This window comes from Pseudoflavonifractor phocaeensis (genome assembly GCF_038439875.1).
GTDB lineage: Bacteria > Bacillota > Clostridia > Oscillospirales > Oscillospiraceae > Vermiculatibacterium.
The window spans coordinates 338,548-394,463 of sequence record NZ_JBCDMT010000005.1; the positions used below are offsets into that span (position 1 = coordinate 338,548).

Below are 55,916 nucleotides of genomic sequence, written 5' to 3' on the forward strand. Positions count from 1 at the left end.
CCAACGTGCTGGAGGGGGACGCCCTGCGCTTCAAGGGCACCTGGATGCGCTTGACACGCCGGGCCGTCCGGGATTACAATTTCCGGGGCACCGACGTCTCCTCCACCCTGGCCATGTGGGCCAACGTCCGCCGGGGGGAGAAGCTCTATATTTCCCCCTACAAAAATACCGCCGACATCATCGTGGACTCCTCTCTCCCCTACGAGGTCTCCGTGATGAAGCACTACGCCCTTCCCATCCTGAAGGCGGTGCCCCAGGAAAACCAGCGCCGGGCGGAGCTTCTGGACCTCATCGCCGCCTTCGACTGGTTCGAGTCCATCGACCCCGCCCTGGTGGCCAAAAACTCCCTGCTGCGGGAGTTCATCGGCGGGGGAAGCTACCACTACAAATAAAACCGCCTTTCCCCCTTGGGCGAAAGGGCCATCACAATTTCAAAAAGGAGATTTCAAACCATGGCAGAATGCACCCACGACTGCTCCTCCTGCGGCGAGAGCTGCGGCGAGCGCACCGAGGCCTTTGACTTCAAGGCCAAGGCCAACCCCCACTCCAACGTAAAAAAGGTCATCGCCGTCATGTCCGGCAAGGGCGGCGTGGGCAAGAGCCTGGTCACGGCCTCCCTGGCCGCCGCCTGCCAGAAGGCGGGGCGGCAGGCCGCCGTCCTGGACGCCGACATCACCGGCCCCTCCATCCCCAAGGCCTTCGGCGTCCACACCCGGGCCATGGGCAACGAGGAGGGCATCCTCCCCGTCCTCACCAAGACGGGCATCAAGCTTATGAGCTTGAACCTGCTGGTGGAGAACGAGAGCGACCCCGTGGTCTGGCGGGGGAGCCTCATCGCCGGCACCGTGAAGCAGTTTTGGACCGACGTGCAGTGGGGCGATGTGGACTATATGTTCGTCGACATGCCCCCCGGCACCGGGGACGTGCCCCTCACCGTCTTTCAATCCCTGCCCGTGGACGGCATCATCATCGTCACCTCCCCCCAGGAGCTGGTGAGCATGATCGTGGAAAAGGCGGTGAAGATGGCCGAGATGATGGACCTGCCCATCCTGGGCCTGGTGGAAAATTACAGCTACTTCCAGTGCCCCGACTGCGGCAAACAGCACGCCATCTTCGGCGAGAGCCACATCGACGATATCGCCGCCGCCCACGGCCTGAAGGTCCTGGCCCGGCTGCCCATCGACCCCAACCTGGCCGCCGCCTGCGACGCGGGCACGGCGGAGGACTTTGCCCCCAACTATCTGGAGGACGTGGCCAAAGAGCTGTAACGAAAAAGAAAAGCGCGGCCCGGTGAAGGTTCACCGGGCCGCGCTTCTTATTTCTTGTATTTCTGGCTCTGGGCCACCGCCAGCTCGTCGCAGCGGTTGTTGTACTCATTTTCCGCGTGCCCCTTCACCCAGTGGAGGTTCACGGTGTGAAACTCGCACAGCTCCAAAAGCCTTTCCCACAAATCGGGGTTGAGGGCCGGCTTCTTGTCGCTCTTGATCCAGCCCTTGGCCTTCCAGCCCTTGGCCCAGCCCTTCTGGAGCGCGTCAATGACGTATTTGGAGTCGGAGTACAGCTCCACGACGCAGGGTTCCTTCAGCGCCGACAGCGCCGCGATGACCCCGGTGAGCTCCATGCGGTTGTTGGTGGTGTGGGCCTCCCCGCCGGAGAGTTCCTTTTTGAACTTCCCGTACTGGAGGATGGCCCCCCAGCCTCCTGGGCCGGGGTTGCCGGAGCAGGCTCCGTCGGTGTATATGGTAACTGTTTTCATAGTCCTCCCAAAGCCGTGGCAGATGAGGGGAGCCGTTCCCTGATGGACAAATCAATGGTTTGACAGACGCCCTCAAAATTTTGATTGATTTCCAGATTGGTGAAGCGGAGCACTTTGATATGGCAGGTCTTCTCCAGCCACCGGGTCCTGGCCCGGTCGTCCTCCGGCCCGTCTCCCTCATAGTGCTGGCCGCCGTCCAGCTCTATGGCCAGGGCCGCCTTGCGGCAGAAAAAATCCACGATATAGCGGCCAAAGACCTGCTGGCGGCGAAATTGCACCGGATAGCCCTTGAGAAAATCATACCACAGGTGCCGTTCTTCCTTCGTGGCTTCTTTTCGGAGCCGACGGGCGTTGGCGCGCAGGAAAGCGGGGTTATCCATGTCCGAACGCTCCCCTCATCAGTCTCGCTTCGCTCGACAGCTTCCCCCAGGGGAAGCCTTTTTCTTTTTGCATTCCTGTCAGAAGATGCTTCTTGCCCTTTGCCTTCCCTTGGGGGAAGGTGGCACGGCGCAGCCGTGACGGATGAGGGGAACCTGCCAGCATGGCACGGCTCCCCCCTCCTTTACAGCTCTTTCAGGATGTCCTGCCGCTTCTTCTCGTACTCCTCGGTGGTAATGAGCCTTTGATCATAGAGCCCCTGGAGCTTTTTCAGCCGGGCCTCGGCGCTCTCCCCGGCCTCGTCCTCCGTGATCTCAAACCCGCCCATCATCATGGAGCCCTTGGCCTCGTCCTCTTTCCCAAACAGCCACCGGCCGTAAGTCACCGCCTGATAGATGGCGATGCCGGTCCAGGCCACGCCGAACAGGCCGATGGGCCAGATGCCGGAGCCGAAGGTCATGGGGATGACCAGGAACACGCCCACGACGATGAACACCAGGCTGATCCCGAAGCCCATCACGCACATGCCCTTGCTGGGCCGGATGCGAAAATTCCGCCGCATGGGTGGTCACTCCTCCCCCAAAATCTCCTTTTTCCGGGTCTCGTAGTCCTCCTGGCTGATCCAGCCCTTGCCCCGCAGGTAGTCCAACTCCTGGAGCTGGGCGTCCTGGTTGGCGGTCCGGGGCGGGGTGACGGAGAGGGCGGCCAGCTGGGCCTCCAGCTTGGTGATCCGGGCCTCATACTCCTCTTTGTCGATGAGCCGCTGGACGTAGAGCATCTTTTCCTTCTTCATCCGGGCGCGGATGCCCTCCTCGGTGTTGTCCTCCTCGGTGCTGGTGAAGAAACCCATGCTTACTCCCCCTTTTCCTCGCTGGTCTCGGCCCCGTCCTCGGCGGGGGCTTCCTCGGCCTCTTCTTCGTGGTCGGTGCGGGCGATGGAGATGACCTTTGCGCCCTCGTCCAGGTTCATCAGCTTCACGCCCTGGGCGCCCCGGCTGTAACAGTTGATGTCGGCGCAGACCATGCGGATGATGACGCCGGCGTCGTTGATGACCAGCACGTCGTCATCGTCATTGACCACCTTGACCCCCACCAGGGGACCGGTCTTTTCGGTGATCTGGTAGCCCTTCAGGCCGTAGCCGCCCCGCTTCTGGGGCCCGTCGCCCCGGATGTACTCGTCCATCTCGGTGCGCTTGCCGTAGCCGTTTTCAGTGACCATGAGCACGTAGTGGCCGTATTTCGCCCGGGCGGCGCCCACCACGTAGTCCCCCTGCCGCAGGCGGATGCCCATGACGCCGCAGGCGTCACGGCCCATGCACCGCACGTCGTCCTCCTTGAAGCAGATGGTCATGCCGTTGTGGGTGGCAATCAAAATGGCTTGCTCCCCGTCTGTCTCCCGCACGGCGATGAGCTCATCGTCGGGGTCCAGGGTGATACAGCGGATGCCCGCCTTCCGGGCGGTGAAGATGGAGGAGAGCTGGATGCGCTTCACGGTGCCCTTCCGGGTCACCATGACGAGATACCGGTCCTCCGGGAACTCCCGCAGGTGGATCATGGCGGTGACCTTCTCCTCGGCCTCCAGGGGCAGGACGTTGACGATGGCCGTGCCCTTGGCCGTCCGGCCGGACTCGGGGATCTGGTAGCCCTTCTTCCGGTGGACCTTGCCCTTGTTGGTGAAGAACAGGAGGTAGTCGTGGGTGGAGGAGGTAAACACCGTCTCCACGTAGTCCTCCTCCTTGGTGGCCATGGCGGTGATGCCCTTGCCCCCCCGCTTCTGGGTGCGGTAGGTGGAGGCGGGCACCCGCTTGATGTAGCCCCCGGCGGTGAGGGTGAAGACGCACTCCTCCTCCTCGATGAGGTCCTCAATGTCGATCTCGTCCTCCACGTCCTGGATCTCAGTGCGCCGCTCGTCGCCGTACTTGTCGGCAATGGCCTGGAGCTCCTCCTTCAGCACTTGGCGGAGCATGGGCTCGGAGGCCAACAGCTCGTTAAAGTAGGCGATGCGCTCTTGAAGCTCCTTGTACTCGTTCTCCAGCTTCTCCCGGTTGAGGCCCTGGAGGGAGATGAGCCGCATGTCGCAGATGGCCTGGGCCTGCACGTCGGACAGGCCGAAGCGCTCCATCAGGTTTTCCTTGGCGTTGTCGTAGCTGGAGCGGATGATTTTGATGACCTCGTCGATGTGGTCCTGGGCGATGAGCAGGCCTTCCAGCAGGTGGGCCCGCTCCTGGGCCTTCTTCAGGTCGAATTTCGTCCGCCGGACAATGATCTCCTCCTGGAACTTGAGATACTCGTCGATGATGTGCCGCAGGGACAAAATCCGGGGCTGGGACTGGTTCTGCACCAGGGCCAGCATGTTGATGGCGAAGGAGGACTGCAGCTGGGTCTGAGCGAACAGCCGGTTGAGCACCACCTGGGGGTTGGCGTCCCGCTTGAGCTCAATGACGATGCGCATGCCGTTGCGGTCGGTCTCGTCCCGGATGTCGGAGATACCCTCCAGCCGCTTGTCCTCCACCTGCTCGGCCATGGACTTGATGAGCATCCGCTTATTGACCTGGTAGGGAAGCTCCGTGACGATGATGCGGATGCGGTCCTTGCCGAACTCCTCGAACTCGGTCCGGGCCCGGATGACCACCTTGCCCCGTCCGGTGGCGTAGGCGGAGCGGATGCCGGAGCGGCCCATGATGATGCCCTGGGTGGGGAAGTCGGGGCCCTTGATGTGCTCCATCAGGTCGGGCAGGGTGGATTCGGGGTCGTCCAGCACCTGGATGCAGGCCCCGATGACCTCCCGGAGGTTGTGGGGCGGGATGTTGGTGGCCATGCCCACGGCGATGCCGGAAGAGCCGTTCACCAGCAGGTTGGGGAAGCGGCTGGGCAGGACCCGGGGCTCCTTCCTCGTCTCATCGAAGTTGGGGTCCCAGTCCACCGTCTCCTTGTCGATATCCCGGAGCATTTCCTCGGAAATCTTGGACAGCCGGGCCTCGGTGTACCGGTAGGCGGCCGGGGGGTCGCCGTCCACGGAGCCGAAGTTGCCGTGGCCGTCCACCAGCATGTAGCGCATGGAAAAGTCCTGGGCCAGGCGCACCATGGCGTCGTAGACCGACTGGTCCCCGTGGGGATGGTAGCGGCCCAGCACGTCGCCCACGGCGGTGGCGCACTTGCGGAAGGCCTTGTCGTAGGTCAAATTGTCCTCGTACATGGCGTAGAGGATGCGCCGGTGGACGGGCTTCAGGCCGTCCCGCACGTCGGGCAGGGCCCGGCCCACGATGACGGACATGGCGTACTCGATGTAGGATTTTTCCATCTCGGGGACCAGGGGGGAGACCTCGATGGTCTGGTCCGGGTATCGGATCTCCTCCGGATCGTAATTGGGCTTCTTACTCATGTATTGATTTCCTCCTCTATTGAGGTAGCTTCCTTTTATTTCCTTCCGGCGGATGGGTCATTCGGCGCACAATTCGCTCACGGCCTGTTCCTTCCACTGATACTGCAAGGGGTCCAGTTCTTCCTGGGCGAAATGCCGCAGCCCGTATTTCAGGGACGACCCCCGCCCGGCCGTTGCGTCAAACCAGAGCCAATCCCCGTCCAGCAGAGCGATGTTCCACATATGATCCTGCCCCTGGTAGCTGCCGGATACGTTATAACAGCGGATGCCGGCTTTTTCAAACAGCAGCTTCACGGCGTTTGAATAGCCGCCGCAGATGGCGGTCCCGTCTTTCAGGGCGCCCAGCGCCGTCCGGGAGGCGTAGGGCATGTGCTCGAGGTCGCTTTCATAGCGCGGGTCGTAGTGGACCGTCTCCGTCACGAAGCTGAACAGGACCTCGGCCCGCTCCCGTTCCGTCATCGTATCCTCCAGAAGGTCTTCGATAACCTGGTCCGCCAACTGGCCGGCCTGTTCCAGCCCGTCCAGGCACTCGCTCATGGACAGGCCCGCCGCCGGACTGTACTCAATCTGGGTCCCGTCACGGTTCAGCGCGCACAGGATATAACCTCCGCCGCACTGCTGGAGCGCCCGGTTCATCATATCCGGCTCCAGCGCCCGGTTGGTGACCTTGATGGAGACCGGGTCCTTTCCCAGATGGGTGTCCGCCGCATGGATCAACTCATCCAAGGAAGATACCGATATCCCGGAAAATCCGTCTGGAAATTCCCCCGTTTGATAAGGCATGTACGAGAGCTCGCACAACAGCGTGTCCGCTTCCCAAGTAACGGCGATATCATACGCGTATTTCAGCCGTGGTTTGTCCCGCTGAATTTCGTAGTAAATATTAGTGACATCCAGGTCCGGCCGGTCGCTTAGCTCCGCTTCCGCGACGTTCAGTTCCACACGCTTGTGAAGCCCCTCGATGGCCGTCTCCAGTGCCGCACGGATCTCTTCCTTTCCCCTCACCGAAACGGGTCCCTCTTCCTCAGGCTGTTGAAGCGGACCTTCTGAAGGCGGCGGCACCTCTTCCGGGACCACGCTTTCTGTCGGGGAAACTGACTTTGGCGTCTCTTGTGGCTCCATTTGTTTTTCCGGCCCGGCGCCGCAGCTGGAAAGGAAAATCCCAATCATTGCTGTTATTAAAATAGAAACAAGTGCTCTCTTCGCGCCCATTGCTCGCTCCTCCGGGGCAACTCTCAGTAGTCCAGATTCACCGCGTACTTGGCGTTCTTCTCGATGAACTCCTTCCGGGGCTCCACTTTCTCCCCCATAAGGATGGTAAAGGTCTCGTCGGCGGCCACGGCGTCGTCCAGCTCAATGCGCCGCAGGGTCCGCTTCTCCGGGTCCATGGTGGTCTCCCACAGCTCGTGGGGGTCCATCTCGCCCAGGCCCTTATACCGGCTGATGTCGATTTTTGCGTTGGGGTTGTCCCCCCGCAGCTCGGCGGACACCTTGTCCCGCTCCTCGTCGGAGAAGGCCACCCGGGTCTGCTTGCCCCTGGTCAGCTTGTAGAGCGGCGGCACGGCGGAGTAGACGTACCCGTGCTCAATGAGGGGCCGCATGAAGCGGAAGAAGAAGGTCAGCAGGAGGGTGCGGATGTGGGCGCCGTCCACATCGGCATCGGCCATGATGATGATTTTGTGGTACCGGAGCTTGGCTGGGTCGAACTCGTCCCCGATGCCCGCCCCCAGGGCGGTGATGACAGGCTGGAGCTTATCGTTGCCGTAGACCTTGTCCGCCCTGGCCTTCTCCACGTTGAGCATCTTGCCCCACAGGGGGAGGATGGCCTGGAACCGGGAGTCCCGGCCCTGGGTGGCGGAGCCGCCGGCGGAGTCGCCCTCGACGATGTACAGCTCGGTGAGCTCGGGGTTGACCTCGTTGCAGTCCCGCAGCTTGTCGGGCATGGCGGCGCCGCCCAGAGCGGTCTTGCGCCGGATGGACTCCCGGGCCTTCCGGGCGGCCTCCCGGGCCCGGTTGGCGGTGAGGGCCTTGTCCAGGATGGCCCGGCCCGCCGCCGGGTTCTCTTCCAGGAATTCCGCGAATTTCTCCATCACCACGGCGTTGACCAGGGTCCGCATCTCGGAGTTGCCCAGCTTGGCCTTGGTCTGGCCCTCAAACTGGGCGTCGGTGAGCTTCACGGAGATGACGCAGCAAAGGCCCTCCCGGCAGTCCTCGCCAGAGACCTTCTCCTCGTTTTTCAGCATCCCGATCTTCTTGCCGTAGTTGTTCAAAACGGTGGTCAGCGCCCGCTTGAAGCCCTCCTCGTGCATGCCGCCCTCGGGGGTGTGGACGTTGTTGGCGAAGGAGAGGATCATCTCGTTGTAGCTGTCGTTATACTGGAAGGCCACCTCCGCCATGGAGCCGTCCTTCTGGCCGGAGACGTAGACCACGTTCTCGTGGAGGGGGCTCTTGGCCCGGTTGAGCCAGGTGACGAACTCCCGGATACCCCCCTCAAAGCACATGTCGTCCCGCTTCACATCCTCCGGGTCCCGGGCGTCCTCGGTGGAGATGTGGAGCCCGGCGTTGAGGAAGGCCTCCTCCCGCATGCGGGTGTGGAGGATGTCGTAGTCGTATACGGTGGTGTCGGTGAACATCTCCGGGTCGGGCTTGAAAATGACCTCGGTGCCGGTCTTGTCGGTGTCGCCGATGATGGTCATGTTCTGGGTGATGGCCCCCCGGGCGAACTTCACCTCGTAGATTTTCCCATCCTTGCAGACCCGGACCTCCATCCACTCGCTGAGGGCGTTCACGACGCTGCCGCCCACACCGTGGAGGCCGCCGGAGACCTTGTAGCCGCCGCCGCCGAACTTGCCGCCGGCGTGGAGGACGGTGTACACCACCTCCAACGCGGGCTTGCCGGTCTGGGCCTGGATGTCCACAGGGACGCCCCGGCCGTCGTCGGTGACCCGGATCACGTCGCCGGGGAGAATGGTGACGGTGATGTGCTTGCAGTAGCCCGCCAAAGCCTCGTCAATGGCGTTGTCCACGATCTCGTAGACCAGGTGGTGCAGGCCGGAGGAAGAGGTGGAGCCGATGTACATGCCCGGCCGCTTCCGCACGGCCTCCAGGCCCTCCAGGACTTGGATCTCCGACGCGTTGTACTCGTGGTCGGTCTGGGTGACGGAGTCCTCCCAAAGCTCTTCTGTGTCGTTCATGAATTCTTCACTCATAAGAAACCTCCTGGTGATTTGCGAAGCGCGGGAAACCGCTCTTCTTCCATAAAGCGGTTTCCACCGCTTCGCAACGCTGCGTTGTTTCGATCAGACTTTTGCCCTCCAGCGGAGGATCGCTTCCTTGATCTGTGTGACGATGAGCCAAACGAACCAAATGCACAGGTAATACACCGCCCAGTAGATGACCAGCGCGGTCAGACCCACTACCTCCAGCAGATAAACCAGGGACAGCACCACTCCAACCGCGCCCAGGATGGCGGGCAGGAGAAGGATCCACCTTTTTTTACTGAAAATGGAGAAAATCAGCTGAAGCCCCGCGCCCAGGCACAGGGGCACCGTCACCATAAAAAAGGCCGCCGCGCCGAACGCGGCCAGCAGAGGCAGGACCAGCATCACATGAAACAATTTTTTCCCTCCCCCTTACTCAAAACTGCCATTTTCCATCCGCCCCTTCAACGTAGCGGAGGACAGCTGGGACAGATAGACCACCGTCTCGCCCCTCTTGTCCCGGCACAGGGCGAAGGACTTGGGCAGGTCCCCGGTGATGCTCACCACCCGGCCCTCCCGCTCCGCCCGCTCCAGGAATCCCCGGGTCAGATGGGAATAGGAGGCGTTGTCCAGATCAAAGATGCCGATGATGTCCCGGTCGGGCACCACCACCGACTGGCCCAGATGCAGGTACATGGCCTCACCCCTTTCAAAGCTTTGCCTCAGCGCTCCCCATCGCCCCGCCACAGGGTTCTGATCAGCCGGGCCAGCCCGCCCAGCGCCAGACCGGCCCCGGCGGGCAGGATCAGGAACAGGATCGCCAGCCCGTCTCCCATTCCGCAGAACATCACGTCGCTTTTCGCCGCCTGTCCCGCGGCGATCATCCACAAAAACAGTCCCCCCGCCGGCAGGACCGCAAGGCTCTTCCAGCCCCGCTTCAGGCCGCAGAGGGCGTACTCAAGGACGCCGCAGCCGAGGAAAACGGCCCCGCTGAACAAAAAGAGCTCCACAACCGTCACTCCTTCCGCCGGGAAATGCCGTGCCGCCGGCCTCCCCGGAACTCCCCGGTCCCCGACGGCCATGTCCCTACTTCTTTTTCTCCCGGAACACCCTGGGGAACCAGAGTTTTTTCCACAGCCGCCAGCCCAGAAAAAGCCCCACGGCCAATCCCAAAGCGGGCAGGCCGGGGAAAAAGAGCAGTGTTTCGATGGGCGCGCCGCCGCCGCCGTCGTCCCAGCCGTGGTAGCGGAACAGGGTCACCGCCGAAACGGCGATGGCCAGGGCGGCGGGAGGGAGGCAGCGCCAAAACCTCTTTTTGGGGAAGCGGCACAGGATATATTCCACCACGGCCGCCGCCCCCAGGGGGATGAGAAAGAGCATCAGAAAAATGGGCATAGATCCATCCTTGTCACAGTAATTGTCCGTTTTTCACCCGGAACCGCATCCCGTCCCGGGCGATCTGTTTGTCGTCTTCACAGCAGGTGATGAACACCTGCCCGCCGTTGATGCGCTCCAATACGAAGGCCTGCCTCCGGTGGTCCAGCTCGGAGAGCACGTCGTCCAGCAGCAGGACGGGCCACTCCCCCGTGTCCTCCCGGAAGAGCTCCCGGCAGGCCAGCTTCAGGGAGAGGGCGGCGGTGCGGGTCTGCCCCTGGGAGGCGTATTGGCGGGCCGACTGCCCGTCCACTTCCACCGCCAGGTCGTCCTTGTGGGGCCCCGTCAGGCATTGGCGGGAATCCAGCTCCGCCCGCCGGTGGGACTGCTGGTGCTCCAACAACTGGTCCAGCAGGGTTTTCATCCCCGCCTCCGGATCGGTGACGGTGGAGACTGTCTCATACCGCAGCCCCAGCTTTTCCCGCCCGCCGGAAAATTCCAACTGGATGGGCGGGGCCAGATCGGCCAGCCGCCGGATGAAGTGGGCCCGGTAGTGGATGAGCACCGCCCCCACCTGGGCCATGCGGAGGTTGAAGTCGTCCAGGGTATCCAAAAGGGAGGGCTTCTCCTCCCAGTCCCGGAGGATGCGGGTCTTTTGCTCGTAGAGCCGCCGGTACTCGGCCAGAGCGGCGGCGTACTTGGGCCGGAGCTGGCAGATGCCGTCGTCCAGAAACCGCCGCCGGGCCGCCGCCCCCTCCCGGATGAGGGAGAGGTCCTCGGGGCAGAAAAGGATGGTATTGAGGACCTGGGACAGCTCCGCGGCCGTTTTCAGCCGCACCCCGTTGGAAAAGAGCTGCCGCCGCTCCCCCCGGTGGATCCTGGCCTCCAGGGTGAACTCCCGCTCCCTGGCGTGGACCTCCCCCTTTACAAAGGCGTGATCCACCCCGAACTGGATGAGCTCCCGGTCATACCGGGCCCGGTGGCTCTTTGCCGCGGACAGGTAGGCCATCGCCTCCAGCAGATTGGTCTTTCCCTGGGCGTTCTCCCCGCAGATCACGTTGACTCCCGGGGAAAACCGGGCCTCGGCATGGACGTAGTTGCGAAAAAAGTCCAGTTCCAGTCCTTGGACGGTCATTGGACGGTGAGCCTCACATCTCCCAGCTCCACCACGTCGCCGGGGCGCAGCTTCTTGCCCCGCATCTGGCACACCTCGCCGTTCACCTTCACCTCACCGGCCTGGATGCGCTGTTTGGCCTCGCCGCCGGTCTCCGCCGTGCCGGCGAACTTCAATAGCCCCTCCAGCTTGATATACTCCGTGGAGATCTTCACGGTCTCTTCTCTCATGTCCTCTCCTCCCCGGCCGGGCCGGCCCGGCCTCTCTCAGACGTTGGGACCCGGCGGTTTTTGATTGTTTCGTCCCCTTTGAGTATCCCCACCTCAGCCCGCGCTCAGCCGCACGGGGAGCACCATGAAGAGGTAGGGCTCCGCCCCCTCCTCGGCGTCGGTGGGCACGATGATGCAGGGGGAGGAACTGGTGCCCATCTTCAGCAGGGCGGTCTCGGTGGGCACCGCCTTGAGGGCGTCCATCAGCAGCCGGTTATTGAAACCGATCTTCAGCTCCCCGCCGTCCCCGGTGACTGGGCACTGGTCGGAGGCGTCGCCGATGGCGGTGCGGGTGGAGAAATACAGCATCCCGTCCCCCACCGTACACCGCAGGGGGCTCTTGAACTTCTCGCTGATAATCAGGCTCACCCGGTCGATGGAGGCCATGAGCTGGCGCACGTCGGCGGTGAGAAGCACCGTGCTCTTCCGGGAGATGGCCTGGCGGTAATCCAGGAACTCCCCCTCCAGCCGTCTCGTCACCAGGAGGGTGGAGCCCACCTGGAACATGATGTGCCGGGCCCCGGTGGTGATGGAGGCGGTCTCCTCCACGTCGGAGCAGATGCCCCGCACCTCGCTGAGGGCTGCACCGGGGACCACGAAGGAGAAGTCCATATTGGGGGCCTTCTCCAGCGTCTCCCGCCGGATGGCCAGCCGTTGTCCGTCCACCGAGACCACGGACAGGGTGGAACCGTTCACCTCAAAGAGGGAGCCGGTGAGGATGGGGCGGCTCTCGTTGTCGCTGACGGCGAACAGGGTGCGGTTGATCATGTCCGCCAGGGTGGACTGGGCCAGCTCCAGGGCGTTCTGGGGCTCCACAGCGGGGAGCTCGGGGAACTCCTCAGGGTCGATGCCCTGAATGTTGAATTCACTCATGCCGCACTGGATGTGGACGGTGAGGCCCTCGGCGGAAAAGGAAACCATATCGTCGGGCAGGCGGCGGACGATGTCCCCGAAGAGCCGGGCGGACAGCACCAGGGAACCGCCCTCCGCCACCTGGGCGGGGACCACGGTGCGGATGCCGGTCTCTAGGTTATAGCCGGTAAGGCGCAGTTCGCTGTCCGCCTCCAGCAGGATGCCTTCCAGAGCGGGAATAGAGCTCTTGGGCGCGGTAGCCCGGGAAGAGGTGGCGATGGCCGCTTGGAGCAGGGCCTTTTCACAGGAAAACTTCATGGTTGAGACCTCCGTTCGATTCTCTCTTCGCAAGGAGAGGAGAGGGTTTTTTGTCGTATTAGTAAGCCGTAGGGAAATTTCTTGTGGAAACCGGCTGAAAAGGGCTGGGCCTGTAAGGAAAAGTCGTCCACAGTGGGGTGGGGACGGTTTTTTCCCTTATCCACAGGGCGGGCGGGGGAGGACAGGTTATCCACACCCCTCTTTCCACATTCCCACAAAACCGGGTGGAAATGTGGACGGCGCCCAGGGCCGGAACGAGCCCTTATTCATACCGGGCGTTGATGTTGGCGTTGATGTCCTTGATGACCTCGGCCATCTCCGGGGACTGCTTGGTCAGCTTTTCAATCCGTTCGATGGAGTGCATCACCGTGGTGTGGTCCCGGCCGTCGAACTCCCGGCCGATCTCCTTGAGGGAGAGGTTGGTCATCCGCCGGATCTCATACATGGCGATCTGCCGGGCCAGAACGGTGTCCTTGTTCCGGGCCTGTCCCTTGATGTCCCCGGCCTCGATGTTGTAAAACTTCCCAACTTCTTCGATGATGATGTCCGCCGAGGGGAGAAATTCCGTCTTGTCCTTGAACATGTCCCGCACCGCCCGGGTGACGGTGTCCACGTCCACCTGCTCCCCCATCAGCTCTTGAAAAGCAAGGATCTTGTTGACGGTGCCCTCGATCTGCCGGACGTTGGCGGTGATGTTGTCAGCGATGTAGCGCAGCACCGGATCGGGCAGGTTCATGCCCCGGCGGATGGCCTTGTTCTTGATGATGGCCACCCGGGTCTCGTAGTCCGGGGGCTGTACGTCCACGGGCAGGCCCCACTCGAACCGGGTTTTCAGCCGGTCGTCCAGCCGGAGCATCTCCTTCGGGGGGCGGTCGGCGGTAAAGACGATCTGACGGCCCGCCTCGTAGAGGGTGTTGAAGGTGTGGAACATCTCCTCCTGGGTGGACTCCCGCCCGGCGATAAACTGCACGTCGTCCATGAGGAACACGTCGGCGGAGCGGTATTTTTCCCGGAACTCCTGGTTCCGGCCCTCCCGGATGGCGGCGATAAGCTCATTGGTGAAGGTGTCCCCCCGGATGTAGACGATGCGGTAATCGGGGTACTGGCCGTGGATGGCGTGGGCGATGGCGTAGAGCAGGTGGGTCTTGCCAAGGCCCGACTCACCGTAAATGAACAGAGGGTTGTAGCTTTTGGCCGGCTCGTCTGCCACGCTGCGGGCGGCGGCGTAGGCGAACTTGTTGGAGGAGCCCACCACGAACTTGTCGAAGGTGTACTCCTCCGTCCCCGGCAGGAAGGTGGAGGAGCCGGCCTTTTCCAGGCTCTCCCGCTCTCCCTCCCCCAGCACCTTCACGTCGAAGTCGGCGGAAAAAAGCTCCCGCAGGGCCTTTTGGACAGCGGGCAGGTAGCGGGAGACGATGATGTCCCGTTTGAAGTTGGAGGGGGTATAGAGGACAAAGGTGTCCGTGTCCAGAGAGACTGCCTCTGCGTCGTCGAACCAGGTGCTCAGGGTGGTGGCGGTCAGGTCGCCCTCCATCAGTTTGAGGACCCTTGTCCAGATCTCGGCGGCGGAATTCATATCGTAGATCACCCGTTTCTTTTGGTGGGATACCTTTATTATAATGTATCCAACCTATTATAGCAAAAAATCAGGGCCATGGCAACGTGAAACGGTCTTTCAGGGTGAAAAATTTCCACAATTCACGAAGGAAGTTGTGGATAAAAATTCAGAAAACACAAGATATAGGGGAGCGGAAAAAACCGGGACAAAAAAATCCGAAAAAGGTGGTTGACAGGGGAATTCTTTATCAAGTATAATACCATTTGCGCCTTGTAGGCGCGTATTTGTCATCGACGACCGCGTCCGGCTGACCCCGGGCGTTGTGGTAGGCGGGGCTACGGCGCCGCCAGAACGAGTACAGGAGGTGTACCAAAATGGTTCGTACCTATCAGCCCAAGAAGCGTCAGCGCAGCAAGGTCCACGGCTTCCGCAAGCGTATGGCGACCGCCAACGGCCGCAAGGTCCTGGCCCGGCGCCGCCGTGCAGGCCGCGCCCGTCTGACCCACTAAGGTGGAAAAGCAACCAAATAGGGCATTTTGAGCGGGGCGGTGGAACTTTTCTACCGCCCCTGCGGTGCATAGAGCGAATTTTGAGCGGGAGGCGGAGCCGGTGCGCGACACAAGATCCATGAAGGAAAACCATCTGTTCCGCCGCCTCTACGCCAAGGGCAAAAGCGCCGTATCCCCCACCCTGGCGGTGTACGTGCGGAAAAACCGGCTGGGCTATACCCGCCTGGGCCTCACCGTGGGCACCAAGGTGGGCAAGGCGGTGCGCCGCAACAAGGTCCGCCGCCGGATCCGGGAGGCTTACCGCATCCACGAGGGGCAGATGACCCCCGGCTGGGATATGGTGGTGGTGGCCCGGGTGCGGGCCGCCTACGCCCCTTACGCCGAGTTGGAGCGGGACCTGCTTCGCCTGCTGGACAAGCTGGGCGTGCGGAAAGGGGAGGGGAAGCCGTGAAGGCCCTCTTCCTATGGCTCATCCGCTTTTACCAGCGGAACATCTCTCCCGCCCGGCCCTCCTGCTGCCGCTTCATCCCCACCTGCTCGGCCTACGCCCTGGAGGCGGTGGAAAAGTACGGAGCCCTCAAGGGGGGCTTTCTGGCCCTGCGCCGCATCCTCAAATGCCAGCCCTTCCACCGGCAAAAGACCATCGAATACGACCCCGTCCCTTAGGCCTTGTCTGAAACAGGCTGCCCGGCAGGTTCCTATGTTTTTAGATAAGGCCCGGAAGAAGCCTTTCCCAAAAGGGGAGGCCTACCTCAACCAAAGAAAGTGGAGGCCATGTCCATGGATTTCGCCTATTACATCATGACGCCCTTCACCTGGCTGCTGATGTTCTTCTACAATTTCTTCAACAGCTACGGTGTGGCCCTCATCCTCTTCGCCCTGGTGGTGAAGCTCATTTTGTTCCCCCTGTCCCTGAAGGGAAAGCGGAGCATGATCCAGATGAACATGCTCTCGGGGAAAATGCAGAAGCTCCAGAAGCAGTACGGCAAGGACCAGGCCCGGTATAACGAGGAGGTCCAGAAGCTCTACGCCAAGGAGAACGTCAATCCCATGGGGGGCTGCCTGTGGTCCATGCTCCCCCTGCTCATCCTGCTGCCCCTGTACGCCATCATCCGCCAGCCGTTGAAGTACATGATGGGGCTGGACGCCAACCAGATCGCCCAGATCGCCAACACGGTGGACTGGGGCGCGGTGGCCACCAGCATGGGCTGGGCCACCCCCGACGCCATCCAGAAAGCGCTGGAGGCCGCCCAGAAGGCGGTGGAGGCCGGCACCCTCACTGTGGTGAGCGATTTTGCCAACAACGGCTATAACCAGCTGTATCTGGCCTCCCTCATCACCCCGGATAACCTGGCCGCGATCCAGGCCGCCGTGGGAACCACCGCCAAGGAGATCTTCTCCATCAACTTCCACTTCCTGGGCATCGACCTGTCCCAGGTGCCCAATCTGAAGTTCTGGGTGGAGGGCATCGCCGGCTTCGGTCTGTTCCTCATCCCCATCATTTCGGCGGGCTCCAGCGTGTTCATGTCCCTCATCATGAACAAGACCAACAACCTCAATAACACCCAGCAGAATGATCAGGTGGCCAAGACCAACCGGACCATGATGCTCATCTCCCCCCTGATCTCCCTGTGGATCGGCTTTTCCATGCCCGCGGCCCTTTCCGTGTACTGGATCGCCAACAATATCCTGGGCCTGGGGCAGGAGCTGATCTGCGGCAAGCTCCTCAAAAAGGACTACGAGAAGGCCGCCGAGGCCCAGCGCCAGCGGGAGATCGAGGAGAAAGAGGAAGAGAAGCGCCAGCGCCGGGAAAAGGCGGAGGAGCGGGCCCGCCAGGCCGAGGAGGCCCGGAAGAACAAGGGCAAGAAGAAGGCCAAGGAGCCCGACGAGGAGAAGATGACCCCCGAGCAGCGGGAGGCCAGCCGGGTGGGTATCCGCCAGTACGCCCGGGGCCGGGCCTACGATCCCGACCGCTACGGCGGCGTGACCCCCTACCATGAGGATCTGGCCGCTGGGGCTGTCCAGAAGATCCAGGAGGCCGAGGAAGCCGCCGAGGACCGCCGCCTGGAGGAGGCCGAAAAGGCCGCCCAGGAGCGCCCCGACGCCGAGGTGATCGTGACGGATGACGCCGCCCTGGCCGACGCGGTGGGCGAGGACGTTCAGAACGGGGCCGAAGAGGTCGAGGAAGACCTTGTGGAGCGGCTGGAGGCGGAGATCAGCGAAGCCCTGGCCGAGGACGAGGACAAGCCCAAGGAAGACTGACACATTCCCCACGGGAAGGAGATAAAAGTCTATGCAGAAATCCGTTGAATTTACCGGCAAGAATGAGGACGCGGCCATTGCCGCCGCGTTGCAGCAGCTTGGCCTGGCCCGGGAAGAGGTCTCCGTAGAGGTGCTGGAGCTGGCCAAGTCCGGCTTCCTGGGCATCGGCGGCACCCCCGCCAAGGTGAAGGTGACCTACGAGGTCCCTGACGAGCCCCAGGCGGCCCCCCAGCCCGCCCCTGCCCCCGCCGCCCAGGAGGAGGCCCCTGTCTCCGCCGCCCCCGCGGAGGAGCCCTGCCGCCCCGTGGAGGCCGCCTGCCCGGCCGCTGCCGAGGGGGATGAGCGGGCCGAGAAGATCAAGAGCTTCCTCTCCGGCCTTTTGGAGCGCATGGAGATCCAGGCCGATCCCCAGGTGAAGGTGGACGCCGAGGGCAACTACCTGGTGGACCTGGTGGGGGAGGACCTGGGGGCCGTGATCGGCCGCCGGGGAGAGACCCTGGACGCCATTCAGCAGCTCACCGGCTACGCCGTCAACCACGGCCAGGCCAAGCGGGTCCGGGTCCGGGTGGACGCCGAGCACTACCGCTCCAAGCGGGAGGAATCCCTGGAGCGGATGGCCCACCGGGTGGCCGACAAGGTGGTGCGCTACCGCCGGAACGTGACGCTGGAGCCCATGAACGCCTATGAGCGCCACGTCATCCACACCGCCCTCCAGGATCGGCCCGACGTGACTACTTATTCCATCGGCACCGAGCCCAACCGCCGCACGGTGGTGGCTTACAGCCAGGGAGAGCGCCGGGACTAAAATCCCAGCAGGAAACGCAAAAAAGGACCGCTGTCGTATGACAGCGGTCCTTTTTCAACGGTTTGGAAACGGGGAGAGGCGCTCAGGCCTCCTCGTCCAGCGGCTCGGGTGGGGCGGGGGTCCGGTCCAGCTCGTCCAAAAACTGGCTCACCAGCGGCACCGCCAGCCCGGCGGCCAGGAAGGAGCAGGACACCCCGGCCAGCCGCCGGGCGAACCTGCTCTTGAGGGAGAGCCCCGCCAGAGTCCCGGTGGCCAGCAGGCAGATCTTCAGGGCCGCCATGTCCTCCAGGTCCATCTTTTTGATGTACCGCCGTCCCGCGTCGGTCAGCTGTTCCAAGTCGATACTCATAAAAGGCGCTCCTTTCTCAATAGCGGCGGATCACGGCCACCACCCGGCCCAGGAGGGCGGCGCCCTCCCCGTCGATGGGCTCGTAATCCGGGTTTTCCGGCATGAGCCAAATATGCCCGTCGATGCGGCGCAGGGTCTTTACCGTGGCCTCATCCTCAAAGAGGGCCACCACGATGTCCCCGCTGCGGAAATTCTCCTGCCGGTGGACCACCACCAGGTCCCCGGGCAGGATGCCGGCGTTCAGCATGGACTCCCCCCGGACCTTCAGGGCGAAATGCTCCCCGGCCAGCCCGCCGGTGTCAAAGGTGAGGTATTCCTCCACGCACTCCTCGGCCAGGATGGGGCTGCCGGCGGCCACGCTGCCCACCACGGGCACCTGGTCGGGGTGGGCGTCCAGCTCCTCGGCCACCGCCTCCCGGGGGAGGGAGATGGCCCGGGTCTTGCCGTCGGCCTTGAGGATGTATCCCTCGGCCTCCAGCTTTTTCATGTGAAAGTGAACGGTGGAGGGGGACTTCAAATGCACCGCGGCCCCGATCTCCCGCACGGAGGGGGGATAGCCGTGGCTGCGGGTGTACTGGAGGATGAAGTCGTAGATTTCTCCCTGCTTTGGGGTGAGCGGCGCGGCCATAGAGACCCCTCCTTATTTTAGATAGTTGTATCCTATCACAGATTGACCAAAATGTCAAACATCTGTTCTAAGAATTCGTTTACAATTTAGACTTGATTTTCCGGTTTCATCAGCGTATACTACGTAAGCATCCTAATTATCAGGGTACGAACGATTGGAGATGATACCATGTACTGCGCGGACGAACCCAGCGCCTTTTTCCACGGGCTTCATCAGGCCCACCGGAAACGGGTGATGGAGGAACAGGCCCTTCGGGGGCTGGCCGACCTGGGCTCCCCCATGCTGCTGCTGGTCCTGCTCCACGGGGAGCAGCGGGGAGTGGACTTTTCCCAGCGGGAGGTGGCCAGAGCCATGCGGCTGTCCCCGGCCACGGTGGCGGTGTCCCTGCGGTCCCTGGAGCGCTCGGGCTATGTGGGCCGCCGGGCCGATGAGCGGGACGCCCGCCGCAACCGGGTGGCCCTCACCGACAAGGGCCGCCGGGCGGTGGAACAGTGCAACGAGCTGTTCCGGGCGGTGGATGAGCAGATGCTCCAGGGCTTTTCCGACCAGGAAAAGACCCAGCTCACCGGGTTTTTCCACCGTATGATGGAAAACTTGGGCGGCACCCCTGATTTTCCCTGTCCACCCCCAGAAGCAAAGGAGGAATCTTAACTTGCTGCAAATCTTTCTCACCCATCTTCAGGGCTACAAGAAGGTGGCCGTCCGGGCCCCCATCCTGATGGTCCTGGAGGTCATCTGCGAACTGCTGCTGCCCCTGGTCATGGCCCGGATCGTGGATGTGGCCATCCCCTCGGAGAACGTGACCTACATCTTTCAGCTGGGCGGGGCCATGCTGCTGCTGGCCGGCGTCTCCATGGCCTGCGGCGTCCTGGGCTCCAAATACGCCTCTTACGCCAGCCAGGGCTTCGGCGGCAACCTGCGCCAGGCCCTCTTCGATAAGGTCCAGACCTTTTCCTTCGCGGACATCGACCGCTTTTCCTCCGCCTCCCTCATCACCCGGATGACCAACGACGTCAACGCCATGACCATGATGCTGGCCATGGGCCTGCGGATGCTGGTGCGGGCGCCGGTGATGCTGGTGGCGGCGCTGATCATCAGCATCACCCTCAACGCCAAGCTGGCCCTGGTGCTGGCGGTGGTCATCCCCGTCATGGCCGTCATCATCGCCTTCATCATGAAGGTGTGCACCAAGCTCTTCGAGGCCATGCAGAAGAAAATCGACAGCCTCAACAACACCCTCCAGGAAAACCTGGTGGCCATCCGGGTGGTGAAGGCCTTCGTCCGGGCGGGCTACGAGCGCACCAAGTTCAAAAAGGCCAACGACGAGCTGATGGAGGCCGCCCTGAACGTGGGGCTAAAGATCATCGCCATCATGCCCATCATGATGCTGTGCATGAACGGCGCCACCATCGCGGTGGTCTTTTTCGGCGGCCGGATGGTGATGGAGGGCTCCTTCCTGCTGGGGGACCTCCAGGCCTTCATCAACTATATCTTCCAGATTTTGATGAGCGTGATGATGGTGGCCATGTCCCTTCTCCAGCTCTCCCGGGCCCAGGCCTGCGCCCACCGGATCAACGAGGTGCTGAACACCGAGCCCGACATTGAGGATACCGTCGAGTCTCAGACCGCGGCCCTCCCCGCCCCCAAGGGCCAGGTGGAATTCAAGGACGTGTCCTTCAAGTACGTGGCCACCGGCACCGGGGACGACGTGCTCTCCCACATCAGCTTCACCGTGCAGCCCGGCCAGTTTGTCGCCATCGTGGGCGGCACCGGCGTAGGCAAGTCGTCGCTCGTGAACCTCATCCCCCGGTTCTACGACGTCACCGGCGGGGCTATCCTGGTGGACGGCAAGGACGTGCGGGACTACCCCCTGGAGGAGCTGCGCGCCCGCATCGGTATGGTGCTGCAAAACAACGTCCTCTTCTCCGGCACCATCCGGGAAAACCTCCTCTGGGGCAGGCCGGACGCCACCGAGGAGGAGATGATCCAGGCCGCCAAGGACGCCCAGGCCTACGACTTTATCATGGCCCTGCCCAATGGCTTCGACACCCACATGGAGCAGGGCGGCGTCAACGTCTCCGGCGGCCAGAAGCAGCGGTTGTGCATCGCCCGGGCCATGCTGCGCAAGCCCGCCATCCTCATCCTGGACGACTCCACCTCCGCCGTGGACTCGGCCACCGAGGCGGCCATCCGGGAGTCCTTCCAGAAGAACCTGGCGGGGACCACCGTCATCATCATCGCCCAGCGGATCTCCTCGGTGCAGTACGCCGACGAGATCTTGGTGCTGGACGACGACCACATCGCCGGCCAGGGCACCCACGAGGAGCTCCTCGCCAGCAATCCCATCTATCAGGAAATCTACCAATCTCAGCAAGAGGGGGTGGCGGAATAATGCCAGGACCGAACCGCGCCCCCAGAGGGGGCTATCAAAAGCCCAAGAACATGGGCAAGACCATCTCCCGCCTGCTGGGCTACCTGACCCGCAATCCTCTGCCCCTGCTTTTGGTGATCGGGTGCCTGCTGGTGTCGGTGCTGACCAACCTGGGCGGCTCCTACATGATGCGGGGCATCATCAACGACTTCATCTGGTCGGGCTGCACCGACTTCGCCGGGCTGGGCCTGGCCATTCTGAAGCTCATCGGCATCTATGTGGTGGGCTGCCTCGCCACCTACGGCCAGTCGGCCACCATGGTCCGTCTGGCCCAGCGGGGGGTCAACCGGCTGCGCAAGGACCTCTTCGACAAGCTCCAAGACCTGCCCCTGGCCTACTTTGACAACCATCCCCACGGCGAGCTGATGAGCCGCTTCACCAACGACGCCGACAACGTCCAGATGGCCCTGGAGCAGAGCGTGGTCTCCCTCCTGTCCAGCTGCCTCATGTTCGTGGGCCTCGTGGGGCTGATGCTCTTCATCAACTGGAAGCTGTTCCTGGTGACCCTGGTGGTGCTGGCGGTGACCATGCTCCTCTTCAAGTACCTGGGGGGCAAGAGCCGCAGGTTCTACCGGGAGCAGCAGGCCGCCCTGGGCGCCGTCAACGGCAACATCCAGGAGATGATCGAGGGGCTCAAGGTGGTCAAGGCCTTCACCCATGAAAACCAGGCCAAGGCCGACTTTAAGGAACTCAACGACACCTACCGGGACGCGGCCCAGAAGGCCAACTTCTACTCCACCATGATCATGCCGGTCTCGGGCAACCTGATGAACATCAGCTACGCCCTCACCGCGGCGGCGGGGGGCCTCCTCTCCGTGCTCCAGGGCTTCGACCTTGGCGGGCTGGTGGTGTATCTCAACTACTCCAAGCAGGTGGGCCAGCCCTTGAACCAGATCTCCCAGCAGATGACCTCCCTCCTCTCCGCCATGGCGGGGGCCGAGCGTATCTTTGAGGTCATGGACACCCAGCCCGAGGTGGACGAGGGCAAGATCACCCTGGTCCGGGCCAAAAAGGCCGCCGACGGCACCATCACCGAGGCCGCCGAGGGCGAGCGCACCCACTGCTGGGCCTGGAAGGTGCCGGAAAACCCCCGCATGACCCTGGTGCCCTGCGTCAAGGCCGCCGACGGCACCCTCCAAGAGTGCGGCGAGGATACACCGGACCACCTGTGGGCCTGGAAGTACCCCCAGGGGGACCCGGCCCAAGGCCTGCACCGCATCCGGGGCGCGGTGGCCAGGAGAGAGGGCTACGCCCTGGCCGAGCTCACCGGCGCCGTGCGGTTCCAGGACGTGGACTTCTCCTACGTCCCGGGCAAGCAGATTTTGAACGACGTGACGGTGTACGCCAACCCCGGCCAGAAGATCGCCTTCGTGGGCTCTACCGGCGCGGGCAAAACCACCATCACTAACCTCATCAACCGCTTCTATGAGATCCAGAGCGGCGTCATCACCTACGGCGGCATCGACGTGAAAGAGATACGCAAGGACGACCTTCGCAAGTCCCTGGGGGCCGTCCTCCAGGACACCCACCTCTTCACCGGAACGGTGATGGAGAACATCCGCTACGGCCGCCTGGACGCCACCGACGACGAGTGCATCGCCGCGGCCAAGACCGCCGGAGCCCACTCCTTTATCCGCCGCCTTCCCGACGGGTATAACACCCTGGTCACCGGGGACGGGGGCAACCTCTCCCAGGGCCAGCGGCAGCTGTTGGCCATCGCCCGGGCCGCCGTGGCCGACCCCCCGGTGATGATCCTGGACGAGGCCACCTCCTCCATCGACACCCGCACCGAGGCCCTCATCCAAAAGGGCATGGACGCGCTGATGGAGGGGCGGACGGTCTTCGTCATCGCCCACCGGCTCTCCACGGTCCGCAACGCTGACTGCATCGTGGTCATCGAGCACGGCGAGATCCAGGAGAAGGGCAGCCACGCCGAGCTGCTGGAGGAAAAGGGCCGGTATTACCAGCTCTACACCGGCCAGTTCCAGCTGGACTGAGAAACAGTAAGGACCACCCGCCTTCCGGCGGGTGGTCCTTTTTTTGTCTCGCTCCCCCGAAGTTGTCCAAAGAGAACAAGAAACCCCCGTCCTCCTACTCCGCAGCAGTCTCGTAGTTTGGAGGCCCTTAGGCTTCCCCTGGGGGAAGCTGGCTGCGAAGCAGACTGATGAGGGGAACCTAATGTTTAGTAGGGCCTCTTCCCATGTCCCCAGTTTCCCTCATCCGTCAGCCCTCCGGGCTGCCACCTTCTCCCTAGGAGAAGGCCAGGACCACCCTAAATCAAGCACGTGTCAGCGAAAGCGGCGCAAGAGGGACCACGGGTCGCACAGACGCACCCGTGCTTTTCCCCCTATCAACGGGCAGTAGACCTCCAACCAAAAAGGGAATCTGCGCCCAGGTCAACACCAAGACTTTTCTTTGGGGGTCTGGGGGAGGTTTCTTTTTCTCGGGAAAAGAAACCTCCCCCAGAAAACCCACGTCCCAACATGCAGTCAGCAGCCAACCAAACGAAAACATCCCTCATCCCAGCAGATTAAACCCACTGGTTTCCTTGTATTTTCTTCGGTAGTGTGCTACCATAAAACATAACCAAGCAACCCCTCGATTATTTGTTGAAAATTCACAAGGAGGAGAAACACATGGATTACAACATGAAGGGCAAGGTAGCCATCATCACCGGCGGCGGCAAGGGCGGCGGCATCGGCTACGGCCTGTCCACCGCCTTTGCCAAGGAGGGCGTGAACCTGGTGGTCACCGGCCGGAACGTGAAAAAGCTCACCGACGCCAAGGAAGAGCTGGAGCGGCTTTACGGCGTCCAGGTGCTTGCCATGCAGTGCGACGGCGGCGTGGAGGAGCAGGTGGCCCACGTGGTGGAGGAGACCGTCAAGACCTTCGGCCGCATCGACTTCGTGATCAACAACGCCCAGAACTCCGCCTCCGGCGTGCCCCTGGCCGAGCACACCAAGGAGCAGTTCGACCAGGCCGTCTACTCCGGGCTGTACGCCACCTTCTTCTATATGAAGCACTGTTACCCCGAGCTGAAAAAGACCAAGGGCAGCGTGGTGAACTTCGCCTCCGGTGCGGGCCTCTTCGGCAAGCCCGGCCAGAGCAGCTACGCCGCCGCCAAGGAGGGCATCCGGGGGATGACCCGTGTGGCCGCCACCGAGTGGGGCCCCGACGGCATCAACTGCAACATCATCTGCCCCCTGGTGATGACCGACGCCCTGGCCAAGTGGAAGGAGGAGTACCCCGCGGTCTACGAGCAGACCATCAAGGGCATCCCCGCTGGCCGCTTCGGCGACCCCGAGCTGGACATCGGCCGCACGGCGGTGTTCCTGTGCTCCGAGGGGGCCAAGTATATCTCCGGCGAGTGCATCACCATGCAGGGCGGCAGCGGACTGCGCCCCTGAGGAAAAACAAAAAGAGCCCCCGGCCGTAGGCCGGGGGCTCTTTTCTATGGATGCACGTTACACCGCCTTTCGTAGCGTCTTTCAAGGGCGCAGCCTTTTAGGCTTCCCCTGGGGGAAGCTGGCTGCGAAGCAGACTGATGAGGGGAACTTATCTCTTTAGCAGGGCCTTTGTTGTTATCCCCAGTTCCCCTCATCCGTCAGCCCTCCGGGCTGCCACCTTCCCCCGAGGGGAAGGCAAAGTGCATGTGCGAATAGGGCACTTATCAATCAAGAACACGTCAGCGGCAGCGGCGCAAGGAGACCCACGTGTCGCACAGCCGCACCCGCGCTTATCCCCCGATCTTCGGGCAGTAGACCTCCTACCAAAAAGGGAATCTGCCCCCAGGTCAGCACCAATAGCCTTTTCTTTGGGGGTCTGGGGGAGATTTCTTTTCCCGAGGAAAAGAAACCTCCCCCAGAAGTTCCGCACCTCGGGGTGCGCCCTGCCAGCAAACAAAAAAGGCTTCACCCCTCCAGCGACAGATACACCGACCCCGCCGCCCGGGCAAAGAGCCGTGCCCCCGCCAGCGCCTCCTGAAGGGTGTTCCCGTGGCTCCCCACCTCCACCAGCAGGGACCCAGGCGTCAAATTCTGGTTGTACACCGACTGCCGCAGGGTCATGGGCCGGGCCAGGGTGGGGTAGAGGGTGTCCAGGCTCTTCTGGAGCCGGGCGGCCAGGGCCAGGTTTTCCTCCCAGCCCGGGTGGTCCCCGCCCCCGGCGCTGCTGCCCACCACCAGCATCACCTGGGCCGTCTTTACCCCGTCGATGGTGGTGACGGCCTTGTAGACCGTCCCGTCGCTCCCCACCAGGGCGTCCCGGTGGACGTCCAGCACCAGCTTGATGGTGGGGTATTGCCGTAAGTATTCCTCCACCGCCGGGCCGGACCGGCCGTAGGAGCCGTTATACTGGGGGTAGTCGTACATCCCCCGGTCGTGGAGAACGGACAGCCCCATCTCGGTGAATACCCGCTCCATCTCGTCCCCCACCCGGATCATGTTGCAGTTCTCATCCAGGGTCCGGGTGTTGTTGTCGCTGGGGGTATAGATGTCGGTGCCGTCCTGGGTGTAGGCCTCGGTGGCGTGGGAGTGGATGATGAGGATCTGGGGCCCGTCGGCCGCGGGGGAGAGAGCGATGTTGAGGCTCCGGCTGGCCGCCGCGGCCAGGTCCACCACCAGATCGGTCCGGTTGTAGAGGTAGAGCCCCGCCCCGGTGACGTAGCCCTGGGTGGTGGTGGGGACCAGCGTCCGCTCCACGATGTCCCCCGGCGCCGCGGTGGTCTGGGGCGGCTCGGTGATGTCGTCGTGGTCCGGGGCGGGCTGGGCGTCGGGGAGACGCTCCACAGGGGCCGCCGGCCTGGTCCCGCCCGCCGGATTGGCCGCCAGCAGGGGGGACTGCTCCACCGCGAGCCGCTGCCAAAAGGAGAGGGCGCCGTCATGGACGGGCCCCAGCTCGGTGCGCAGGGCGGCGGTGACGAAGTCCTCGCTGCTCCCCAGGATCTCCGCCGCCCCGGTGACCGCCCCGGCCCCCGCCCCCATCAGCAGGAGCCACAGGGCGATGGTGGCCAGAAACAGGGCGGCGCCCCGCCGGAAGAGCCGTCCCCACTTGATTTTTTGCCGCATTTGCTTGTCCCTTCCCTTCTTCTTTTGTTTCACCACCACTCTATGCGGCCCGGGGCGGGAATATGAAAAGAACCCCCGGCGGCCCAAAGTGGGCCGCCGGGGGTTCTATGAAAAGGGGAGGGGACTCCCCGCCAGGGTCACCAGCCGAAGCTGAAGGGCCAGGAGGAGCGGCCCTGCTGCTGGGTGGATTGCTGCTGCTGGACCTGCTTGTAGTTCTCCTGGAGCTTGGCCATGGCGTCGGCCCGCTCCTGGGTGGCCTCATCCAGGGTGACCGAGATGGTCTGGTTCTGCCCTTCCCGGTAGACGGTGAAGGTGACGGTGTCCCCGGCCTTGTAGTTCTTCACGGCGGAGGAGAGCTGCTTGGAAGAGGTGACGGCGGTGTCGTTCACGGCGGTGATGACGTCCCCGGCCTTCAGCCCGCTCTTATCCGCGCAGGAGTCCTCCAGAACGGACTCCACGTAAGCGCCGGAGGGAATGCCGTAACGCAGGGTGGCCTCGCTGGAGACATCGTTCATCAGGATGCCCACGTTGGGCTTGCCGGTGACGTAGCCGTGCTCCATGATGGAGGTGACCATGTCCTTCACGTCGTTGATGGGGATGGCGAAGCCGATGCCCTCAATGGAGGCGGAAGAGGAGGAGGCGGAAGAGGAGTACTTGGCGGAGGTGATGCCGATGACCTCGCCGTACAGGTTGAACAGGGGCCCGCCGGAGTTGCCGGAGTTGATGGCGGTGTCGGTCTGGAGCATGTTCATGATCTCGCCGTTCTCCATGGTGATGGCCCGGTCTTTGGCGGAGACGGAGCCGGAGGTGTAGGTGAAGGTCAGCTCCCCCAAGGGATTGCCGATGGCGCAGACCTGCTCGCCCACCACCAGGTTGTCGGAATCGCCCAGGGTCACGGGGGTGAGGCCGGTGGCCTCGATCTTCAGCACGGCGATGTCGTTGGCCTCCTCGCCGCCCACCAGCTTGGCGTCGTAGGTGGTGCCGTCCACGAAGGCCACCTTGATGGAGGAGGCGCCGTCGATGACGTGGTAATTGGTGAGGATGTATCCGTCCTGGGTCACCACGAAGCCGGAGCCGGCGGCGGCCCCCTTCACGGTCTGGCCCCAGTAGTTGGTGGTGACCAGCTCGGTGGTGATGCCCACGGTGGAGCCCACATTGGCGGCGTAGACCTGGGCGCCGGTCATGGGCTGCCCCGTCTTTACGTTGGACATGGTCACGGCCACGGGCTCGTGGGTGCCCTCGTAGAGGACGGTGCTGTTCCTGCCCCAGCCCCCGGCGAAGTGGACGGCCGCGCCGCCCATGGCGCCGCCCACCAGGGCGCAGGCCAGGCACAGGGCGGCGATCCTGCCGCCGGCGCCCTTGGCCTTCTTCTTGGGGACGGCTTCTACCTTGTATGCGTCGGTGACGATGGGTTCCTCGTTCATCCGGTTATAGTCATTGTAATACATAACTGCTCGCTCCTTCGTGTCGTTTTTCCCTTGGAACGTTATTTAGGATACCCTGGAATTGTGTCCAGAAAATGAAGAAAAATCAACACTTTTTTGAACTCTATTCAATTTCGGAGCCCTCTGGAGCGTCCTCTTCCGACGGCTCGGGCCGGCCGCTCCTCAAAATGGCGGAGATGTCCAGCGCCGCCAGCTTCACGTCCCGGATCACGTTGTCCATCACCCCGGAACGGCCCACGTTGAGGACCACCAGGCACAGCAGCGGGCCAAAGATCATCCCGGCCACCCCGGCCACCTTCATGCCCACGTAGACGCTGACCAGGGACAGGATGGGGGACAGGCCGGTCTGGTTGCCCAGGACCTTGGGCTCCCCGATCTGGCGGAAGAGGGAGACAAGGCCCCACACCACCATGAGGGCCACGGCGTGGCGGAAGTTCCCCGTGAAGAGCTCCACCACCGCCCAGGGCACCATGACGGTGCCCGAACCCACGATGGGGATGAAGTCCAGCACCGCCAGCACCAGGGCCAGCAGCAGGGCGTAGGGCTGGCGGATGAGGAGGAAGCCCCCCAGCAGGATGAAAAAGACGCCGATGGAAAGGATGATCTGGGCCTTCACGTACCCGCCGAACCCGGCGGCGGCCGCCCGCTTCACCTGGCTGAAAAAGACCCTGGGCCCCTGGGGCAGGCGGTCGGTGAAGGAGGCGCGCAGGCGGGGGTAATCGGAGGTAATAAAGTAGGAGGCCATAACAAAGACCACCGTGGCCACGAAGAAGGAGGGCATGCCCTTGGCCACGCCGGTGACGGTGTCCACCGCCATGGAGAGGATGCGGGGAATGGCGGTCTGAAGCCATTGGAAGAGCTGCTCCACCAGGTTGTTCACCGTGGTCTGCACCGACTGGGGCAGCAGCTCCATCACCCGGGAAAAGCTCTCGCCCACCAGGGTGACGGTGGCCTCGAAGCTGCCCACCAGCCCCTCCCAGTCGGAGGCCAGGGAGATGATCTCCCCCACGACGCCCACCGTCAGCGCCCACACCGCCGCACCCAATCCCACAAAGACCAGCAGCAGGAGGAGGAGGGAGAGCATCTTCCGGGGCAGGCGGAGCTTGGCGTTGAGCCACTTCACCAGCGGCGAAAGGAGCCAGGCCATGAGAAAGGCCAGCAGAAAGGGGGCGAAAAGGGAGATGAAGGGGGGCCCCAGCCGTACGGCGGCCCACAGCCCCAGCAGGAGCAGAATAAGCCGCACCCCAAGCCGCAGCCACAGCCGTCCCCGGTCGTGCCAGGACAGTTCCTTTTGATCCATAGCGTCCTCCTTACAGGTTGATTGAAACCGCGGGGGACCGTGCCGCCCAAGGTACGGAAAGCGGCAGCGCCCCTTCGCGGCCCGCCCCTGACGGGCCATATGCGAGTGCGGCTATTATAGCATGTCCGAAACAAAAAGGAAGAAGAATTTGTAAATAATAGAAGTTCATAACGAAATCTTAACCCGGCCTTTGCCAAAAAGACAGCGGCCCCGAAGGGCCGCTGTCTGGATGGGTGTTTGTTATGCCTTGGGGGCCTGGGGGGCGCCCCCCTCCTTGGGCTTGCCGCCGCCCCGCCGCCTGCGGCGGTTCCGGCTCTGGCCCTCCTTGGCCCTCTCGGGGGCCTTGGGCTTGGGGGAATCTTTCCCCTTGCCCTCCTGCCGGGGCTTGGGCTCCTGCTTGGGCCGGTTCTCCGGGCGGGGCCGCCCCTCCTGCCGGGGCTTGTCCCCCCGCCGCCGGCCGTCGTTCCCCCGGCGGCCCGGCCGCTCGGCCCCGTCCAGAGAGGACAGGGCGGCGTCGATGCTGCCCGCCAGGGGCCGCCCCTCCGGGGGCGCGGGGGGCGGGGTGGTCTTGCGCAGCTTTTCCAGCTCGGACCGGGGCGGGGCCACGTAGCCCTCGGGCCGGCGGCCCTTGCCGCTGCGGACTACGTTGATCTCGTCCCCGGCGTAGACCTGGGGGGTCTCGGGGCTGTCCTCCAGCCGGACCTTCACGGTCTCCCGCAGGTAGTCCACGGCGTTCACCGTGCCCGCCCCGTCGGGGGTCTCCACGAAGGACTCGTTCTTGGGCAGCCGCTTCACCGCGTCCTCATAGGCCCCCTGCTCGTACTTCAAACAGCACATCAGCCGCCCGCAGGCCCCGGAGATCTTGGCCGGGTTGAGGGAGAGGCCCTGGGTCTTGGCCATCTTGATGGAAACGGGCTGGAACTGGTCAAGGAAGGCGTTGCAGCAGAAAGGCCTGCCGCAGATGCCCAGCCCGCCCAGCATCTTGGACTCGTCCCGCACGCCGATCTGCCGCAGCTCGATGCGGGAGTGGAAGGTGGAGGCCAGGTCCTTCACCAGGGAGCGGAAGTCCACCCGGCCCTCGCTGGTAAAGAAGAAGAGGAGCTTGTTGCCGTCGAAGGAGCACTCCACCCGCACCAGCTTCATGTCCAGCTTGTGCTCCAAAATCTTGTCCTGGCAGACCTTGAGGGCCTTGTCCTCCTTTTCCTTGTTGCGCTGGAGGACGGCCCGGTCCTTGTCGGTGACCAGCCGCAGCACCGGCCGCAAGGGCTGGACCACCGCCTCGTCGGGCACCTGGGCGTTGGCCTTGGAGCAGACCCCGAACTCAGGGCCCTTGGCGGTCTCGATGATGACCTCGTCCCCCACGTGGGCCTCGATGCCCTTGGGGTCGAAGTAATATTCCTTTCCGCCGTTTTTAAAGCGGACCCCGATGATCTCTGTCATGTGGAACCTCCTACTTTATGAGAAACCGCGCCGCGCGGTGATTTCAGGCGTCACTGCCCGGCCTGGCTGAGTCCGGCGCACAGGGCCCCGCACAGGTGCCCGGCGCCCACGTTGAACCCGGCGGCGGAGCGCAGGGACTCCAGGACCCCTACGGCGGCCAATAGGGCCTTCCGGGGCCGCTGGGCCAGGGCTTGTACCACCGGCGGCCCGCCGGCCTCCGCCCCGGTCTGGAGGGCCAGGGCGTCCCGCAGCAGGGTCACGGCCTGGTCGAACAGGCCGGTGAGGGCCTCCCGGTCCCACTTCTCCAAACTGACGCAGAACTGGGCCATGCCCAGCTCGTCCCCCTTGGCCCAAAAGGAAAAAAGGGTCCCGGCGGCCTGTCTGGCCTCCTCGCCCGCCTGGCTCCCCTCCAGCTGGGCCACGGCCCGGCCGAGAAGCCCGCCGCAGTCCGCGGCGGCGGAGCGGACCTGCCCCGGGTCCCGGTCGGGAAAGCGGGAAAGGAGGACCTCCTCCGCCTGGGCCTGGGTGACGGGGGAGAGGGCCAGGGCCTCGCACCGGGAGCGGATGGTGGGCAAAACCCCGGCGGGGTTGTCGGTGAGCAGGAGGAAGGCGGCGTAGGCCGGCCCCTCCTCCAGCAGCTTCAGCAGGGCGTTCTGGGCGCTGGCGTTCATGGTCTGGGCGTTTTGGACCACGTATACCTTCCGGTCGGCCTCGTTGGGCCGGATATAGGCGTCGGAGCGGATCTGGCGGCTCTGGGCCACGGTGATGTCCTTGCCGTCGTCCCCGATGGTGATGATGTCGGGGTGGATGCCCGCCAGGGCCTTTTTACAGCCGGGGCAGGCGCCGCAGGGCGTCTCCCCCCCGCCCGTACAGACGAAGGCGGCGGACAGGAGCCTCGCCAGCGTCCGCTTCCCGGACCCGGCGGGGCCGCTGATGAGATAGGCGTGGGAAAGCCCCCGGCCCTCCGCCTGGGCGGAGAGCTGGCGCTTCAGGGCATGGTTGCCCGCCAGGGTGTCCAGACGCATGTCACACCCGCTCGAAACGCTCGATGTCCACCACGAAGATGGTGGCGCCTCCCACGGTGACCTCCACCGGCATGGACGGGTAGTACCCGTAGCTCATCTCGGTGGTGGTGGGGATCATCTGCTTGCGGGAGTGGGAGTGCTCCTTGATGATGTCGATGACGGTCTGGACCTTCTCCTCGTCCACGCCCACCAGGATGGTGACGTTCCCCGCCATGAGGAAGCCGCCGGTGGTGGCCAGCTTGGTGGAGGAGAACCCCTTTTTGGTCAGGCTCTGGGTCACGCTGCCGGCGTCGTCATGGTTGATGATAGCAAGGATCAGCTTCATAGGTATCCCTCCATGGACCGGCGCACACGCCGCCGGCCTCTATGTCTTCTCTTCTATTATAACCCAAAGGGGGCCGTTAGGCTACAATTTTTTGCCGCGGGTCCCCGCCCGGCCGCGCCGGAGGGATCAGTTCTCCTCGTCCAGCTTCAGCACCGCCATGAACGCCTCGGTGGGGATCTGCACGCTCCCCAGCGAGCGCATCTTCTTCTTGCCCTCTTTCTGCTTCTCCAGCAGCTTCTTCTTCCGGGTGATGTCGCCGCCGTAGCACTTGGCCAGCACGTCCTTGCGCATGGCCTTGATGGTCTCCCGGGCGATGACCTTGCCGCCGATGGCGGCCTGGATGGGCACCTCGAAGAGCTGGCGGGGGATGTTGTCCTTGAGCTTCTCGCACAGCCTGCGGGCCCGGGGATAGGCCTTCTCCCGGTGGGCGATGAAGCTCAGGGCGTCCACCTGGTCGCCGTTTAACAGCAGGTCCACTTTCACAAGCTCGCTGGGCCGGTACTCGGAGAGCTCATAGTCCAGGGAGGCGTAGCCCTTGGTCCGGGCCTTCAGGGTGTCGAAGAAGTCGTAGATGATTTCCCCCAGGGGCATGGAGTAGTGGATCTCCACGAGGTTGGTGTCCAGATACTGCATGTCCTTGAACTCCCCCCGCCGGTCCTGGCACAGGGGCATGATGTTGCCCACGTAGTCCGGCGGCGCGATGATGGACACCTTGGCGTAGGGCTCCTCCGCCGTGGCGATGGCGCCCACGTCGGGGTAGTTATGGGGATTGTCCACCATCACCACCGTGCCGTCGGTTTTGGTGATCTGGTAGATGACGGAGGGGAGGGTGGTGATGAGGTCCAGATCGAACTCCCGCTCCAGCCGCTCCTGGATGATCTCCATGTGGAGCATCCCCAAGAACCCGCACCGGAAGCCGAAGCCCAGGGCGGCGGAGGACTCGGGCTCGAAGGAGAGGGAGGCGTCGTTGAGCTGGAGCTTTTCCAGGGCGTCCCGGAGGTCGGGGAACTTGGAGCCGTCCTCGGTGTAGATGCCGCAGTAGACCATGGCCTGGGCGGGCCGGTAGCCGGGCAGGGCTTCCCCGGCGGGCCGCTCCACCCCGGTGATGGTGTCGCCCACCCGGGTGTCCTTCACGTTCTTGATGGAGGCGGTGAGGTAGCCCACCTCCCCGGCGATGAGCTCCTTGCAGGGCTCCATGCCCAGGGGGAGCAGGTGGCCGCACTCGATGACCTCGTACTGGGCCCCGGAGGCCATCATGCGGATGGGCATGCCGGTCTTCACCGTGCCCTCCATCACCCGGAAAAAGACGATGACCCCCCGGTAGGCGTCGTACTGGCTGTCGAAGATAAGGGCCTTCAGCGGGGCCTTGGGGTCCCCGTCGGGGGCGGGGACGTGGTGGACCACGTCCTCCAGCACCGCCTGGATGTTGATGCCCATTTTGGCGGAGATCTCCGGGGCGTCCTGGGCCTCCAGACCGATAACGTCCTCGATCTCCTGCTTCACCCGGGCCGGGTCGGCGGCGGGGAGGTCGATCTTGTTCACCACCGGGCGGATCTCCAGGTCGTGTTCCATGGCGAGGTATGTGTTGGCCAGGGTCTGGGCCTCGATGCCCTGGGCGGCGTCCACCACCAGCACGGCCCCCTCGCAGGCGGCCAGGGACCGGCTGACCTCGTAGTTGAAGTCCACGTGGCCCGGGGTGTCGATGAGGTTCAGCTCATAGGTCTCCCCGTCCAGGGCCTTGTAGGACAGCTTCACGGCCCGGGCCTTGATGGTGATGCCCCGCTCCCGCTCCAGGTCCATGTTGTCCAAAAGCTGGCTCTCCATCTCCCGCTGCTCCACCGCCCCGCACAGCTCGATGAGCCGGTCGGAGAGGGTGGACTTTCCGTGGTCGATGTGGGCGATGATGGAAAAGTTCCTGATCTTCGATTGGTCGGTCATAAAAAACCTCCGTGGTTCTTAATATTGTTCACTGATTGCACGTCGAGGCGTGCTTCCTTCTGGGGGATGTTTCTTTTCCCGAGGAAAAGAAACATCCCCCAGACCCCCAAAGAAAAGTCTTTAGAGTAGCCCTGCTCGCAGATTCCCTTCCCAGTAGAAAGTCTACTGCCCATTGATAGGGGTATAAGCACGGGAGCGTCTGTGCGACCCGTGGTCCCTCTGGCGCCGCTCGCCGCTAACGTGTTCTTGACAGAAGGCGTTGCAAATTGCCAAGGGCTCCCCCTCCGGGGGAGCTGTCAGCGAAGCTGACTGAGAGGGGGCCGCTGCCGTGTCCTTACCCGGCTCCCCCTCCGTGGCAGTCAGATCGTATCCGTAGGGGCCGCTGTCCCTAGCGGCCCGCCCTCAACGCCTGCACACCCCTCACTTTTTCCCCGTCCACCGCTGGGCCATATTGTAGTTGATCCGCTCCCCGGTGGAGTGGATGATCTGCAAAAGGGACTGGTAAGGCCCCGGATAGGCCTGGGCCAGGGCGTCGTTGTTCATGGGCGGGAAGGATTCCTTTCCCTTCTCCTTCACCTGCTCGGCCAGGGCATCCACGTAATCGGTCTCCGAGTAGATCATATCGGCGTTGGAGCACCCGGTGACGAAATGGGCGGGGGGGATGGAGAAAAAGTCCTCGTTCTGGGTCCCCGGCGCCCGGTAAAAGTACCGGAACAGCCTATAGACGGCGGTGGAGAGGTAGTTGGAGGCGGCCTGGATGGCCGCCTTGTTCCCCAGCTTGCCCAGCAGGTCGAAGAGCACCCCCACCGAGTTCACCAGCAGCTTTTTGTTCAGGGTGGCCATGATGCTGCCGTGGAGCACGTTGTCCTTTTCGTTGGAGTAGTCGTAGAGCTCCTCGGCCCCGATGGTGGTGCCGTCCCGGCTCAGGGTCCGGCCCAGCAGGAAGTCGGCCGATACACGGTAGTAATCGCAGGCCCGGCGGACAAAGGCCAGCCCCGGCTCCCGCACCCCGTTTTCATAGTGGGACAGAAGGGCCTGGCTGATGCCCAGATCCTTGGCGGCAGAGCGCTGGCTCACCCGTTTTTCCTGCCGCAGCAGGGAGAGGGACCGGGCAAAATCGTTGGTTGTTTCCATATCACACACACTCCAGTTTGGGTTTCAAAACAGTAAGTATAGTATAGAGAAAACAATACTTCTTGTAAAGCGAAAAATTTTATGAAAAAATCCTTCCCCCTCCGTTGAGTTTTCCCCATCATCAGGTGTATAATATGGGACAATGTTGATACCTAAGTATCAAAATGTATATTTGGAGGATCAGAAATGGAAAAGTTCGGATTCGGCACGATGATCGAAAAACTGAAAAAGGACCCCAAGACCATTGTGTTCACGGAGGGCACCGACGAGCGCATCCTGGAGGCCAGCGCCCGCCTGCTGGCCGGCACCTGGCTCACCCCCGTCCTGGTGGGCAAGGAGGCGGAGGTCCACGCCGCCGCCGAGCGGGAGGGCTTCAACATCCGGGGCGCCCGGGTGCTGGATCCCGCCACCTACGAGGGTATGGACGCCATGGTGGCCAAGATGGTGGAGCTGCGCAAGGGCAAGATGACCGAGGAGGAGTGCCGCAAAAAGCTGATGCAGGCCAACTACTTCGGCACCATGCTGGTGAAGATGGGGGAGGCCGACTGCCTGCTGGGCGGCGCCACCTACTCCACCGCCGACACCGTCCGCCCCGCCCTCCAGCTTATCAAGACCAAGCCGGGCAACAAGATCGTCTCCTCCTGCTTCATCCTGGTCCGCCCCTCCGCCACCGGTGACCGGGAGGTCCTGGCCATGGGCGACTGCGCCATCAACATCAAGCCCAGCGAGGACGAGCTGGTGGAGATCGCCACCGAGGTGGCCGCCTGCGGCCGGGTCTTCGGCATCGAGCCCAAGGTGGCCATGCTCTCCTACTCCACCCACGGCTCCGGCTCCGGCGAGGACGTGGACAAGGTCCGCCACGCCTACGAGAAGCTGGTGGCCTCCAACCCCGACTTCGACGTGGACGGCGAGCTCCAGTTCGACGCCGCCGTCTCCCCCCGGGTGGCCGCCACCAAGTGCCCCGACTCCAAGGTGGCCGGCTACGCTAACACCTTCATTTTCCCCGACATCAACGCCGGCAACATCGGCTACAAGATCGCCCAGCGCCTTGGCTCCTTCGACGCCTACGGCCCCATCCTGCTGGGCCTGAACGCCCCCGTCAACGACCTCTCCCGGGGCTGCAACGCCCAGGAGGTCTACTCCATGGCCATCATCACCGCCGCCCTGAGCTGAGAGACAAATATAAAACAAGGACAGCCCCGTTTAGGGGCTGTCCTTGTTTTATGGGGGTTTTCCGCCATCAGGCGGGTGATATGTTTTTATCCTTCGGGGACGGAAATGTTGTGGAAGTTGCATATTGCAATGGCCCTCCCGCTGTTATATACTGCGAAGCGTCCTGTCAGAGGGAGGATTTCCCTCCGGGACAAACCCGACAAAACATACCGCTTCAAAAAGGAGAACACGATACATATGGTCATGCACGTCAAGTTTGATTCCCTCGCCGATCTGGAGGCGCTCCAAAAGCTGGCGAACGCCGCCGACGCCCCCGTCTACCTGTCCTCCGAGGACGAGAGCCTCCAGGTGGACGCCCGCACCTTCCTGGGCCTCTTCTCTGTGGACTTTTCCAAGCCCGTGAAGGTGGTCACCGACTCCCTTTATGTGATCCGCCGCCTGGAACAGGCCGCCCGCCGCCACGACGCCCAGGCCATGTGACACGCCCCGGGGGGACACCGTTCAGCGGCCGGAAGGGCCGCAGACAAACCGCCGGCACCAGCCGCCCTCCATTTGGAGGGCGGTTTTTTATACGGCCACAACATGTAGCGATAACCCAAATCTTAGATGGGCAAAACTGCCGAAAAAGGTGAAATGTCTTGACGAACGGGACGAAAACGTGTATCATCACCTTTGTAACCATTTGTAATCTTTTGTTTCCCCTCCGTAACAATCGGGGGTGGAATGGATCATACGCCGATGAAGCAGAAAGAAGGTTTTCCCAGTGGATGAGATCCTGCCTTATCCCCAGCCGGAACGTGTCATGGTTCCGGCCGCGACGATGGACCTCCCCCGCCGGCGCCGCAGCCATGTCCGGATTACCTGGAAAGACCGGCTGCAGGCCCTTCCCCGGCCCAACTTTCTGGAGCGCCGGTCCGGCCTGGACCCGGCCGTCTACCTCATCGCGGCCCTCTCCATTGCCTCCTCCGCCGTCCTGGGCAGCCTCTACTGCCCCAGCTACGAGGTGTCGGTGGACGGCGTGAGCCTGGGCCGGGTGAACAACCGCCAGGTGGTGGAAAGCGCCATCCACCGGGTGGAGGCCCGGGCCTCCAGCATCCTGGATCACCCCTACACCCTGGAGCAGACTGTGAGCTACGATTTCGGCATCTCCCTGCGGGAGGACCTGATCCCGGTGGCCAGGGTGGAGACCTACCTCTTCGACCAGATCGGCGAGGTGATGAAGACCTCCGTGCTGACGGTGAACGGCCAGATGATCGGCGCCGCCGACGACGAGGCCGCCCTCACCGCTCTGCTGGACTCCCTGAAGGCCCCCTACGTCAACGACAACACCATCTCCGCCGAGTTTACCCAGCCGGTGGTGGTGACCAAGGAGTATACCTCCACCAGCGCCCTGAAGGACGTGGCGTCCATGCGGCAGGTCCTCACCGCCAACAGCATGGAGCAGGTGGACTACACCGTCCAGGCCGGCGATACCTTCTCCGGCATCGCCAACAGCCACGACATGCGCATGGCGGACCTCCAGGCCCTAAACCCGGAGGTGGACATCAACAAGCTGTGGGTGGGCCAGACCCTCACCATCAGCCAGGCGGTGCCCTTCCTGTCGGTGCGGACGGTGGATAACCTGACCTACGACGGCCCCGTGGCCTACCCCGTGGAGGAGGTCCCCAACGACTCCATGTACCAGGGGGACACCAAAGTGCTGACCCCCGGCGTGGAGGGCGTGGCCACCTACAATGCGGACATCACCTACCTCAACGGCGTGGAGCAGCAGCGGAACATCAACTCCTCCACGGTGATCACCGAGCCCGTGACCCAGGTGGTGGCGGTGGGCACCAAGGAGCGGCCCCGCACCATGGCCACCGGCTCCTTCCAGTGGCCGCTCTACGGGCGCATCAATTCCAGCTACGGCTCCCGCTATATCTTCGGCTCTTACAGCTTCCACACCGGCCTGGACATCGCGGGCTCCTACGGCGCTCCCATCGCCGCCGCCGACGGCGGCCGGGTGGTCTTTGCCGGCCGGGGCACCGGCAGTTATTGGAGCTACGGCAACTATGTGCTCATCGACCATGAAAACGGCCTCCAGACCATCTACGCCCACTGCTCCAGCGTGAACGTCAGCGCCGGGGACCGGGTGTACAGGGGCCAGACCATCGCCCGGGTGGGCGCTACCGGCCGGGCCACCGGAAACCACTGCCACTTCCAGGTGAAGCTGAACGGCGAGACGGTGAATCCGTACAACTATCTGCCCTGAATAGAATCAAAACAGGCGCCGGGAGAATATTTCTCCCGGCGCTTTTTTGCGCGGGCGGCGGTGCCTTGAATGGTCGGATGCCTGACTGCACCTCGGAAGGTGCACCCTTGTGGGGGATGTTTCTTTTCGTTCTCAGGGAAGGGTGACCTGGCCGGCATAGCCGGCCAGCCTCCACTAAAAATGCGCCACCGGCGCATTTTCTCAACGCTGCGGCCCCAGACCCCCAAAGAAAAGTCTTTTGATGCTGACCTGCTCGCAGATTCCCTTTCCAGTAGAAGGTCTACTGCCCGAAGAAAGGGGGAAAAGCACGGGAGCGTCCGTACGACCCGTGGTCCCTCTTGCGCCGCTCGGCCGCTAACGTGTTCTTGACAAAGGGTTGGTCTTTAGCCTTCCCCCTGGGGGAAGGTGGCAGCCCAAAGGGCTGACGGATGAGGGAAACTAGGGATAACGGAAAAGGCTCTACCAAAGTGATACGTCCCCCTCATCAGTCTGCTTCGCAGCCAGCTTCCCCCAGGGGAAGCCTTCTTCTCAGACCCCCCACCCCGTAGGGGCCGCTGTCCCCAGCGGCCCGCCGCATCTTACCCCAAAGCCCGAGCCAACGGCCATAAAAACCCACCGCCCTCACTCCACCAGCATCTCCAGCTCACTCAGCTCCATCCCCGGCTGGAGGGCCAAACTGACGGCATACCCGATCACCTTGGCCATATCCTCCACCCGCTCGTCGATGTCCCGGGTGGTCACCATAAGCGCGGCCCCCGCGCCCCCGGTCAGGGCGGCGGGGTCAAACTCCCCCTTGCCCGCCTCCTCCAGCACGTCGGCGGCCAGGGTGGCCCCGTCCACCACCGTGGGCACCCCCACGGCGATGACGGGCACCCCCAGGCTCTCGGCGTCCAGGGCGAAGCGGTGGTTCCCCACCCCGGAGCCGGGGGAGATGCCCGTGTCGGACACCTGGACCGTGGAGCAAAGCCGGTCCAGGCTCCGGGAGGCCAGGGCGTCCACGGCGATGATCTTTTTGGGGGAGATGCTGCCGGCCACCGCCTTCACGATCTCCCCGCTCTCAACCCCGGTGGTGCCCAGCACCCCCGCCGCCAGGGCGGCCACGGGGCGGAAGGAGCCGAACTGCTCGGGGGCCATGCGGACCATGTGGCGGGTCACCAGGGTCCGTTCGGCGGCCTTGGGCCCCACCGCGTCGGGGGTGATGGCCCGGTTCCCCAGCCCCACCACCAGCACGTCCTCGGCCGTCTCCTGGCCCAGCAGGGGGGCCAGGAGCCCCGCCAGGGCGGTGACCGCCCGGGGAAAGGCATCCGGCTCCCGCCGGGCCAGCCCCGCCAGGTCCAGGGTGTGGTAGGTCCCCTCCGGCTTCCCCAGGGCCTTGGCCCCCTCCGGGGAGGTGATCTTCACCGTGGTGAGGGGAAAGCCCCCCGCGGAGGTCTCCTCACAGGTCACCCCCGGCAGGCCCTCCGCCTCCTTCCCCAGCAGTTCTCTGGCCTCCAGGGCCAGATCCGTCCGTCTTTTCAGCAATTCCAAGTCCTCCTTGCCCCAAGATATGGTGTTATCAAAAGCTCTGCGGTACTATTTTTAGCCCAAACGCCGGGCCTATCCAAAAAAGAAGGAAAATTTCAAAATAAATCTTGCATTTTCAAGGCCGGTCTGTTAAAATAGATACCTGCACGGACATGTTATGTCTAAATATCGTCATTCGGAGGAGGTGTTTGGTTTGCCGAACATTAAGTCTGCCAAGAAGCGCGTTCTGGTGAACAAGGCCAAGGCGCTGCAAAACAAGGCTGCTCGGTCCGCTTTGAAGACCGACATCAAGAAGTTCGAGGCCGCGGTGGCGGAAGGCAACCGCAGCGAGGCCGAGGGCGCTTACAAAGTGGCCGTCAAGGCCGTTGACAAGGCCGTCGTCCACGGGATCCTGCACAGAAACAACGCCGCGCACAAGAAGAGCGGCATGACCCTGAAGCTGAACAAGCTGGCCTGAGCTTGTTTTCGGGAGTCCCTGAAACCGCCTGCGCTGCAGGCGGTTTTTTGTATTTTGCGGAAAGGGGGGAGGGCCTTTGTCACCACGGCGGAAGAGCGGCTTTTTCAGCTTCGTCTGGGAGATCGTGGACCTCTATTTCACCAAGCGGGTCTCCCGCTCGGCGGCGGAGCTGGCCTATTTCCTGGTGCTCTCCTTTTTCCCCGCCCTCATCTGCATCAACGCCGTCATCGGCACCCTGGATCTGGACGTGACCTCCCTTTTGGAGGAGGCGGCCCTCATCATCCCCGCGGGGGCCCAGGCGGTGCTGACCGAGTACGTGGGCTATATCACCAGCAACAACTCCCACGCCCTGCTGCTGGGCGGCATCGTCATGATGCTGTTCTCCGCCTCGGCGGCCATGCGCTCGCTGATGAACGTGATGGACGACATCTATGAGCGCAAGACCTACACCGGCCTTTGGCAGGTGGTGGCCAGCGTGGCCTTCTCGGTGCTGTTCCTGCTGACCATCTACCTGTCCCTGGTGGTGGTCCTCACGGGCAACTGGTTCTTCCACCTGCTGGAGGACCTGCTGCGCCGCATCCCCCGGCTGGCGGAGGTCACCCTGCCCTGGGAGTGGCAGTGGATGCGCTTTCTCATCCTGTTCTGCCTGGTGCTGCTCTTCGTCATGCTGCTCTACCGGGCCACCGCCCCCCGGGGGCGGCCCCGCCCGCCCATCTTCACCGGGGCCGTGCTGGCCTCGGCGGCCCTGGTGGGGGCCTCGGTGATCTTCTCGTATTTCATCGGCCTGTCCTCCCGGTATTCCCTGGTGTACGGGTCCTTGGCCTCGGTGGTGATACTGCTGGTGTGGCTTTACCTGTGCGGCAACATCGTCATCATGGGCAACGCCGTCAACCGGGTCTGGTACGGCCGGAAAAAGCGCCGCTATCTGGATAAAGAGATTCGTAAGGAGGAAGAGGAACATGGATAACCTGACCATCCGCCCCGTCCGGCGGGAAGAGTACCCCGCGGTGGTGGAGCTCATCAAGCGGGTCATGCTGGAAGTGAACATCAAGGACTACGACCGGGACTACCTGCTGGAGTACGTCAAGCGGTACGACACCGCCGAGCTGGCCGCCTTTGCCGACAGCCCCGACTGCCACTTCTACGTGGGCTATTACGACGGCGCCCTGGCCGCCTGCGGGGCGGTGGCCCCCGCGGAGGACAAGCCCGGCGCCCAGGAGATCCGCTCGGTCTACGTCCGCCCCGACCTGGAGGGGAAGGGCCTGGGCCGGGAGATGATGGCGGTGCTGGAGGCCGACGCGGCCTTCCTGAACGCCGACCGGGTGGTGGTCTCCGCCTCCATCACCGCCCACCCCTTCTACAAGAAGCTGGGCTACGAGTATGAAAACGGCGTCCCCGTCCTGGAGGAGAACGACCACTACTGGATGGAGAAGTTTCCCAAGCGTACATAAAGGGAAACCCGGCCCTCTCCTGTTTGGAGAGGGCCGGGTCGTCTTATTCCGGGAAGGTACCGCCGCCCCAGGCGGAGCAGTCCATGAACACCGCCCCGCCGGAGCCCTGCCAGCCGTACTCGTTGACGACGCCAAACCAGTTGCTTGAGAAGGTGCAGTCGTCGAACACCACCTCCCGGGAGCCGTCGCAGGAGGCCAGGGACCCGGCGGAGTTCTCCTCGATGAGGCAGTCCGTCACCCGTACCCCGGCGCACCGGTAGAGGGAGAACAGGGAGAAGAGGCCCTCGTTCTGGTAGATATGGCTGCTGGCCACCGTCACGTTTTCGCACCCGCTGAGGGCCACAGCTCCGTAGGTGCAGTGGGTGATCTGGGCGTTTGCCAGCCGCACGTTCCGGCTGTCGTTGGCCGAAAGGCCGTAGATGCCGCTGCCGTCCAGCACCACGCTGCTCAGCTCCATGTCCGCGCAGTCGTCAACATAGACGCAGGCGCCCGTGCAGTACCCCGGCTCCACGTCGTGGACGGCGGTGCCCCCCTCCAGCTTCACCCGGCGGCAGTTCTCGAAGGGCCACACGTCGGCGTAGGCCCAGGGGGTGGCCACCCGGCAGCCCCCGGCCAGGATGTGGAGGTCCCGCACGTCACGAATGACCACCTGATAGACCGTCCCAAGGCCCCATTCTCCCAATTCGGTGTCGAAGAGGTCGTAGTCCACATAGAAATACGGGCTGTCGATGCTCTCCAGCTCTTTGGGGTCCAGGTCCGCGAAGGAGTAGTCCCCCCGCTTCAAGACGATCTCCGTGTCCGGGGCGATGGCCAGGAAGAGGTCCTTCAGACTGTCCACCTCCACCCGCCGCTTAGGGTAGGAAAGCTCCACCTGGCCCGTCCACTCCACCGTCAGCCCCAGAGCCTCCGCCAGGGGCCGCAGGGGGACCCAGAGCACCCCGTCCCGCAGCTCCGCCCCGGCCGCTCCAGGCGTCAAGGAAAAGGACTTGTCATACCACTGGACGGTCAGCGTGTACCCGCCGTCCTCCCCCCACCGGTAGAGCACCCCGCCGGACAGGGGCTTCCCGTCCCGGTAGCTGGTGACCACCGGCCCGCCCAGGGCGTCCAGAAAGGCCTCCGCCGGCACCAGGGTGGTCCCCCCGCTCGCCAGGGCGGGCACCTCAAGAGCGTACCCGTTGAGGGTGAGGTCCACCGGCGTCTCCCCCTCCGCCCCCAGGGCGGGGGAGAGGGCCCCCAGCGCCGCCGCCAGGACAAGGCAGAGCGCCAACCACCGTTTTTTCATACCAAACACCGCTTTCTCCTCGATTTGCCCCAGCTTAACACGCCCCAAGGGAAAAATCCCCCCTTTTTTGGTGACAAATGGGAACAAGGGGTAACACCCACCCCTTGACGTTCCCGTGGAAAGATGATAGAATACCACACGATACCAAGGCGATGACCGGGAGGAGTACCCGCCCGCCCCAGCAGGAGAGAGGAGCCGTACGGTGCAAGGCTCCCTGGGGCACGGGGAAGGCGCCCGTGAGCCGCGGGGCGGAAATGCCCCGCCGGAAGCCGCCGTTACCGGCCTCGAGAGCGGGGGAGCATCCCCCGAATTCAGGTGGAAACACGGACTGACGTTCGCCCTGAGCCAACCGGCTCGGGGCGTTTTTTGTCGGCCCAATTTGGAAAAGGAGTGTCCCCCCATGAAAAACACCGAAAAGACCATGGACCAGATCGTGGCCCTGTGTAAGGGCCGCGGCTTCGTCTACCCCGGCAGCGAAATTTACGGCGGCCTGGCCAACTCCTGGGACTACGGCCCCCTGGGCGTGGAGTTCAAGAACAACGTCAAGCGGGCCTGGTGGAAGAAGTTCGTCCAGGAGAGCCCCTATAACGTGGGGCTCGACGCCGCCATCCTCATGAACCCCGAGGTGTGGGTGGCCTCCGGCCACGTCTCCACCTTCAACGACCCCCTCATCGACTGCAAGGCCTGCAAAATGCGCCACCGGGCCGACAAGCTCATCGAGAACTGGTGCGCCGAGAACGGCAAAACGGACGAGGTGAACATCGAGGCCATGACCAACGACGAGCTGGTGGCCTTCATCCGGGACAACGGCGTCACCTGCCCCGGCTGCGGCAAGTCGGACTTCACCGACATCCGCAAGTTCAACCTCATGTTCAAGACCCACCAGGGGGTCACCGAGGACAACTCCACCGAGGTCTACCTCCGGCCGGAGACCGCCCAGGGCATCTTCGTCAACTTCCCCGCCATCCAGCGCACCACCCGCAAGAAGCTGCCCTTCGGCGTGTGCCAGGTGGGCAAGTCCTTCCGCAACGAGATCACCCCGGGCAACTTCATCTTCCGCATCCGGGAGTTCGAGCAGATGGAGCTGGAGTTCTTCTGCCAGCCGGGCACCGACCTGGAGTGGTTCCAGTATTGGCGCTCCTATTGCCACGACTGGCTGTTGAGCCTGGGCATCAAGGAGGAGAACCTGCGCCTCAGAGACCACGAGCCCGAGGAGCTGGCCTTCTACTCCAAGGCCACCACCGACTTTGAGTTTATGTTCCCCTTCGGCTGGGGCGAGCTGTGGGGCGTGGCCGACCGCACCGACTACGACCTCAAGCAGCATCAGGAGCACTCCGGCAAGGACCTGACCTACTTCGACCAGGAGAAGAACGAGCACTATATCCCCTACGTCATCGAGCCCTCCCTGGGCGCCGACCGGATGGCCCTGGCCTTCCTGGTGGAGGCCTACGACGAGGAGGTGGTGGACGCCGAGAAGAACGACGTGCGCACCGTCCTGCGCCTCCACCCGGCCCTGGCCCCCTTCAAGTGCGCCATCCTGCCCCTGTCCAAGAAGCTCTCCGAGCCCGCCCGCAAGCTCTACGAGGAGCTGGCGCGCGACTTCATGGTGGACTTCGACGACGCCGGGAGCATCGGCAAGCGCTACCGCCGCCAGGACGAGATCGGCACCCCCTTCTGCGTCACGGTGGACTTCCAGTCCGTGGGCAGCGACACCGAGCCGGCGGACGGCTGCGTCACCGTCCGGGAGCGGGACTCCATGGAGCAGGTGCGCATCCCCATGGCGGAGCTGAAGGACTATATCGCCCAGCGCATCGCCTTTTAAAATAAAATAAGAAAACGCCGCCGGGTCACTTCCCGGCGGCGTTTTTTTGCTCCAGATGGGCCTTGAGGACCAGATTGATATAGCTGGAGACGGAGCGGTCGTCATATTCAGCCAGCTTCCGGACGGCCTCCAGCACCGGCTCGTCCAGTACGATGCTGATGGATTTCTTCAACGGTTTCATCACGTCACCTCTCCAGGAGATAATACTATGTTGCACGAATGAAGTTTGACAATTCGTGATAATTAGTGTAAATTGGTCACGGGGTGATCGCTATGACGGAGGAAGAGATATATCGGGCCTGGTCTCTCTATTTGGAGAGCGACGCCTATCAACGGCTGGCCATCTATGAGATGAATATGCTCCAAAAAGCCTTCGAGGCGGGGTATCGCTGCGCCAAAGGGGAGACGTTTGAGGACTGACGGTCCGTCGAAACGTGCGCCTGGTGGATAGGGGAGCGCGGGCGGATACTATCCGCCCCAACGAATACGCGGTTCCGCATATGCCCCGGGCTTTCTTCACAACGGATACACGGAACCGCTCATGCTTTGGGTTTTCCATGTAGGGGCGGCTATCAGCCGCCCGCCGTTCGGCTCCCGTCCTGCGTAAAACGAACCCCGTGGCCGCCACAAAATACGGCCACGGGGTGTTCTTACGTTCCCCCCTGCCTTCCAGAGGTGAAACGCTATAAAAAAGGCCCGCCGGCATGACGCCGGCGGGCCCTTTCGTCTTCTTACAGCAGGCGGTACGTTACCAGATACTGACCCGCGCCTCGGGCTCCACCCACATCCCGTCCCCGGGCTGGATGTCGAAGGTCTCATAGAACTGGTCCATGGTCTGGAGCACCCGGTTGCCCCGCAGCTTATCGGGGGCGTGGACGTCCATCATCACGACGACCTCCTGATAGGCCCGGTTGGCGGAGAAGGCCCAGCACTCGGCCATGGAGCGGTAGAGGGTCTCGTAGTCGGGATCCTCCTCCCGCCCGGCGGCCTCGGTGACGCAGGCGGCGGCCCCCAGGTCGGCCACGTTCTCGGAGATGGTCAGTGCGCCGTTGCAGGTGATGCCGGGAGCGCTCTCCTGTCCGTCGTACCAGGCCACCACCCCGTCGCACAGGGCTTGGAAGGCGGCGTAATCGGCCTCGGCCCACCAGTTGGCGGCGTTGCCGTTCTCGTCAAACTTGGCGCCGTTGTTGTCGAAGGCGTGGGTGATCTCATGGGCGATGACGTAGCCGATTTTGCCCAAATTCTCCTCCCGGCTGGCCTCCACGTCGTACATGGGGGCCTGGAGGATGCCGGCGGGGAAGGTGATGGAGTTGTTGGTGGCCATATAGGCGGCGTTGACGGTGAAGGCGGGGAAAATCCACTCGCCCTTGTCCACCGGCTTGCCCTGGTAGGACAAGAGCTTCTCCCGGCCCGCCCCGGAAAGGGCAATCACGTTGTCGAAGAAGGAGCCGCCGTCGGCCACGCCCTTGATCTCCACTTTGTCCAGGCTGTCGTCCCACTGGTCGGGGTAGCCCACGTTCACCCGCATGGTGTCCAGCTTCTTCACGGCCATGGCCTTGGTCTCGGCGCTCATCCAATCCAGGTTTTGAATGCGCTCCTTGTAGATGGAGATGAAATCGGCGATCATAGCCTCCACGTCGGCCTTGGCCTCGGCGGAGAAATACTTCTCCACGTAGGCCTGCTCCAGGTAGCCGCTCATCAGGCTTTGGACCTGGGCGGCGGCCAGCTGCTCGTCGGTCTGGCTGCCCTCCATGCCCATGTAGGCCTGGTTGAAAGCGTTGGAGGCCTCGGTGAACTCCTTGTTCAGCAGCCCGCCGTAGTTCATGAGGAGATAGAACCGCAGGGCGTCCCGAAGCTGCTCCACATGCTCACCGTCAAAGAACCCGGCGGCGGCCTCGATCAGCCCCACGTCGGTGACGCCGATGGTGTCCTCCTTCTTCAGCCCGGACATGGCGTAGACCTTGTCCATATCCACCTTGGGGAACACCTTCTGGAGCTCGGCCATGGTGTAGAGGTTGTAGATCTTGTCCACGTCATTCTGTTCCTGGGGGTTCAGCATGGCGGCGGCCAAGGTTTTCTCCAGCTCGTAGAGGTTCCCGGCCTGCCGCTGGGCGGCCTCCTCGTCGGCGCCCCCCAGCTTGGCCAGGGTGGTGAGGTAGGTCATGTAGGCGTCCTGCTGGGCCTGGGTGCCGCCGGTGTAGAAGTCCTTGGTCATGGACGGCGCCATGGCGCCGAAGACGACAGCGTACTTGGTGGAGTCCTTCAGGTCGATGGTGAGGCCGAAGCCCAGCATCAGGCTGGTGTGGAGCTCGTTGTTGATGGTCCCCAGGGCGGCGATCAGGTCGTCCTGGGTCTCCACGGCGTCCACCGCGTCCAGATAGGGCTGGAGGGGGGTAAGCCCCGCCTCGTTCCGGGCGTCCCAGTCCATCACGTTGTGGTAGAGGTCGGCGATCTTCTGCTCCCCGGTGCCCTTCTTGTGGGTCCCGGCGGCAATCTCGGTGATGAGCCCGGCCACCTCCTGGTCCACCTGGTCCATCAAATCGTACATGGTGCCCCGGACGGTCCGCCCGGCGGGGAGGGTGGCGGCGTCCAGCCACTCCTTATTGACCGCGGCGTAGAAGTCGTCCTTCAGATTGCTGCCCTCCAGGGCGTACACCCGGCGGATGAGGGTGTCCAGCTCCCCGGCGGTGATGGGGGCCTCAGGGGAAAAGAGCCCCTCGCCGGTGCCCGCCGCGATGCCCGCGCCGAAGACCCCGGCCAGCTCCTCCCCGGCCCACTGGGGCACGTCGGTGAAGGTCTCGGCGGGGAAGGCGCTGCGGGCGTTGGCCCCCACGGGGGCGGGCAGGCCGCCGAAGGCCCGCTCCAGCATCACCAGGGCCTCGGCCCGGGTCAGCTCACGATCCTCGTGGAGGGCGCCGGTCTCGTCCCCCTTGAGGATGTCGGCGGCGGTGACGCCGGCGTTGTAGTCCCCGGCGGCGGAGAGCAGGGTGTCCCGGGCCTCGCCCCGGGTGAGGGCGTCCCCCTGGGCGGCGAAGGCGGCGGGGGAGAGGGTCAGGGCCAGAGCGGCCGCGGACAGCCCCGCCAGGAAGCGCTTTTTCGTCTGTTTCATGAACAAACTCCTTTCAAGCTAGTGTCTCCAGTTTATCAGGAAAGCGGGCTGGTGCAAATAGGGAAATCATTAAGAAAAAATGACATTATTTCCGTTCCGCGGCCAAAATCAGCATCATGGGCCGCCGCAGCTCGTCGGCCATGCCGGGCACGTCCATGAGCCGGGGGTCGGGCCGGGGCTCCACCAGGCCGGTGAGGGCGAAGCCCGCTTCCAGCAGGGCGGACACGTAATCGGTCAAAGGCCGGTGGTACTTGGTGACGGCCTCCCCCAGAAACACGGCCTGCCGCGGCCCGGGGAGGAAGTACCGGTCCACGGGCCAGTGGAGGATGTTCCCCCCGCCGTCCCGGTACCAGTCCTGGTTGCCGTAGGCGGTGAACACCGGGTGCTCGCAGGAAAAGACGAAAGCCCCGCCGGGGGAGAGGCACCGGTGCACGGCCCCGAACACGGCCTTCACATCCTCCACGTAGTGGAGGGCCAGGGAGGACAACACCACGTCAAAACTATTTTCCGGGAAATCCACATCCTCCATGGCCAGCCGCCGGTACTCGATATGGTCCCCGCCGTTACGCGCCCTGGCCCCGTCCAGCATCTTCTCCGACAGGTCGGTGCCCAGCACATAGGCGGCCCCGTGGTCGGCGGCGTACTTGCAGTGCCAGCCGAAGCCGCAGCCCAGGTCCAGCACCCGCTTCCCCCGGAAGTCGGGCAGCAGCTTTTGCAGCGCGTGCCATTCCCCGGCGGCGGACAGCCCCTCCACCGAGCGGGGGAAGTGGCTGTAAGCGTCAAAAAACGCTGGATCGTCGTATTTGTTTTCTTTCATAGCGCTCTCCTCATAAAAGCTGCCCCCGCCCACAGGCGGGGACGGGCGGCTTTCCTTTTTCTTTCGCGCTTTTCCGCGGGGAAGGGGGTTCGGGCGGCTGATAGCCGCCCCTACGTGGGCGGTACGAGGGCAGCCCCCCGCCAATACCAAGGGCCTCCGCAAGAATTCCCCCACACCTCCGCCAAAACGCCCGACCTTCCCCACCCCCGTAGGGGCGGATATCATCCGCCCGCCCTCCTACCGAACCAAGCCGCCGCCACAAAGTGCGGCGGCTTGGTCATCCTACGCTCTTGTGAACATCCCGAGGAGGTTTCCAAAGGAGGGGCGCCCGCAGGCGCCCCTCCTTTGGTCGTTGAGAGGGGGTCCCGGGGGAGAGAGTCGAAACTCTCCCCCGGGTGCTTTTCTGGGGGGTCTGGGGGGAGGTCTTTTCCAGAAAAGACCTCCCCTCAGGACTCCTCGCACGCAGAACGTGCGCAATCCAAACCCAACAAGATGGCAAGGAACCTCCCCTTACTCCGCCACCTCAGTGACCTTGATATGCAATTCCTCCAACTGCGCCTCCGTCACAAATCCCGGCGCGTCCATCATCAGATCCTGGGCGTTCTTGTTCATGGGGAAGGGGATAATCTCCCGAATACTCTCCTCCCCGGCCAGCAGCATCACCATCCGGTCCACTCCCGGCGCGATGCCGGCGTGGGGGGGCGCGCCGTAGGTAAAGGCGTTGTACATGGCGGGGAACTTGGCCTTCACGTCCTCCTCGCCAAGGCCCACCAGCTGGAAGGCCTCCACCATGATTTCCGGGTCGTGGTTCCGCACGGCCCCGGAGGAGAGCTCCACGCCGTTACAGACGAGGTCATACTGGTCGGCGGTGATGGCCAGCGGGTCCACGGCCCCCGCGGCCGCCTTCCTCAGCACCTCCAGCCCGCCGGAGGGCATGGAGAAGGGGTTGTGGCAGAACTCCAGTTCGCCGCTCTCCTCCCCAATCTCGTACATGGGGAAGTCCACAATCCAGCAGAAGGCGTACTGCTCCTTCTTGAAGTGGTTGGGGCAGAAGGCCCCCAGCGCCTTCACCAGCACCCCGGCGGTCTTCTGGGCCGCCCCCTTCTTCCCGGCGGAGAGCCCCACGAAGCACCCGGGCTCCAGCCCCAGGGCGGCGATGACGGCCGCCTTCCTCTCCTGGACGAACTTGGCGATGCCGCCCACCAGCTCGCCGTTTTCGTCCAGCCGGAACCAGTAGGCCTTGTTCCCGGCCTGGACCTCCACGTCGGCGCACAGCTTGTCAATCTGCTTGCGGGTACCCTCGAAGCCGGACACCACCACGGCCTTCACCGTGTTCCCGGCAAAGGGCTCGAACCCGCAGTCCGCCAAAAGCCCGGTGGCGTCGGTGACGGTCAGGTCGATGCGCAGATCGGGCTTGTCGGTGCCGTATTTCTCCATGGCCTCGGCGTAGGGGATGCGCAGGAAGGGGGCGGAGGAGGCGGTGTCATAGGCGCCATACTTGGCGAACACCGGCGGCAGCACGTCCTCCAGCACGGCGAACACGTCCTCCTGCCCGGCGAAGGCCATCTCCATGTCCAGCTGGTAGAACTCGCCGGGGGAGCGGTCCCCCCGGGCGTCCTCGTCCCGGAAGCAGGGGGCGATCTGGAAGTACTTGTCGAAGCCGGAGGCCATCAAAAGCTGCTTGAACTGCTGGGGGGCCTGGGGCAGGGCGTAGAACTTGCCCGGGTGCTTCCGGGAGGGCACCAGGTAGTCCCGCGCCCCCTCGGGGGAGGAGGCGGTCAAAATGGGGGTGGTGATTTCCATAAAGCCGTGGTCAATCATGGCCGAGCGCAGGGCGGCCACCACCTGGGACCGCAGGACGATATTCTTCTTCACCTCGGGGTTGCGCAGGTCCAGATAGCGGTACTTCAGCCGCGCGGCCTCGTCGGCCTCCCGGCTGCGGTTGACCTGGAAGGGCAGCTCGTTGTGGCGGCAGCGCCCCAGCACGGTGACGGCCTGGGGCACCACCTCGATGTCGCCGGTGGGCAGCTTGGGGTTCTTGGAGTCCCGCTCCCGCACCACGCCGGTGACCTGGACGGTGGATTCCTTGTTCAGCCCCTTGAAGGTCTTTACCATCTCCTCGCTCTCGCACACCACCTGCGTGGTGCCGTAGAAGTCCCGCAGGACGGCGAAGCCCAGGCCCGCGCCCACCTCTCGGAAGTTGTCCAAAAACCCGGCCAGGGTCACGCTCTGGCCCGCCTGGGCCATCCGCAGCTCCCCGCAGGTGTGGCTGCGGTAAAAGGTTTGACATTCCATAGTTTCAGCACTCCATTTCGTAAAAAGTGAGATCGGTTTTCCGCTTACAGGCCCAGCATCAGCAGCCAGAAGACCTCCACGTCCAAATTGTCATAGGGGGCGGTGGTCTCCACCACGGCGGCGTCTAGTTTGGGCTGGAGCAGGGCGTCCATCCGGGTCGCGGCCCACTCCTCCCGGACGCTCATGCCCCCAATGGACAGCTCGTCGCCGGCGTCGACGGGGAGGCGCAGGATGATGTGGTAGCCGAATTCGCTCTCCACCAGCCCGCTGACCTGGCCCACCGCCAGGGCTTTGGTGCCGTCCTCAAATTCCTCTATCATCTCCCCGGGCTTAAAGACGTAGCCGTCGGGGGCGGCAAGATGCCCTGCACTGTCCCGGCCGTCCTCGCTGTACAGCTCGGCCAGTTCGTCAAATTTCTTTTCACTGTTCCCCACGGCCTTGAGCTGGGCGAGGATCTCCTCACCCAGGGCCTTGTCGCTCACCAGGATGTGCTTGGCCCGCAGGATGCCGGTCTCCTTCAAATAGGCGTCCAGCTCCTTCTGGTCTGGGGCGGGGAAGAGGTGATCCTCCAGGTTCATATACAATCTGCCCACAGACTGGATGTGGTGCAGGCCCGCCTCGTCGATGCACTGGCTCGTCAGATAGGCCTGGTAGGCCTCCTCGCTGCCCAAGGTCTCCACGGCGTAGGCGTGGTAGCTGTCCAGCTCGGCGGTCTGTTCGGCGGTGAGGGTCACGCCTGCCCGGGCCGCCTCGTCCTCCGTAACGGAGTAGAGCACCGCCGTATCCAGCGCGTCCTCCTTGAGGTACTGGGCCAGGGGTATCCCGTACATCGTGGCGTCCCAGTTGATATCGGCCGCCGATCCGAAGTACCGGCCGATCTGCGTGATGCCGCCCGCCAGGAAGTAGAGGTATTCCTTGGCGGGCACGGCCCTGCCGTTGACGGTGAGAAGGGTGGTATCCCCGCTCACGCCCAAAATCAGCATGGCCGGGTCGTCCCCGCCGTCGGGCCGCTCCGCCGGGACGAACTGCCGGCGCAGGGAGGGGCGGACCACCCGGGCCAGCATGGCGGCGGCCTCGGCCCGGCTCAAGCTGCCCCCGCCGGCGAAGGTGCCGTAGTCGTCCGTTCCGGTCAGGATACCCGCGTTGTAGAGCCGCAGGGCGTCGGCGCTGTCGGTGTCGGGCAGGGAAGAGATGGAGTTGATGGCCTTCAGGGTGTCCCCGGCGCAGACGGTGGAGAGCATCCGGGCGAAGTCGTCCCGGGTGGCCCTGGCCAGGGGGTCGGCCCCGGTGTCAATGCCCAGCTCGTCCATAACCCGGATGGCGGGGCGGTACCAGTCCTCCCCCACCGTCGGCTCGGGGAGGGCCATGCCGCCCTGCTTTTCGTGGATGCGTGCGCAGACCGTGGCCAGCTCGGCGATGGTGAGGCCGCCGCCGGGCTGGAAGCCCTCCCCGGTGCCCTTCATCAGCCCGGCCTCCACGCAGACCTTGACGCTCTCGTAGTCGTACCAGGCCTCCCCGGCCCCCGGCCCGGCCGGGGACACGTCGGCAAAGGCGGGCATCGACCCGACGGCGGGAAAGAGGTCCCCCTCGGCGGCCAGGGCGGGGGTGGCCAGCAGGGCCAGGGCCAGCGCGGAGGCCAAAATTCGCTGTTTCATAATCGTTCTCCATCTCCAAATCGTATTATTTGACTCAAATATTACTATTAATTATACTTGCGAGCACGTCGGGACGTGCGCTTTTCTGGAGAACCATTCTTTTCCCGAGGAAAAGAATGGCCCCCAAGACTCTCCAAGAAAAGTCTTTTGGTGCAAACCTGAACACAGCCTCCCTTTCCAGTAGAAGGTCTTGTGCTCGAGGCTAAGGGTAAAAGCGCGGGAGCGTCTGTCAACCCGTGGTCCCTCTTGCGCCGCTCAGCCGCTGACATGTTCTTGACTAAAGGCACTGCCAAGGGCTCCCCCCTTTGGGGGGAGCTGTCCGGCTTTGCCGGACTGAGAGGGGGTCCCGCAGCCATATTCTTAATTGAAGGGCAGCCCCGGGCGGATACTATCCGCCCCTACAAACACGCGGCCCCTCACAACGGTGCCGCGGCACCGCCTACACCCCGGGCTTTCCTCGCAACGGATACGCGGTACTGCCCAAAACCTGGGCTTCCCTTGGACGGCCCCGCGGCACCACCCATCATAACTTGTACTTTCCCTGTAGGGGCGGCTATCAGCCGCCCGCCCTCCTCTCAACAAGCAAGAGGAAAGGCAAAAAGGAACCGCCCCCGCCACAAGGCAAAAAATCGAATAATAACCCCTTACGCCCCGGCCCCGGGGGCCTCCTCCGCCCCCAGCGGCCCGCCCATCAGATCGATGAGCCGGCTGTAATAGACCTGATAGTCAAAGTCCCGGTAAGCCTCGGTCCCCGCCTCGGCGGAAACTCCCAAATTCGACAAGGTTTGTTCCTTTACACCATCCAACACGGTCTTTCCGTCCACGTCCACGTAGTGCCAGTTGAACTCCACCCCGGCCCGCCGCAGGCTCACCTCGTAGTTGTAGATGGCCCCGTTGACGGCGTTCAGAAAGGCCACGGCGGTGACGCCGGGAAACACCGCCGTCTCCGGCGTCATCCCGGCGGCGGCAAAGGGGGAGTAGTCGGCGGGCACAAAGCTCTTGCGCAGCTCGGGCCGCGCCACCCGGGAGAGCATCCCGGCGGCCTCCGCCCGGGTGAGGGTCCGCTCCCCGGCGAAGGTGCCGTATTCGTCCACCCCGGTGAGCACCCCGGCCTTGTAGAACCGCAGCGCCGTCACGTCGGCGGTGTCGGGCAGGGCGGCGATGGCGTTGATGGGGGTGAGGGCATAGTCGGGCAGCACCGCCCCCAGCAGGGTCAAAAACCGGGCCCGGGTGGCGGGCACGCCGGGGGTGATGTTCAGCTCCAGCCCGCCCAGAAAGTAGAGGTAGGGTTGGTACCAGGGGTCACCGTCCTGGAGGGTGGGGATGGCCTGCCCGGTGAGGGCGGCGCGCAGCCGGGCGGCCAGGGCGGCGGTCTCCTCCTCGCTGAGGGTCTTGTCCGGCTCGAACCCCGCCTCGGTGCCGGTCATCAGCCCGACCTCATAGCACAGCCTGGCGTTTTCGTAGAACCAGTCGTTTTCCCCCACGTCGGGATAGCCGGGGTACTCCGCCACGGCGGGGAACTTGTCCGCCACCTGGTAATCAGTGACCGCCGCCAGGGCGGGGGTCAGGGTCAGAACGCCGGCCAAAACCAGCGCGGTCAATCGTTTTTTCATCATAAATCTCCTTTCAGCGCCCGGAGTTCAGCGCACGGCGGCTCACACCTCCGTATTTCATTCTTCGTCGTTGAAAAAGTCGCTGTCCAGCCGCTTGATCTCATAGGTGGCCACGGTAGATACCCCCAGCCCATATTCGATCATCAGCCGGGTGAGCTGTCCTCCGTCCACCAGCACGATGTTCTGCCGCCGGGCGGATTCCTGGGCCTCTTTGGAAAAGCGTGCGGTGGTGATGAACAGCCCCTTGGTCCCGCCCACATCCCGCAGGGCCCCGGAAAACTTTTGTATCTCGGGCCGTCCCACGGTCTGGTCGGGGGCCCACCGCTTGGCTTGGAGGTAGAGCCGGCTCAACCCGAGCCGGTCCTCGCTGATGATCCCGTCGATGCCGCCGTCGCCGGAGTAGGCGGTGACGTGGCCGTCACCCGTGGAGCTGTACCCCATTTTGAGGAGGAGCCGCACCACCATCCGCTCAAAGAAGGCGGGGTCCTGGGCCATGATCTCCGCCATGAGCTGCTCGGCCAGGGCGTCGTTCACCTCCCGGAAGGCGGCTTCAATGGCCTCCTCCGGCGTGGCGTCGTACCCGGCGGCGATCTCCGGTTTCTCTTTTTGGGCGGCCTTTTTGGCGGGGGCGTCCCACGCCCGGAAGGAGGGATACCTCCGCAGCAAAGCCGTGTCGATGCGCCCCGGATGCTCCCGCAGCACCTTCTGTCCCTCCGCCGTGATGGCGTAGACACCCCGCCGGACCCGCTGAATGAGCCCGGCCTTCAAGAGAAACTCACAGGTCCAGGCCACCCGGTTCCGAAACACCTGCTCCCCGCTGGTGAAGGTCTCCGCCAGATCTTCCTCGGAAAGGTCTCTGACCTGGGCGATCACGGTCCGGATCTCCGGGTTGGACCGCTCCCGCCCGTCCTCCAGCACCCGCAGGTAGTCCTCATACATCTGGTCATACTTCGGCACAGCCATGTCAAAAATCCCCCGTTTCTCTCAGCAATCCATCCAGCGCCGCCCGTCCCCGCTCCAGGCTCCCCGTGACTTCCGCCAGCAGGGCGCCGTAAAAATCGTCGGCGGCCTTCTGCCGCCCCCGGGCCAGCTCCCGGGCCCGCCGGGTGTACAGCCCCCCGGCGATGCCCCGCAGCTTGAAGTTGTACTCCTGCAGGAAAGAGGAGGGCGAATCCGCGTCCACCAGGACACGGCCCTCTCCGTCCAGCCGGTACAGCGGCTCGTCGGTCTGCCCCGCGTAAAGAAGGGTCCGGGCGATGCCCATGGCCCCGGTGACATCCAGCTTGTCGGCGTCAAAGACGATTTTGGCCTCCAGGCTCTCCGGCGGCCGGTCGGACCGGAACCGGTGGGTAAGGACGCAGGCCCTCACGTGCCCGGCCCGCCCCTCGTCCCAGCCCAGCTCCCGGGTGAGGAACCGGTAGGCCATCTCCGCCCCCACCTGGGCGTGGCAGAGGGCGGGGTCCCTGGCCTGGGCCGCCCGCCCCACGTCATGGAGGAGGGCCGCGGCGGCCACGATGTCCCGGCGGGCCTCCGTCTCCCACCCCGCGATGTCCAAGGCGGTATAGAACACCCGGTAGACGTGCTGGGCGTCGTGGGCCATATCGGCCATC

The 55,916-nt window shown here is 63.8% G+C and carries 54 protein-coding genes (2 of these 54 only partly in view); 19 read left to right on the plus strand and 35 right to left on the minus strand.

The features are described from left to right. Together AAEU42_RS11305 and AAEU42_RS11310 are read left to right on the plus strand one after the other, a co-directional pair. Window positions 1–392, plus strand: the final stretch of a protein-coding gene (locus tag AAEU42_RS11305; protein ID WP_342233660.1) for a uridine kinase family protein. The gene continues 547 nt to the left of window position 1, outside the view; only the last 392 of its 939 coding nucleotides appear in the window; its start codon lies beyond the left edge, outside the window; its stop codon occupies window positions 390–392. A gap of 60 nt (window positions 393–452) precedes the next feature. After that, entirely contained in the window at window positions 453–1,268 is an 816-nt protein-coding gene (locus AAEU42_RS11310) for a P-loop NTPase (protein WP_342233661.1), read from the plus strand. Between the two features lie 47 nt (window positions 1,269–1,315). Here AAEU42_RS11310 and rnhA read toward each other — a convergent pair whose 3' ends face one another. The 15 genes from rnhA to dnaA all read right to left on the minus strand — a co-directional run bounded on the left by rnhA (window position 1,316) and on the right by dnaA (window position 14,230). Further along, window positions 1,316–1,756: a ribonuclease HI gene (gene rnhA / locus AAEU42_RS11315; RefSeq protein WP_342233662.1), complete on the minus strand. Its 441-nt coding sequence runs from the start codon at window positions 1,754–1,756 to the stop codon at window positions 1,316–1,318. Then, window positions 1,753–2,136 (minus strand): endonuclease domain-containing protein, encoded by a 384-nt coding sequence (locus AAEU42_RS11320; protein WP_342233663.1) that lies wholly within the window; start codon window positions 2,134–2,136, stop codon window positions 1,753–1,755. Before AAEU42_RS11320 ends, rnhA begins: the two co-directional genes overlap by 4 nt. Window positions 2,137–2,318: 182 nt before the next feature. Then, complete coding sequence (locus AAEU42_RS11325; protein ID WP_342233664.1) at window positions 2,319–2,696, minus strand: SHOCT domain-containing protein; 378 nt, start codon at window positions 2,694–2,696, stop codon at window positions 2,319–2,321. 6 nt (window positions 2,697–2,702) lie between these two features. Then, window positions 2,703–2,984, minus strand: a complete 282-nt coding sequence (locus tag AAEU42_RS11330; protein ID WP_342233665.1) for an SHOCT domain-containing protein — start codon at window positions 2,982–2,984, stop codon at window positions 2,703–2,705. A 2-nt stretch (window positions 2,985–2,986) separates the two neighbouring features. Beyond that, window positions 2,987–5,515: a DNA gyrase subunit A gene (gene gyrA / locus AAEU42_RS11335; RefSeq protein ID WP_342233666.1), complete on the minus strand. Its 2,529-nt coding sequence runs from the start codon at window positions 5,513–5,515 to the stop codon at window positions 2,987–2,989. Between the two features lie 57 nt (window positions 5,516–5,572). Further along, on the minus strand, window positions 5,573–6,520 hold the full coding sequence (locus AAEU42_RS11340) for a transglutaminase domain-containing protein (protein WP_342233667.1): 948 nt from the start codon (window positions 6,518–6,520) through the stop codon (window positions 5,573–5,575). Window positions 6,521–6,750: 230 nt separating this feature from the next. Then, the gene (gene gyrB, locus AAEU42_RS11345; RefSeq protein ID WP_425288212.1) at window positions 6,751–8,724 is read right to left on the minus strand and encodes a DNA topoisomerase (ATP-hydrolyzing) subunit B; all 1,974 of its coding nucleotides are present in this window, start codon (window positions 8,722–8,724) and stop codon (window positions 6,751–6,753) included. Between the two features lie 90 nt (window positions 8,725–8,814). Next, entirely contained in the window at window positions 8,815–9,132 is a 318-nt protein-coding gene (locus tag AAEU42_RS11350) for a hypothetical protein (protein ID WP_342233668.1), read from the minus strand. Window positions 9,133–9,147: 15 nt separating this feature from the next. Continuing rightward, window positions 9,148–9,411, minus strand: coding sequence for an extracellular matrix regulator RemB (gene remB, locus AAEU42_RS11355; protein ID WP_342233669.1), 264 nt, complete (start codon window positions 9,409–9,411; stop codon window positions 9,148–9,150). A gap of 26 nt (window positions 9,412–9,437) precedes the next feature. Beyond that, the gene (locus AAEU42_RS11360) at window positions 9,438–9,725 is read right to left on the minus strand and encodes a hypothetical protein (RefSeq protein WP_342233670.1); all 288 of its coding nucleotides are present in this window, start codon (window positions 9,723–9,725) and stop codon (window positions 9,438–9,440) included. Window positions 9,726–9,801: 76 nt separating this feature from the next. Further along, window positions 9,802–10,110: a Tat pathway signal protein gene (locus AAEU42_RS11365; RefSeq protein WP_342233671.1), complete on the minus strand. Its 309-nt coding sequence runs from the start codon at window positions 10,108–10,110 to the stop codon at window positions 9,802–9,804. A gap of 13 nt (window positions 10,111–10,123) precedes the next feature. Next, entirely contained in the window at window positions 10,124–11,224 is a 1,101-nt protein-coding gene (recF, locus tag AAEU42_RS11370) for a DNA replication/repair protein RecF (protein ID WP_342233672.1), read from the minus strand. After that, on the minus strand, window positions 11,221–11,433 hold the full coding sequence (locus AAEU42_RS11375) for an RNA-binding S4 domain-containing protein (protein ID WP_342233673.1): 213 nt from the start codon (window positions 11,431–11,433) through the stop codon (window positions 11,221–11,223). Before AAEU42_RS11375 ends, recF begins: the two co-directional genes overlap by 4 nt. 93 nt (window positions 11,434–11,526) lie before the next feature. Then, window positions 11,527–12,642: a DNA polymerase III subunit beta gene (gene dnaN, locus AAEU42_RS11380; RefSeq protein ID WP_342233674.1), complete on the minus strand. Its 1,116-nt coding sequence runs from the start codon at window positions 12,640–12,642 to the stop codon at window positions 11,527–11,529. Between the two features lie 262 nt (window positions 12,643–12,904). Then, window positions 12,905–14,230: a chromosomal replication initiator protein DnaA gene (gene dnaA / locus AAEU42_RS11385; protein ID WP_342233675.1), complete on the minus strand. Its 1,326-nt coding sequence runs from the start codon at window positions 14,228–14,230 to the stop codon at window positions 12,905–12,907. Window positions 14,231–14,574: 344 nt separating this feature from the next. Between dnaA and rpmH the strand changes: the two genes are divergently transcribed. The 5 genes from rpmH (at window position 14,575) to jag (ending at window position 17,776) form a co-directional block, all read left to right on the plus strand. Beyond that, window positions 14,575–14,709 carry a 50S ribosomal protein L34 gene (rpmH, locus tag AAEU42_RS11390; protein ID WP_342233676.1) on the plus strand — a complete coding sequence of 45 codons (135 nt, stop codon included), beginning with the start codon at window positions 14,575–14,577 and terminating at the stop codon, window positions 14,707–14,709. A 100-nt stretch (window positions 14,710–14,809) separates the two neighbouring features. Then, complete coding sequence (gene rnpA / locus AAEU42_RS11395; protein WP_342233677.1) at window positions 14,810–15,160, plus strand: ribonuclease P protein component; 351 nt, start codon at window positions 14,810–14,812, stop codon at window positions 15,158–15,160. Next, the gene (yidD, locus tag AAEU42_RS11400) at window positions 15,157–15,375 is read left to right on the plus strand and encodes a membrane protein insertion efficiency factor YidD (RefSeq protein ID WP_342233678.1); all 219 of its coding nucleotides are present in this window, start codon (window positions 15,157–15,159) and stop codon (window positions 15,373–15,375) included. The genes rnpA and yidD overlap by 4 nt, the downstream gene beginning before the upstream one ends. A gap of 114 nt (window positions 15,376–15,489) precedes the next feature. Beyond that, window positions 15,490–16,971, plus strand: coding sequence for a YidC/Oxa1 family membrane protein insertase (locus tag AAEU42_RS11405; protein WP_342233679.1), 1,482 nt, complete (start codon window positions 15,490–15,492; stop codon window positions 16,969–16,971). Window positions 16,972–17,002: 31 nt separating this feature from the next. Continuing rightward, the gene (jag, locus tag AAEU42_RS11410) at window positions 17,003–17,776 is read left to right on the plus strand and encodes an RNA-binding cell elongation regulator Jag/EloR (protein ID WP_342233680.1); all 774 of its coding nucleotides are present in this window, start codon (window positions 17,003–17,005) and stop codon (window positions 17,774–17,776) included. 82 nt (window positions 17,777–17,858) lie between these two features. Here the strand turns inward: jag and AAEU42_RS11415 are convergent, their stop codons facing one another. Then, the gene (locus AAEU42_RS11415) at window positions 17,859–18,125 is read right to left on the minus strand and encodes a hypothetical protein (RefSeq protein WP_342233681.1); all 267 of its coding nucleotides are present in this window, start codon (window positions 18,123–18,125) and stop codon (window positions 17,859–17,861) included. Between the two features lie 16 nt (window positions 18,126–18,141). Then, window positions 18,142–18,753: a transcriptional repressor LexA gene (lexA, locus tag AAEU42_RS11420; protein ID WP_342233682.1), complete on the minus strand. Its 612-nt coding sequence runs from the start codon at window positions 18,751–18,753 to the stop codon at window positions 18,142–18,144. Window positions 18,754–18,921: 168 nt separating this feature from the next. On the opposite strand from lexA, the gene AAEU42_RS11425 reads away from it, so the two are divergent. From AAEU42_RS11425 to AAEU42_RS11440, 4 genes are all read left to right on the plus strand, one after another. Further along, window positions 18,922–19,404: a MarR family winged helix-turn-helix transcriptional regulator gene (locus AAEU42_RS11425; RefSeq protein ID WP_342233683.1), complete on the plus strand. Its 483-nt coding sequence runs from the start codon at window positions 18,922–18,924 to the stop codon at window positions 19,402–19,404. Between the two features lies 1 nt (window position 19,405). Continuing rightward, a complete protein-coding gene (locus AAEU42_RS11430) occupies window positions 19,406–21,145 on the plus strand; it encodes an ABC transporter ATP-binding protein (RefSeq protein ID WP_342233684.1) in 1,740 nt (579 codons plus the stop codon). Continuing rightward, entirely contained in the window at window positions 21,145–23,181 is a 2,037-nt protein-coding gene (locus tag AAEU42_RS11435; protein ID WP_342233685.1) for an ABC transporter ATP-binding protein, read from the plus strand. Before AAEU42_RS11430 ends, AAEU42_RS11435 begins: the two co-directional genes overlap by 1 nt. A 639-nt stretch (window positions 23,182–23,820) precedes the next feature. Beyond that, a complete protein-coding gene (locus AAEU42_RS11440) occupies window positions 23,821–24,591 on the plus strand; it encodes an SDR family NAD(P)-dependent oxidoreductase (protein WP_342233686.1) in 771 nt (256 codons plus the stop codon). A 504-nt stretch (window positions 24,592–25,095) separates the two neighbouring features. On the opposite strand, the gene spoIIP is transcribed toward AAEU42_RS11440, so the two are convergent. The 8 genes from spoIIP to AAEU42_RS11480 form a co-directional block, all read right to left on the minus strand. Beyond that, window positions 25,096–26,250: a stage II sporulation protein P gene (gene spoIIP / locus AAEU42_RS11445; RefSeq protein ID WP_342233687.1), complete on the minus strand. Its 1,155-nt coding sequence runs from the start codon at window positions 26,248–26,250 to the stop codon at window positions 25,096–25,098. Between the two features lie 137 nt (window positions 26,251–26,387). Beyond that, window positions 26,388–27,698 carry a S1C family serine protease gene (locus AAEU42_RS11450; protein WP_342233688.1) on the minus strand — a complete coding sequence of 437 codons (1,311 nt, stop codon included), beginning with the start codon at window positions 27,696–27,698 and terminating at the stop codon, window positions 26,388–26,390. A 100-nt stretch (window positions 27,699–27,798) separates the two neighbouring features. Next, window positions 27,799–28,995, minus strand: a complete 1,197-nt coding sequence (ytvI, locus tag AAEU42_RS11455; protein ID WP_342233689.1) for a sporulation integral membrane protein YtvI — start codon at window positions 28,993–28,995, stop codon at window positions 27,799–27,801. A gap of 240 nt (window positions 28,996–29,235) precedes the next feature. After that, the gene (locus AAEU42_RS11460) at window positions 29,236–30,435 is read right to left on the minus strand and encodes a PSP1 domain-containing protein (protein ID WP_342233690.1); all 1,200 of its coding nucleotides are present in this window, start codon (window positions 30,433–30,435) and stop codon (window positions 29,236–29,238) included. 50 nt (window positions 30,436–30,485) lie between these two features. Continuing rightward, a complete protein-coding gene (locus AAEU42_RS11465; RefSeq protein ID WP_342233691.1) occupies window positions 30,486–31,460 on the minus strand; it encodes a DNA polymerase III subunit in 975 nt (324 codons plus the stop codon). A 1-nt stretch (window position 31,461) separates the two neighbouring features. Further along, window positions 31,462–31,785, minus strand: a complete 324-nt coding sequence (locus tag AAEU42_RS11470; RefSeq protein WP_342233692.1) for a cyclic-di-AMP receptor — start codon at window positions 31,783–31,785, stop codon at window positions 31,462–31,464. Window positions 31,786–31,911: 126 nt separating this feature from the next. After that, complete coding sequence (lepA, locus tag AAEU42_RS11475) at window positions 31,912–33,723, minus strand: translation elongation factor 4 (RefSeq protein ID WP_342233693.1); 1,812 nt, start codon at window positions 33,721–33,723, stop codon at window positions 31,912–31,914. A gap of 420 nt (window positions 33,724–34,143) precedes the next feature. Beyond that, complete coding sequence (locus AAEU42_RS11480) at window positions 34,144–34,857, minus strand: helix-turn-helix domain-containing protein (RefSeq protein ID WP_342233694.1); 714 nt, start codon at window positions 34,855–34,857, stop codon at window positions 34,144–34,146. A gap of 186 nt (window positions 34,858–35,043) precedes the next feature. Between AAEU42_RS11480 and pta the strand changes: the two genes are divergently transcribed. From pta to AAEU42_RS11495, 3 genes are all read left to right on the plus strand, one after another. After that, window positions 35,044–36,030, plus strand: coding sequence for a phosphate acetyltransferase (gene pta / locus AAEU42_RS11485; protein ID WP_342233695.1), 987 nt, complete (start codon window positions 35,044–35,046; stop codon window positions 36,028–36,030). Between the two features lie 237 nt (window positions 36,031–36,267). Next, window positions 36,268–36,510 carry a hypothetical protein gene (locus AAEU42_RS11490; protein ID WP_342233696.1) on the plus strand — a complete coding sequence of 81 codons (243 nt, stop codon included), beginning with the start codon at window positions 36,268–36,270 and terminating at the stop codon, window positions 36,508–36,510. A 322-nt stretch (window positions 36,511–36,832) separates the two neighbouring features. Continuing rightward, window positions 36,833–38,281, plus strand: coding sequence for a peptidoglycan DD-metalloendopeptidase family protein (locus AAEU42_RS11495; protein WP_342233697.1), 1,449 nt, complete (start codon window positions 36,833–36,835; stop codon window positions 38,279–38,281). Between the two features lie 621 nt (window positions 38,282–38,902). Here AAEU42_RS11495 and gpr read toward each other — a convergent pair. Then, the gene (gene gpr / locus AAEU42_RS11500; RefSeq protein WP_342233698.1) at window positions 38,903–39,802 is read right to left on the minus strand and encodes a GPR endopeptidase; all 900 of its coding nucleotides are present in this window, start codon (window positions 39,800–39,802) and stop codon (window positions 38,903–38,905) included. A gap of 196 nt (window positions 39,803–39,998) precedes the next feature. On the opposite strand from gpr, the gene rpsT reads away from it, so the two are divergent. The 3 genes from rpsT to AAEU42_RS11515 all read left to right on the plus strand — a co-directional run bounded on the left by rpsT (window position 39,999) and on the right by AAEU42_RS11515 (window position 41,713). Further along, window positions 39,999–40,262 carry a 30S ribosomal protein S20 gene (gene rpsT, locus AAEU42_RS11505; protein WP_342233699.1) on the plus strand — a complete coding sequence of 88 codons (264 nt, stop codon included), beginning with the start codon at window positions 39,999–40,001 and terminating at the stop codon, window positions 40,260–40,262. Window positions 40,263–40,338: 76 nt separating this feature from the next. Next, entirely contained in the window at window positions 40,339–41,229 is an 891-nt protein-coding gene (locus tag AAEU42_RS11510) for a YihY/virulence factor BrkB family protein (protein WP_342233700.1), read from the plus strand. Then, window positions 41,222–41,713 carry a GNAT family N-acetyltransferase gene (locus AAEU42_RS11515; RefSeq protein ID WP_342233701.1) on the plus strand — a complete coding sequence of 164 codons (492 nt, stop codon included), beginning with the start codon at window positions 41,222–41,224 and terminating at the stop codon, window positions 41,711–41,713. Before AAEU42_RS11510 ends, AAEU42_RS11515 begins: the two co-directional genes overlap by 8 nt. A 43-nt stretch (window positions 41,714–41,756) precedes the next feature. Here AAEU42_RS11515 and AAEU42_RS11520 read toward each other — a convergent pair whose 3' ends face one another. Beyond that, entirely contained in the window at window positions 41,757–42,995 is a 1,239-nt protein-coding gene (locus AAEU42_RS11520) for a right-handed parallel beta-helix repeat-containing protein (RefSeq protein WP_342233702.1), read from the minus strand. Window positions 42,996–43,395: 400 nt separating this feature from the next. Here AAEU42_RS11520 and AAEU42_RS11525 point away from each other — a divergent pair, with 400 nt between their 5' ends. Then, window positions 43,396–44,817, plus strand: a complete 1,422-nt coding sequence (locus AAEU42_RS11525; RefSeq protein WP_342233703.1) for a glycine--tRNA ligase — start codon at window positions 43,396–43,398, stop codon at window positions 44,815–44,817. Between the two features lie 25 nt (window positions 44,818–44,842). Here AAEU42_RS11525 and AAEU42_RS11530 read toward each other — a convergent pair whose 3' ends face one another. Continuing rightward, the gene (locus tag AAEU42_RS11530; RefSeq protein WP_342233704.1) at window positions 44,843–44,998 is read right to left on the minus strand and encodes a toxin-antitoxin system protein; all 156 of its coding nucleotides are present in this window, start codon (window positions 44,996–44,998) and stop codon (window positions 44,843–44,845) included. A 92-nt stretch (window positions 44,999–45,090) separates the two neighbouring features. Between AAEU42_RS11530 and AAEU42_RS11535 the strand changes: the two genes are divergently transcribed. Further along, entirely contained in the window at window positions 45,091–45,237 is a 147-nt protein-coding gene (locus AAEU42_RS11535; RefSeq protein ID WP_342233705.1) for a hypothetical protein, read from the plus strand. 328 nt (window positions 45,238–45,565) lie between these two features. Here the strand turns inward: AAEU42_RS11535 and AAEU42_RS11540 are convergent, their stop codons facing one another. The 7 genes from AAEU42_RS11540 to AAEU42_RS11570 form a co-directional block, all read right to left on the minus strand. After that, window positions 45,566–47,926 (minus strand): M13-type metalloendopeptidase, encoded by a 2,361-nt coding sequence (locus AAEU42_RS11540; protein ID WP_342233706.1) that lies wholly within the window; start codon window positions 47,924–47,926, stop codon window positions 45,566–45,568. 85 nt (window positions 47,927–48,011) lie between these two features. Continuing rightward, entirely contained in the window at window positions 48,012–48,743 is a 732-nt protein-coding gene (locus AAEU42_RS11545) for a class I SAM-dependent methyltransferase (protein ID WP_342233707.1), read from the minus strand. 510 nt (window positions 48,744–49,253) lie between these two features. Continuing rightward, on the minus strand, window positions 49,254–51,038 hold the full coding sequence (aspS, locus tag AAEU42_RS11550; protein ID WP_342233708.1) for an aspartate--tRNA ligase: 1,785 nt from the start codon (window positions 51,036–51,038) through the stop codon (window positions 49,254–49,256). Window positions 51,039–51,082: 44 nt separating this feature from the next. After that, a complete protein-coding gene (locus AAEU42_RS11555; RefSeq protein WP_342233709.1) occupies window positions 51,083–52,693 on the minus strand; it encodes a peptidylprolyl isomerase in 1,611 nt (536 codons plus the stop codon). Window positions 52,694–53,337: 644 nt separating this feature from the next. Then, complete coding sequence (locus tag AAEU42_RS11560) at window positions 53,338–54,306, minus strand: S-layer homology domain-containing protein (RefSeq protein ID WP_342233710.1); 969 nt, start codon at window positions 54,304–54,306, stop codon at window positions 53,338–53,340. A gap of 57 nt (window positions 54,307–54,363) precedes the next feature. After that, a complete protein-coding gene (locus AAEU42_RS11565) occupies window positions 54,364–55,269 on the minus strand; it encodes a restriction endonuclease (RefSeq protein ID WP_342233711.1) in 906 nt (301 codons plus the stop codon). Between the two features lies 1 nt (window position 55,270). Continuing rightward, window positions 55,271–55,916, minus strand: the 3' portion of a protein-coding gene (locus AAEU42_RS11570; RefSeq protein WP_342233712.1) for an HD domain-containing protein. 47 nt of this gene lie beyond the right edge of the window; 646 of the gene's 693 nt are visible here — the last part of the coding sequence; its start codon lies off the right edge, out of view; its stop codon occupies window positions 55,271–55,273.

What these genes read in the sequence shown, in the direction of transcription:
- AAEU42_RS11530 (WP_342233704.1), bottom strand. Translation starts at nt 44,998, where the DNA reads ATGAAACCGTTGAAGAAATCCATCAGCATCGTACTGGACGAGCCGGTG.
- AAEU42_RS11375 (WP_342233673.1), bottom strand. Translation starts at nt 11,433, where the DNA reads ATGAGAGAAGAGACCGTGAAGATCTCCACGGAGTATATCAAGCTGGAG.
- AAEU42_RS11310 (WP_342233661.1), top strand. Translation starts at nt 453, where the DNA reads ATGGCAGAATGCACCCACGACTGCTCCTCCTGCGGCGAGAGCTGCGGC.
- rnhA (WP_342233662.1), bottom strand. Translation starts at nt 1,756, where the DNA reads ATGAAAACAGTTACCATATACACCGACGGAGCCTGCTCCGGCAACCCC.
- lepA (WP_342233693.1), bottom strand. Translation starts at nt 33,723, where the DNA reads ATGACCGACCAATCGAAGATCAGGAACTTTTCCATCATCGCCCACATC.
- AAEU42_RS11465 (WP_342233691.1), bottom strand. Translation starts at nt 31,460, where the DNA reads ATGCGTCTGGACACCCTGGCGGGCAACCATGCCCTGAAGCGCCAGCTC.
- remB (WP_342233669.1), bottom strand. Translation starts at nt 9,411, where the DNA reads ATGTACCTGCATCTGGGCCAGTCGGTGGTGGTGCCCGACCGGGACATC.
- spoIIP (WP_342233687.1), bottom strand. Translation starts at nt 26,250, where the DNA reads ATGCGGCAAAAAATCAAGTGGGGACGGCTCTTCCGGCGGGGCGCCGCC.
- AAEU42_RS11560 (WP_342233710.1), bottom strand. Translation starts at nt 54,306, where the DNA reads ATGAAAAAACGATTGACCGCGCTGGTTTTGGCCGGCGTTCTGACCCTG.
- AAEU42_RS11415 (WP_342233681.1), bottom strand. Translation starts at nt 18,125, where the DNA reads ATGAGTATCGACTTGGAACAGCTGACCGACGCGGGACGGCGGTACATC.
- AAEU42_RS11320 (WP_342233663.1), bottom strand. Translation starts at nt 2,136, where the DNA reads ATGGATAACCCCGCTTTCCTGCGCGCCAACGCCCGTCGGCTCCGAAAA.
- AAEU42_RS11540 (WP_342233706.1), bottom strand. Translation starts at nt 47,926, where the DNA reads ATGAAACAGACGAAAAAGCGCTTCCTGGCGGGGCTGTCCGCGGCCGCT.
- AAEU42_RS11435 (WP_342233685.1), top strand. Translation starts at nt 21,145, where the DNA reads ATGCCAGGACCGAACCGCGCCCCCAGAGGGGGCTATCAAAAGCCCAAG.
- AAEU42_RS11405 (WP_342233679.1), top strand. Translation starts at nt 15,490, where the DNA reads ATGGATTTCGCCTATTACATCATGACGCCCTTCACCTGGCTGCTGATG.
- aspS (WP_342233708.1), bottom strand. Translation starts at nt 51,038, where the DNA reads ATGGAATGTCAAACCTTTTACCGCAGCCACACCTGCGGGGAGCTGCGG.
- lexA (WP_342233682.1), bottom strand. Translation starts at nt 18,753, where the DNA reads ATGGCCGCGCCGCTCACCCCAAAGCAGGGAGAAATCTACGACTTCATC.
- AAEU42_RS11490 (WP_342233696.1), top strand. Translation starts at nt 36,268, where the DNA reads ATGGTCATGCACGTCAAGTTTGATTCCCTCGCCGATCTGGAGGCGCTC.
- dnaN (WP_342233674.1), bottom strand. Translation starts at nt 12,642, where the DNA reads ATGAAGTTTTCCTGTGAAAAGGCCCTGCTCCAAGCGGCCATCGCCACC.
- jag (WP_342233680.1), top strand. Translation starts at nt 17,003, where the DNA reads ATGCAGAAATCCGTTGAATTTACCGGCAAGAATGAGGACGCGGCCATT.
- AAEU42_RS11525 (WP_342233703.1), top strand. Translation starts at nt 43,396, where the DNA reads ATGAAAAACACCGAAAAGACCATGGACCAGATCGTGGCCCTGTGTAAG.
- AAEU42_RS11325 (WP_342233664.1), bottom strand. Translation starts at nt 2,696, where the DNA reads ATGCGGCGGAATTTTCGCATCCGGCCCAGCAAGGGCATGTGCGTGATG.
- AAEU42_RS11450 (WP_342233688.1), bottom strand. Translation starts at nt 27,698, where the DNA reads ATGTATTACAATGACTATAACCGGATGAACGAGGAACCCATCGTCACC.
- AAEU42_RS11555 (WP_342233709.1), bottom strand. Translation starts at nt 52,693, where the DNA reads ATGAAACAGCGAATTTTGGCCTCCGCGCTGGCCCTGGCCCTGCTGGCC.
- AAEU42_RS11470 (WP_342233692.1), bottom strand. Translation starts at nt 31,785, where the DNA reads ATGAAGCTGATCCTTGCTATCATCAACCATGACGACGCCGGCAGCGTG.
- AAEU42_RS11460 (WP_342233690.1), bottom strand. Translation starts at nt 30,435, where the DNA reads ATGACAGAGATCATCGGGGTCCGCTTTAAAAACGGCGGAAAGGAATAT.
- AAEU42_RS11535 (WP_342233705.1), top strand. Translation starts at nt 45,091, where the DNA reads ATGACGGAGGAAGAGATATATCGGGCCTGGTCTCTCTATTTGGAGAGC.
- AAEU42_RS11480 (WP_342233694.1), bottom strand. Translation starts at nt 34,857, where the DNA reads ATGGAAACAACCAACGATTTTGCCCGGTCCCTCTCCCTGCTGCGGCAG.
- rpmH (WP_342233676.1), top strand. Translation starts at nt 14,575, where the DNA reads ATGGTTCGTACCTATCAGCCCAAGAAGCGTCAGCGCAGCAAGGTCCAC.
- AAEU42_RS11545 (WP_342233707.1), bottom strand. Translation starts at nt 48,743, where the DNA reads ATGAAAGAAAACAAATACGACGATCCAGCGTTTTTTGACGCTTACAGC.
- ytvI (WP_342233689.1), bottom strand. Translation starts at nt 28,995, where the DNA reads ATGGATCAAAAGGAACTGTCCTGGCACGACCGGGGACGGCTGTGGCTG.
- AAEU42_RS11495 (WP_342233697.1), top strand. Translation starts at nt 36,833, where the DNA reads ATGGTTCCGGCCGCGACGATGGACCTCCCCCGCCGGCGCCGCAGCCAT.
- recF (WP_342233672.1), bottom strand. Translation starts at nt 11,224, where the DNA reads ATGACCGTCCAAGGACTGGAACTGGACTTTTTTCGCAACTACGTCCAT.
- AAEU42_RS11425 (WP_342233683.1), top strand. Translation starts at nt 18,922, where the DNA reads ATGTACTGCGCGGACGAACCCAGCGCCTTTTTCCACGGGCTTCATCAG.
- gyrA (WP_342233666.1), bottom strand. Translation starts at nt 5,515, where the DNA reads ATGAGTAAGAAGCCCAATTACGATCCGGAGGAGATCCGATACCCGGAC.
- AAEU42_RS11515 (WP_342233701.1), top strand. Translation starts at nt 41,222, where the DNA reads ATGGATAACCTGACCATCCGCCCCGTCCGGCGGGAAGAGTACCCCGCG.
- AAEU42_RS11365 (WP_342233671.1), bottom strand. Translation starts at nt 10,110, where the DNA reads ATGCCCATTTTTCTGATGCTCTTTCTCATCCCCCTGGGGGCGGCGGCC.
- pta (WP_342233695.1), top strand. Translation starts at nt 35,044, where the DNA reads ATGGAAAAGTTCGGATTCGGCACGATGATCGAAAAACTGAAAAAGGAC.
- AAEU42_RS11565 (WP_342233711.1), bottom strand. Translation starts at nt 55,269, where the DNA reads ATGGCTGTGCCGAAGTATGACCAGATGTATGAGGACTACCTGCGGGTG.
- AAEU42_RS11440 (WP_342233686.1), top strand. Translation starts at nt 23,821, where the DNA reads ATGGATTACAACATGAAGGGCAAGGTAGCCATCATCACCGGCGGCGGC.
- AAEU42_RS11330 (WP_342233665.1), bottom strand. Translation starts at nt 2,984, where the DNA reads ATGGGTTTCTTCACCAGCACCGAGGAGGACAACACCGAGGAGGGCATC.
- gyrB (WP_425288212.1), bottom strand. Translation starts at nt 8,724, where the DNA reads ATGAGTGAAGAATTCATGAACGACACAGAAGAGCTTTGGGAGGACTCC.
- AAEU42_RS11520 (WP_342233702.1), bottom strand. Translation starts at nt 42,995, where the DNA reads ATGAAAAAACGGTGGTTGGCGCTCTGCCTTGTCCTGGCGGCGGCGCTG.